Source organism: Bradyrhizobium sp. LTSPM299 (assembly GCF_000938235.1).
Classification (GTDB): domain Bacteria; phylum Pseudomonadota; class Alphaproteobacteria; order Rhizobiales; family Xanthobacteraceae; genus Bradyrhizobium.
Window position 1 is genome coordinate 1 of sequence record NZ_JYMU01000056.1, and the last position, 41,207, is coordinate 41,207.

39 protein-coding genes and 1 tRNA gene are annotated in these 41,207 nt (G+C 57.3%); 23 read left to right on the top strand and 17 right to left on the bottom strand.

The window, feature by feature from the left end; translation table 11 throughout:
* Positions 1-322: 322 nt before the first annotated feature.
* The 4 genes from UP10_RS28355 to UP10_RS28370 form a co-directional block, all read right to left on the bottom strand.
* Entirely contained in the window at positions 323-904 is a 582-nt protein-coding gene (locus tag UP10_RS28355; protein ID WP_044590526.1) for an NUDIX hydrolase, read from the bottom strand.
* A 20-nt stretch (positions 905-924) separates the two neighbouring features.
* Positions 925-1,368, bottom strand: a complete 444-nt coding sequence (locus tag UP10_RS28360) for a GNAT family acetyltransferase (protein WP_044590553.1) — start codon at positions 1,366-1,368, stop codon at positions 925-927.
* A 17-nt stretch (positions 1,369-1,385) separates the two neighbouring features.
* Complete coding sequence (locus UP10_RS28365) at positions 1,386-2,813, bottom strand: FAD-binding oxidoreductase (protein ID WP_044590527.1); 1,428 nt, start codon at positions 2,811-2,813, stop codon at positions 1,386-1,388.
* 67 nt (positions 2,814-2,880) lie between these two features.
* Positions 2,881-3,873, bottom strand: a complete 993-nt coding sequence (locus UP10_RS28370) for an L-threonylcarbamoyladenylate synthase (protein WP_044590528.1) — start codon at positions 3,871-3,873, stop codon at positions 2,881-2,883.
* A gap of 69 nt (positions 3,874-3,942) precedes the next feature.
* Between UP10_RS28370 and UP10_RS28375 the strand changes: the two genes are divergently transcribed.
* A tRNA-Pro gene (locus UP10_RS28375) sits at positions 3,943-4,019 on the top strand.
* A gap of 68 nt (positions 4,020-4,087) precedes the next feature.
* Entirely contained in the window at positions 4,088-4,315 is a 228-nt protein-coding gene (locus UP10_RS28380) for a hypothetical protein (RefSeq protein ID WP_044590529.1), read from the top strand.
* A gap of 9 nt (positions 4,316-4,324) precedes the next feature.
* Here the strand turns inward: UP10_RS28380 and UP10_RS42205 are convergent, their stop codons facing one another.
* Both UP10_RS42205 and UP10_RS28395 read right to left on the bottom strand, forming a co-directional pair.
* The gene (locus UP10_RS42205) at positions 4,325-5,593 is read right to left on the bottom strand and encodes a site-specific integrase (protein WP_050043830.1); all 1,269 of its coding nucleotides are present in this window, start codon (positions 5,591-5,593) and stop codon (positions 4,325-4,327) included.
* A gap of 1,159 nt (positions 5,594-6,752) precedes the next feature.
* Positions 6,753-7,199, bottom strand: a complete 447-nt coding sequence (locus UP10_RS28395) for a hypothetical protein (RefSeq protein ID WP_044590530.1) — start codon at positions 7,197-7,199, stop codon at positions 6,753-6,755.
* Between the two features lie 1,291 nt (positions 7,200-8,490).
* Between UP10_RS28395 and UP10_RS28400 the strand changes: the two genes are divergently transcribed.
* Positions 8,491-10,416: a hypothetical protein gene (locus UP10_RS28400; RefSeq protein ID WP_044590531.1), complete on the top strand. Its 1,926-nt coding sequence runs from the start codon at positions 8,491-8,493 to the stop codon at positions 10,414-10,416.
* 290 nt (positions 10,417-10,706) lie between these two features.
* Here UP10_RS28400 and UP10_RS28405 read toward each other — a convergent pair whose 3' ends face one another.
* On the bottom strand, positions 10,707-12,974 hold the full coding sequence (locus UP10_RS28405) for a T6SS phospholipase effector Tle1-like catalytic domain-containing protein (RefSeq protein ID WP_044590532.1): 2,268 nt from the start codon (positions 12,972-12,974) through the stop codon (positions 10,707-10,709).
* Between the two features lie 497 nt (positions 12,975-13,471).
* On the opposite strand from UP10_RS28405, the gene UP10_RS28410 reads away from it, so the two are divergent.
* The 3 genes from UP10_RS28410 to UP10_RS28420 are packed head-to-tail and all read left to right on the top strand — an operon-like array spanning position 13,472 to position 16,943.
* Positions 13,472-14,818, top strand: coding sequence for a clostripain-related cysteine peptidase (locus UP10_RS28410; protein ID WP_044590533.1), 1,347 nt, complete (start codon positions 13,472-13,474; stop codon positions 14,816-14,818).
* Positions 14,778-15,764 carry a M48 family metalloprotease gene (locus UP10_RS44615; RefSeq protein WP_156180308.1) on the top strand — a complete coding sequence of 329 codons (987 nt, stop codon included), beginning with the start codon at positions 14,778-14,780 and terminating at the stop codon, positions 15,762-15,764. Before UP10_RS28410 ends, UP10_RS44615 begins: the two co-directional genes overlap by 41 nt.
* Before the next feature lie 42 nt (positions 15,765-15,806).
* Positions 15,807-16,943, top strand: coding sequence for a hypothetical protein (locus UP10_RS28420; RefSeq protein ID WP_044590535.1), 1,137 nt, complete (start codon positions 15,807-15,809; stop codon positions 16,941-16,943).
* A 216-nt stretch (positions 16,944-17,159) separates the two neighbouring features.
* On the opposite strand, the gene UP10_RS28425 is transcribed toward UP10_RS28420, so the two are convergent.
* Positions 17,160-17,747, bottom strand: a complete 588-nt coding sequence (locus UP10_RS28425; RefSeq protein ID WP_082077287.1) for a tyrosine-type recombinase/integrase — start codon at positions 17,745-17,747, stop codon at positions 17,160-17,162.
* A 239-nt stretch (positions 17,748-17,986) separates the two neighbouring features.
* Between UP10_RS28425 and UP10_RS43305 the strand changes: the two genes are divergently transcribed.
* Complete coding sequence (locus UP10_RS43305; protein ID WP_082077288.1) at positions 17,987-19,522, top strand: alpha/beta hydrolase; 1,536 nt, start codon at positions 17,987-17,989, stop codon at positions 19,520-19,522.
* Positions 19,523-19,548: 26 nt separating this feature from the next.
* Positions 19,549-21,039 carry a caspase family protein gene (locus UP10_RS43310; protein ID WP_082077289.1) on the top strand — a complete coding sequence of 497 codons (1,491 nt, stop codon included), beginning with the start codon at positions 19,549-19,551 and terminating at the stop codon, positions 21,037-21,039.
* A 189-nt stretch (positions 21,040-21,228) separates the two neighbouring features.
* Here the strand turns inward: UP10_RS43310 and UP10_RS28445 are convergent, their stop codons facing one another.
* Positions 21,229-21,603 carry a hypothetical protein gene (locus UP10_RS28445; RefSeq protein WP_044590539.1) on the bottom strand — a complete coding sequence of 125 codons (375 nt, stop codon included), beginning with the start codon at positions 21,601-21,603 and terminating at the stop codon, positions 21,229-21,231.
* 497 nt (positions 21,604-22,100) lie between these two features.
* On the opposite strand from UP10_RS28445, the gene UP10_RS28455 reads away from it, so the two are divergent.
* From UP10_RS28455 to UP10_RS28490, 10 genes are all read left to right on the top strand, one after another.
* On the top strand, positions 22,101-22,511 hold the full coding sequence (locus UP10_RS28455) for a hypothetical protein (RefSeq protein ID WP_044590541.1): 411 nt from the start codon (positions 22,101-22,103) through the stop codon (positions 22,509-22,511).
* An 8-nt stretch (positions 22,512-22,519) separates the two neighbouring features.
* On the top strand, positions 22,520-22,999 hold the full coding sequence (locus UP10_RS28460; RefSeq protein ID WP_245321909.1) for an ATP-dependent DNA ligase: 480 nt from the start codon (positions 22,520-22,522) through the stop codon (positions 22,997-22,999).
* Entirely contained in the window at positions 22,938-23,156 is a 219-nt protein-coding gene (locus tag UP10_RS45995; RefSeq protein WP_245321911.1) for an ATP dependent DNA ligase, read from the top strand. The genes UP10_RS28460 and UP10_RS45995 overlap by 62 nt, the downstream gene beginning before the upstream one ends.
* A gap of 20 nt (positions 23,157-23,176) precedes the next feature.
* Entirely contained in the window at positions 23,177-23,773 is a 597-nt protein-coding gene (locus UP10_RS28465; protein WP_156180310.1) for a hypothetical protein, read from the top strand.
* A 188-nt stretch (positions 23,774-23,961) separates the two neighbouring features.
* Entirely contained in the window at positions 23,962-24,504 is a 543-nt protein-coding gene (locus UP10_RS44620; RefSeq protein WP_044590543.1) for a hypothetical protein, read from the top strand.
* Between the two features lie 94 nt (positions 24,505-24,598).
* Entirely contained in the window at positions 24,599-24,886 is a 288-nt protein-coding gene (locus UP10_RS46000; protein WP_245321912.1) for a hypothetical protein, read from the top strand.
* A 112-nt stretch (positions 24,887-24,998) separates the two neighbouring features.
* Positions 24,999-25,187 (top strand): hypothetical protein, encoded by a 189-nt coding sequence (locus tag UP10_RS46005; protein ID WP_245321914.1) that lies wholly within the window; start codon positions 24,999-25,001, stop codon positions 25,185-25,187.
* Positions 25,177-26,127, top strand: a complete 951-nt coding sequence (locus tag UP10_RS28480; RefSeq protein WP_044590544.1) for a nucleotidyl transferase AbiEii/AbiGii toxin family protein — start codon at positions 25,177-25,179, stop codon at positions 26,125-26,127. Before UP10_RS46005 ends, UP10_RS28480 begins: the two co-directional genes overlap by 11 nt.
* A gap of 360 nt (positions 26,128-26,487) precedes the next feature.
* Complete coding sequence (locus tag UP10_RS42215) at positions 26,488-29,352, top strand: pentapeptide repeat-containing protein (RefSeq protein WP_050043832.1); 2,865 nt, start codon at positions 26,488-26,490, stop codon at positions 29,350-29,352.
* Positions 29,353-29,365: 13 nt separating this feature from the next.
* Complete coding sequence (locus tag UP10_RS28490; protein ID WP_197086911.1) at positions 29,366-29,620, top strand: hypothetical protein; 255 nt, start codon at positions 29,366-29,368, stop codon at positions 29,618-29,620.
* 19 nt (positions 29,621-29,639) lie between these two features.
* Here UP10_RS28490 and UP10_RS28495 read toward each other — a convergent pair whose 3' ends face one another.
* Positions 29,640-30,437 carry an SOS response-associated peptidase family protein gene (locus tag UP10_RS28495; RefSeq protein ID WP_349643982.1) on the bottom strand — a complete coding sequence of 266 codons (798 nt, stop codon included), beginning with the start codon at positions 30,435-30,437 and terminating at the stop codon, positions 29,640-29,642.
* Positions 30,438-30,447: 10 nt separating this feature from the next.
* On the opposite strand from UP10_RS28495, the gene UP10_RS28500 reads away from it, so the two are divergent.
* From UP10_RS28500 to UP10_RS28515, 4 genes are all read left to right on the top strand, one after another.
* Positions 30,448-30,654, top strand: a complete 207-nt coding sequence (locus UP10_RS28500) for a hypothetical protein (RefSeq protein ID WP_044590546.1) — start codon at positions 30,448-30,450, stop codon at positions 30,652-30,654.
* A gap of 144 nt (positions 30,655-30,798) precedes the next feature.
* The gene (locus UP10_RS28505; protein ID WP_044590547.1) at positions 30,799-31,200 is read left to right on the top strand and encodes a hypothetical protein; all 402 of its coding nucleotides are present in this window, start codon (positions 30,799-30,801) and stop codon (positions 31,198-31,200) included.
* A gap of 135 nt (positions 31,201-31,335) precedes the next feature.
* Positions 31,336-32,508 carry an ImmA/IrrE family metallo-endopeptidase gene (locus UP10_RS28510; RefSeq protein ID WP_044590548.1) on the top strand — a complete coding sequence of 391 codons (1,173 nt, stop codon included), beginning with the start codon at positions 31,336-31,338 and terminating at the stop codon, positions 32,506-32,508.
* A 131-nt stretch (positions 32,509-32,639) separates the two neighbouring features.
* Positions 32,640-32,984, top strand: a complete 345-nt coding sequence (locus UP10_RS28515) for a DUF4411 family protein (protein WP_245321915.1) — start codon at positions 32,640-32,642, stop codon at positions 32,982-32,984.
* Between the two features lie 14 nt (positions 32,985-32,998).
* On the opposite strand, the gene UP10_RS44625 is transcribed toward UP10_RS28515, so the two are convergent.
* The 7 genes from UP10_RS44625 to UP10_RS28545 all read right to left on the bottom strand — a co-directional run bounded on the left by UP10_RS44625 (position 32,999) and on the right by UP10_RS28545 (position 39,346).
* On the bottom strand, positions 32,999-33,349 hold the full coding sequence (locus UP10_RS44625; RefSeq protein ID WP_156180311.1) for an AbiU2 domain-containing protein: 351 nt from the start codon (positions 33,347-33,349) through the stop codon (positions 32,999-33,001).
* 66 nt (positions 33,350-33,415) lie between these two features.
* Positions 33,416-33,610 carry a hypothetical protein gene (locus tag UP10_RS28520; RefSeq protein ID WP_044590549.1) on the bottom strand — a complete coding sequence of 65 codons (195 nt, stop codon included), beginning with the start codon at positions 33,608-33,610 and terminating at the stop codon, positions 33,416-33,418.
* A gap of 559 nt (positions 33,611-34,169) precedes the next feature.
* Positions 34,170-34,355: a hypothetical protein gene (locus UP10_RS43315; RefSeq protein ID WP_082077290.1), complete on the bottom strand. Its 186-nt coding sequence runs from the start codon at positions 34,353-34,355 to the stop codon at positions 34,170-34,172.
* Positions 34,356-35,300: 945 nt separating this feature from the next.
* Positions 35,301-35,966 (bottom strand): SOS response-associated peptidase, encoded by a 666-nt coding sequence (locus UP10_RS28530; RefSeq protein WP_044590551.1) that lies wholly within the window; start codon positions 35,964-35,966, stop codon positions 35,301-35,303.
* Positions 35,959-36,507: a hypothetical protein gene (locus tag UP10_RS28535; RefSeq protein WP_156180312.1), complete on the bottom strand. Its 549-nt coding sequence runs from the start codon at positions 36,505-36,507 to the stop codon at positions 35,959-35,961. The genes UP10_RS28530 and UP10_RS28535 overlap by 8 nt, the downstream gene beginning before the upstream one ends.
* Positions 36,508-37,491: 984 nt before the next feature.
* A complete protein-coding gene (locus UP10_RS28540) occupies positions 37,492-37,911 on the bottom strand; it encodes an Ohr family peroxiredoxin (RefSeq protein WP_044590559.1) in 420 nt (139 codons plus the stop codon).
* 136 nt (positions 37,912-38,047) lie between these two features.
* Entirely contained in the window at positions 38,048-39,346 is a 1,299-nt protein-coding gene (locus UP10_RS28545; protein ID WP_050043811.1) for an epoxide hydrolase family protein, read from the bottom strand.
* A 279-nt stretch (positions 39,347-39,625) separates the two neighbouring features.
* Here UP10_RS28545 and UP10_RS28550 point away from each other — a divergent pair.
* Positions 39,626-41,207: ATP-binding protein (locus UP10_RS28550; protein ID WP_044590053.1), on the top strand; the 1,582-nt coding region annotated here is incomplete at its 3' end.

Consider the following 41,207-nt stretch of genomic DNA (forward strand, 5'->3'; position numbering starts at 1 on the left):
ATGGGAGCCGTCGCCTAACAGATTGGCCGGCCGGCGGGTTCGCCCACCGGCCGACCCGGAAGCTGCAAGAGCAGATGGAGCAATCGGTCGATCAACGATGCGAGACAGTCCGTGGGACCCATTGGCGGTCAACAGGTCGCCGGGTTGTTTGGAGCTCGCGTCGCGCAACCCATCTTGGCCAGCGATCAATGTGCGTCGCATCAACAGGCCGGACATATGGATGCAAGCGTTCCGATCTACTCACAAAGCTCTTGTGCCACGGGGGCCGTCCACATATGGGTCCCGGCCTTCGCCGGGACGACGGTGGAGGTTGGATCAGCCTTCATCGAAACAGATGCAGCGCTGCGTATTGCAGCAGCATGATGGTCTTGGCATCGACGATGCGACCGTCGGCGATCATGGCGAGCGCCTCGTCGATCGCAAGCTCCAGCACCTCGATGTCCTCGCCTTCGTCGGCAAGGCCGCCGCCTTCGCCGATGCGCATCGTGGCGTCGTATTCGGCGACGAAGAAGTGCAGCTTCTCGGTCACCGCACCGGGGGTCATGAAGGCCTCGAACACCTTGCGCACACGGTCGAGCCGGTAACCGATCTCTTCTTCCGCTTCGGCACGAATCCGCTGCTCCGGTGCGGCGTCGTCGAGCATGCCGGCGGCCGCCTCGATCAGCAGATCGTCGTAGCCATTGGCGAAAGCGGGGTAGCGGAACTGCCGCACCAGCACGATGGTGCGGGTCTTCAGATTATAGGGCAGCAGCGCCGCGCCGTTGCCGCGGTCGTAGGTCTCGCGGATCTGCGTCTGCCACTCGCCACTGGCGCGGCGGTAGTCGAAGGTGGTGCTGGTGAGCAAGTAACGCGCCTTGGAGAGAACGCGGACGTCCTTGACGCGGACGCGGTCGGAAATGCTCATGCGCAGACCCTAACTTTCACTCACGGCGTCGGGTCGCGGCCGTCGAGCCACTTGCTGAGCATCACGGAGGTCGATTCTTCGTAGCCGAGCGATTGATAAAAGGCGCTTGCCTTGGCGTTCTCTCGCCGGACCAGCAATTGCAGCTTCGGCACGCCGGCCGCGCGCAGCCAGTCTTCCACCGACGCCATCATGGTGCGGCCAAGGCCCTTGCCCTGATGAGCGGGATCGACCGCGACGTAATAGACCCAGCCGCGATGGCCGTCGTGGCCGACCATCGCAGTTGCCACGATTACGCCAGCGTCGCGGCCGACCAGTAGCGCCGAATTCGGTCCGCGCCGTGCCAGCGCGATGTCGGCGGAGGGATCGTTCCACGGCCGGGTCAGGCCGCAAGCCTGCCAGAGTACGACGACATCGGCGACGTCGCTGTCGGCAATCGGAGCAATGGAGAGGGCGGCAGTCGGCATTGTCGTCGAGGGCGCGTTCACAGCACTTTTCCCGGGTTCATGATCCCCAATGGATCGAGCATCGCCTTGATCGCGCGCATCAGCTCGATCGCGACCTTGTCTTTCACGTCGGGCAACTCGTCGCGCTTGAGCACGCCGATGCCGTGCTCGGCCGAGATCGAGCCGCCCATGCGCAGCACGATCGCGAACACGACGGCATTGACGTCGTGCCAGCGCGCCAGGAAATCCGCGGCATTGCCGCCGATCGGCTGAGAGACATTGTAGTGGATGTTGCCGTCGCCGAGATGACCGAACGGCACCGGCCGCGAGCCCGGGACCAGCTTCACCACGGCGGCATTCGCCTCCTCGATGAAGGCGGGGACGGCGGCCACCGGCACCGAAATGTCGTGCTTGATCGAGCCGCCCTCCGGCTTCTGCGCGGCCGACATCTCGTCGCGCAGCTTCCAGAACGCCTGGCGCTGGCTCAAATTCGCCGCGATCACGGCGTCGTCGACGATGCCGTCCTCCATGCCCTTGGTGAGGATCGCCTCCAGCGTGTCGCGGGCATCCTCGCGCGACGACGACAACTCCATCAGCACATACCAGGGGTACTTGGTCGTCAGGGGATCGCGGATGTCGATGCCGTGGCGAATCGAGAAATCGACCGCGATATCGGCGAGCAGCTCGAAGCTGGTCAGGCTGCCGGCCGCCTCGTTGCGCGAGATTGACAACAGTTTCAGGGCGGCCGTCGGCGATTGCAGGCCGACATAGGCAGTCTCGACCGCGCGCGGCCTCGGAAACAGTTTCAGCGTCGCCGCCGTGATGATGCCGAGCGTGCCCTCGGCGCCGATGAAGAGGTTGCGCAAATCGTAGCCGGTGTTGTCCTTCTTCAGCTTCGACAGCGCGTTCAGCACCCGCCCGTCGGCCAGCACGACCTCGAGCCCGAGCGCCATCTCACGCGCCACGCCATAGGCCAGCGCTGCGGTGCCGCCGGCATTGGTCGAGAGATTGCCGCCGATGGTGCAGCTTCCTTCCGCGCCGAGCGACAGCGGGAACAGCCGGTCGACATCGGCTGCGCGCTGCTGCGCCACTTGCAGCACCACGCCGGCCTCGCAGGTCATGGCGTTGGAATCGGCATCGACGTCGCGGATCTTGTCCATGCGCCGCAGCGAGACGACTACTTCGCCATTATGTGGCGTCTGGCCGCCGACCAGGCCGGTGTTGCCGCCCTGCGGCACCAGCGCGATCCGGTGCTCGGTCGCGAGCTTGCAGATCGCTGACACTTCCGCGGTCGAGCCCGGGCGCAGCACCAATGGCGAGCGGCCGTGAAACAGGTCGCGCTCCTCGGTCACGTAGGGCGCGATGTCGGCGGCATCGGTGACCGCATATTTTTCGCCGACGACGGCGCGGAATTTCTGGATCAATTCGGGCGGAAGCGGCGGCACGGCAGGCTGGACGATATTCATTGTTCTTGGTCTTTCACTCCCGGTCTGGTCTTGATCGTTTCGAAAAACCGGCTCTCACATGTTCGGATCATGCGCGTCCGACTGCTGCGCGGCGCAGCCGGTCATTGATGGCTTCGCCCAGCCCGTCGTCCGGAATGGGCATGACGGCAATGGCATCCGCGTTTTTTGTGTCGAGCGTGCGAAGATAGCCGAACAGATTGGCGGCGGCCTCGGCGAGATCGCCACGCGGGGACAGATTCATGATTGCGGAGGCGCATTCGGCCCTCGCGACCTTGGCCGGCCCGAACGCCAGCAGTGCCTCGCCGACATGGACATCGCCGGCATTGAGCCGGACGGGTGTGCGCGGCGCGTAATGCGACGTGAGCATGCCGGGGGCGAGCGGCTGGCCGCTGTCGCTCTCCGGATCCGCTGCCCAAGATAGCAGTGGGTGGCCAAGCACGCGCTCGATCTCGGCGCGCGGCAGTCCGCCAGGCCGCAGCAGCACCGGATCGGAGAAGCAGCCGACGATGGTGGATTCGACGCCGACATCGACCGCGCCGCCGTCGACGATCAGGTCGATGCGGCCGGCGAGATCGCCGTTGACGTGTTCGGCCGTGGTCGGCGAGACGTGGCCGGAGAGATTGGCCGATGGCGCCACGACGGCGCCGCCGAAAGCCTTGATGATGTCGCGCGCCACCTTGTGGGCGGGAACCCGAATCGCGACGGTATCGAGGCCGGCCGTGGCCAGCTCCGCCACCGGACAGGACAGGGCCTTGGGCAGCACCAGGGTGAGCGGACCGGGCCAGAAGGCCGTCGCGAGCCGCAGGGCCTGGCCGTCGAACAGGGCGATCCGGCGGGCGGCGGCCAGATCGGCGACATGGGCGATCAGCGGATTGAAGGCCGGCCGGCCCTTGGCCTGGTAAAGACGGGCGATTGCGGCGGCATTGCCGGCATCAGCGCCGAGGCCGTAGACCGTCTCAGTCGGGAAGGCCACCAGCCCGCCCTCGGCCAAAACGCCGGCGGCGGTGGCCGTGGCGGCGAGGCCGGCGGGCAAAACGAGCGTTTTCAGGCCTGTTTCCACTGTGACTTAAATCCTCAATTCGGTGCCTTGCGGTCCCCGAAACCCGACGCTATAAGCCGGCCTCTTAGTCGGAGTGTGGCTCAGCCCGGTAGAGCACTGCGTTCGGGACGCAGGGGTCGCAGGTTCGAATCCTGCCACTCCGACCATTCTTTCAAGTACTTATACTTTCGATGATTTTTGTGCGCAACGAAATGCGCAACGATTTGGGGTCTCGATGGCGGTCGATCTCAAAGCGTACGCCAGCGAAATCGAGAATCAAATCAATCAAATCCACGAGGATCTGGCGGCTCTCGAAAATGGCACAATGACGATCGGCGAACGCGAGGGAAATGGTCCTGGGCGTGATGTCACCCCAGAAACGATCGAACACCCCAAAGCGTCGCTTCGGACCTACGACCTTATTTTGGCCGATCTCCGGGCACGAATAGAACGCGGCGATTAGGGGCGCCCTTCAGCGCCTCCCTCGGAACGCTTCGGCCGCCTCTTCTTGGAAATCTGGGTGGTGATGGCCGTAGTTGGCCTCTAGCTGCTCCACCGTCATTCCGAGCCAGCCAGCAGCCTCCCACATATCGACGCCGGCTTGCATCAACCATGTTGCCGCGGTGTGGCGAAGCGAATGCCGGACGACATCTTCGCCGAGCCCCGCGTCCTGCAGAATACCTTCCCAGGCTGATCTGATCTTGCCGGCAAGCGGCTGACCGTCGTTGATGCGGTTGACCACAAACCGGATCTGCTCGCCATTCCCCAGAATGCCAGCCGCTCGCAACTCGGCCGATCGGATTTGGTCGAGTTTGCGCCAACGGACTAGGTGAGGGCGCAGACGGCTGGCGATCTTTGCTGGCGGTCGCCGCTTCTTGGTTGACCGCTCCAGCGCGCCTTTGCCTTGATAGACCATGGCGTCGAGGTTCATCCATGGATGCGTCGTGGTGGCGAGCCATTGCGTGCGCCGAATCGTTTCCTCGCGCCGCGCGCTGTAAACGCCAATCAGACAAAAGCGGGCGGCCGGGTAACGGCGCCGGATGATCCAGCGCTCGCGACGCAACAGGTTGCCATCTTCCTTTCGCTTCCAGGAGCTTCGCTCGTTATCCCACACGAAGCCGATCGCGGCACCGAGCAGGCGCGCGGCTTCGTTGCGCGTCAGCCAGCGGTGGCGGCCTTCCGCCTTGGGAGGTAGGGTAATCTTCGGAACGACGCTCAGCGTGTGCTCCGCATGGTATGCGTTGACGGCAGCACGCAAATCTTCCAGCCGGCGCCTGGCGGTTTGATCGGAAACTTTGCCTTGACGCGGCTTAATCCCGGCCCGTCTGTTGTTTTCATTCGGCGTGCCGGTCGACCAGTCCACGAAGTCGCGGCACAGCTGGGCCTTGAGTTTGCCGACGGTCTTGTCCCCGAAGAAGTGGTTCAGGTCGAGCAGGCGTATCAGCAGCAGATCGTGCTGTGCCCAGGCACGCTCGTCGTTCGTGTCCTTTGGACGCTTGGAAGCCTCGTAAGCTGTGAGAACGTCAGCTATCGCGAGGACGGCAGGGTCGGTTGCGCCGATTGTGGTGGTGTGTCGTCCGCCGATGTAGGTTTCGAGCGCTTTCGCTGCGCCATCAACATCGTCGCGGCCGCAACCTGTGCGGATCTGCAGTCGTTTTCCGCCTGCCCGATCGAGGATGACCCAGCATCTATCGTCTTCCCGGAACCAGAGTCGTGGCGGCTTGGCTTTACGGCCAGGCATGTTGGCTTCACCAATTTGCGGATTGCACGAGGCGTCGTCAAATCTTTACCTGCCACTTTGGCAATTTCAAGAGTCCCAGAGGCGGCCGCCCTACGCAACGATGACAATGTCAATGGACCGTGAGGAAAAAACACGACAGCAGCCTCGAGAAGAGTCATTACTTCGTCCTCGCCCCATTGGGCGGGATCGGGGCGCGCTTTCGCGCGGGCGAGCTTGTCGATCTTGCGCTTCGGCATGTATTGAACGCGTTACTCATGAGTTCGCGCTGCCCTCGGATCGGGCGCTAGGTCCAACGTGTATGCGAAATCCGCTCCTCGAGAAGCCCCACCGCTGCGTGGGTGGGGTAATCGGCGGCTTACGACGGTGAATCGGACAATTTGCTTGGAGCTCGAAGCACAGTGGGCTGACGCCACTGGTGCGGTCGGTTACGACAAAGGATTCGACTCCGGTCGCGCGGACGCCGAGCCGTCGAGGGCGACACGCGCATCGATCTGAACGAAGAAACACCCTCCAGGTATCAGACAGCAGACAGCTAAAGGGCTTACGGAAGAGAAGGCGGCGCATGCTAGCCGCGCTGCGAGGGCTTCGGTCTCTTGCAACGGAATTCGATTCCTGCGGCCTCCCCGATTGGCTTCCGATCGTATTTGACGCGAACCAGTTGCTGGAATCTCTCGCGTTTTCAATGCCGCGATCTGTCCCTGGCCGGCATTGAATATGGTAAGTAAGCAATTGATTATAATTTAGTGGATTGGCCGATCTCTCTACCAACGTGAATGCCAACGTTGTGGTGCATAGTTCGGTCCACAGTTTTTGAAGACCATTATGAGCGCGCGCCCAATTCGAGTTCGGTCCCGCTTCGGCGAGTCGAAGTTTTGTCCCGTACCATGGGTTCGAATCCCACTCTCTCCGCCACCGAAATACCTAAGGCTTTGTTTTTGCGGTTATTTTCGGAGTGGTATGGCACTCTACCCCACATTCAGCCCCACATTTTTCGCCTGCTTGGCCGGGTTGATCACGTCCTCTCCCTCAACAACAACGACACCGTTCAAGGGCGCAATGGCAGAGCGGACGAGTGCACCCGTGACGTAATGGTAGGCTTAGTCGGGAGCTCGTTTCGTGTCCTTGGCAGTACCAGTACGGCATCTTCATAGGAGAGTCGTCACCTGATGACCGACTTGAAGACGTAGTCGGTGACGCGGTGGATGTCGTGGGTCACGGGTGCGACGTGGACGTTGGCTACGAACCCGTTCGGTCCGGCATACCGATCAGCATTAGACGTGAAGTGGTTGACGACCGATCCCTTGAGCCGAGAACAGGGCGGCAATACCAAGATCGCGTGGAAGTGGAGTCCGCCGTTACAATAGCTCGGAGACTTGGCCTTATCACGCTTGGTGACAGGAAGATCGGCAACCCCAATGAGGACAGGAAGCTCGTCGGTCGGTGCCGTCCTTGGTCTCCGATGCACATAGGTCACGAGCGTCGAGTAGATTCTTTGAACCTCGTCCCTCATTCGAGCTAGCACCACATGCCGCGGGCCGACGAGGTGTTGGAAGGTGAGGGTGACCAGATAGGCCGACCAACCATCATCGAGTCGATCGGCGATCAACTGACGTACCCGCTGGCGATTGTCTGATCGGGCCGGTTACTATCCCCGGCCTGCCAAGATCGGTTGATTGGTAGGAGACGGGATGATGATTGAATCTTCCCGTTGGGATTATCGATCAACTCGCCGTTGGGAACTGGTTCGTGTGGACGAGTGTCAGCAATCAATTGATGATCGATAACAGATGACTGGATATTGGTAATAGGAAGCCATATGCCGGGCAGCGCTGCTGGCATCTGTAGAACTCCAGATCGCAGGGATGCTCCAGTGGCCATCCAACAAGATGCAAAGGCCTGCATCTTATTTAGTTATTTTGAGACAACTGAGACCCCCGGGCTCAGTGTAATTTTTCCGCTACTCTGGATAGCTACTCGAACCAACCTCAAAGCTTCACCGAAGCTCCCGCGAAATATGGTGCGCGGTACTCGATATCGACGGTCTTCGATTGTGCGAATGTGCGAATGTGCCGTCGCTCGGGAGTTCGGACGCGCGGGCTCGGGCCGTCGCGGGCTCTCCTTCGAGGGGATCCCTAAATCCGCTACCCGGGCCCTAGCCGGCTGTCGCTATGGCAAAGTGATCCATGCGTCTAACGGCGTCGGAAACGTCGGACCAGAGGAGCCATGGTCGTGGCCGGGGCGGGTAGTGCGGTTCGCCCCCTTACGCCTCTGCTTGTCTACGCAGGGTATCGGCGCGACCGGTCCGACGATCGTGTCACCCTCGACGGTCTAAAGCTTTTCCGTCTCTCGTCGGGCTTAGTTTTGCGACCTTGCCCCGCTTTGGTCGTTCATTCCCAGGAGCGTGCTGGACCGCCTGGTCCGATGCTCCGACCGGTGTCTCAGCCCACCGGGTTTACGCGAGTACTCACTGCAAGGAGGTCACGGTTGATTGTTTGATGCCAAGATGTCGCAGTATTTATGGCTTGTCGATCGAGAAGGACGGCTTGAGCTATGCGACTTAAGCTGAAGCGATGGATGGCTCCATGTGCCGAACACTACGTCCGCTTCGTAGGCGTAGCTTTTGCGTTCGGACTCGCACTCTCGATCACTCGCCGGCTCTCCTTCTACGGGACACCTGCATATCGGTGGCCGCGACGTTGCACGCCCGAACTTGAGGATAACATTGGCTGAAGCTTTACGCGGATTGTTCCAGGTGGCCCCCGCATATCGTGACGGTACCGGCCATATCTGCGATGGCCGGCAAGCCTTGAGCAAAAGTGTGGATTGTGGAGAATACACGTGTTACGCTAGTCTAGAATTGACTGTCGTTGCGCTGGCGCAGGAACGAAGGTGCTTCCATGCTGGACGAAACCTATCTCGACAGTGCTTTCGAAAGGTCACGTACCATCGAGGTCGGTAAGGAAATCCCGCCCGAGGAGCCGGATGATCAACGCCGTATCAATGGGAAGGAATTGTCGAGGTGGCTTTTCGCGCGATCAAAGCCAGCGGCGGACGGCTCGCTGGTTCCGATCCAGGTCTGGCTCGTCGGTTTCGACATTGTCGGCGACTTCTTTTTCCCGGCGCCGAAGGAGGGAGGCACGATCGAGCTTTCGTTCGAAAAATGTCGCTTCCGGGGCGGACTCGCGCTTTGGGGAGTCAAAGGAGTGCCTTCGTTCAGCATCTCCGAGAGCGTGATCCAGGATGACATCACGGTCGCCGGCGCCGGGATCGTGGGCGAGCTGCAGATCATGAATGTCAGCATGCGATCCGCGGATATCCGCCTGAACGGCGCATCCTTGTTTGCGAGCGGGCTGGTTTGCGCCGGTGGCGTCAAACTGACGGCCTGTGAAATCGGGAAATGCGAGCTGCTTGGCCTTGACGCGCCAAGGCTAGAGGTTCGCGGTGGAAAGTTTGGTCGGCTGAGCGTGAGCGTCACCCGGCTGGGCGCGGCGGAGCTCGAGTCCTTCAGCTGCGAATCCTTCCGAATCACGAGGAGAGGTGAAAGCGAAAGCACGGCCTCGAAGGGCTTTCCCGTTGTAATCAATGATTGTGAGATCGGTGATGAATTTGTCATCGCCGGGCTGAAGGGCGTTGGCATCAAGATAAGAGAGACCAACATCCATGGGTTCGCACATATCTTTTCATGCGAGCTGGCTTACCTAAACCTTGCGTATTGCAAGGTTGAACGTGACCTGAGGTTCTACGACCTTGCCTGCGTAGGTAACATCCATCTGTTACGGACCAGCGCCGCCGTCTTTGACTGGAGCAACTCTCCGGCGAAAGACGAATCTCCGAAGGCGGCGGCGCGCGCTGACCGTTTCATCGCCTATCGGTGCCAGTTCGGCGAAATCAGTTGGCGGGACCTCTTGCTTGAAAGGGACGCTGATTTTACGAATTGCGTTGTCAGCCTTGACGTGGACGTGGACAGGCTGTGTTGCCCCATCCTCCGGTTCAACAATGCGACGATCGATCGCGATGTCACGTTCTCCGGCGGTTTAATGGACGGCATTTTTTTCGAGGGTTCGCGCGCCCGGTCGCTATCGTTCGATCTAAAGGATCTGGAGGCGCCTGTTGCGCGCATGGAGTTGAACCTTGCTGGGAGCAGCATCAAAAGCCTTGCTTTCGGTTCCGAGCCTTTCGCCGAAACGCCAGTCGCCATTCTGCCCCCGATCCTCAACCTCATCGGCTGCACTTACGAGTCGCTGCCGCGGTTTCCGGCGCCACAGGCGGCCGAAGAACGCCTTGCATTCCTGAAGCGGTTTGCGGCCGGCGGCACAAATCCGTCACGCGTCGAGCCGCAGCCGTATTTCCAGTTGGCAAGACAGTTGCGGTCGGCCGGCTATCTTAGTGAAGCCAACCAGATTCAGTATGACGAGCGCGAGGCGGCGAGGATGGAATTCTGGCGGCGCGGACACTGGCGGCAGTACGCCGGGCTGACGCTGCTGTGCGGATTTATCGGCTACGGGATCGGCACGCGCTATTTCCGTGTGCTGTGGGTGGTTCTCCTGCTGACAATCGTCGGGACGCTGGTCCTCGCGCCCGTGCCTGTCACGGGAAACCCGCTCGAGGCGTGGCTTTGGCGCGCGGGCGCAAGCTTCCAGGAGGTCCTGCCTGTCGCCAAGCTGAGCCCGCACTATGCAGCGTTCTTCGAAGAGAAGCCGACCGACTCCCTCAACTTCCTCCAGAATGCTTACTTCGCCTTCCATCGGTTCATGGGATGGCTGCTTGCGAGCTTTGTCGTAGCCGGGCTTGCCGGACTGACCCAGCGACCCTCAAGCTCCTAATGACCTCGAGTATCACCCGTCTACCTGTCGATCTGCTCGGTTGAAGACGGGCTGAACACAAAAAGCGTCAAGGCGAGTAGCTGATATGACAAAGCCCTGGGTCCATGGCGGCCTTCGAACAGCAGTAGCCATGCCCAGTGGGATCGCGCACTTTGAGTAACTCGATGGCTCTCCAAATAGGGGACCCAAAATCGGCTACCCGGGCTGGCTGGCCCCCCCGATATGCCTACGCGAGGTTTGGCATGGCACCGATCGAACAGCCATGCCGACAATAGCGCCCTAAGCTCGCGTTACAGCAACTTTACTGTCACCTTGGCCCTGCCCTTGTGATCGCCGTAGAACCAATCGTAGACCCAAGGGAGTCCGATGACGGCTTGATTGACGTAAAGGAATATCTCGCCGCTACGCTCGGCCGTGAAGCGGGCCTTGTAGCCTTGGGGACTGGTGTTCGATATCGGCTTAGGGTCGAGGAAATATTCGTCGACACCAGTCGCTCCGACGCGAGCGATGAGCCGGTACCACGGCCGGAAAAGGATGCGCCGTAAGAAGATCGTCGCGTAACTATTCAGTTCTTTGAGGCCTTGCATCGTCGATGTCCGGTAACCGCCTGGTGTGACAGGTCGCCCGTCGTCCTCCCAGGGCTCCGTCATCGTGATCGAGATCTCGTATGAGAACCCCGGGCGCACCGCGAGCCCGGTCGGAGCGCATATCAGACTCGTATCGAAGTCGATGGCGTTCTGCGGTATGCCCTTGTCGGCGGCGACAAGCTGGTTGGCTGGGGTTCCTTTGCAGAATGCGCCCGTCGAGTCCGCGACATTGAACAGGAAATGACTGAGCACCGTTGCGCCGAACCAGACCATGGCGGCAGCGAGAAAAAATGGGACGACGTATCGTCTCCCGGTGTTCAGGACCCATTGATAGAGCCAGCTGGTGCGGAAACAGTAGATCGCATTTTGGACGATGCCGGAAAGCGGCGCCGGATTCGCGCGGTCACGCCAGATGATCCGCATCCTGTCGCTGATCGTTCCGCTTAGCGAGCCGCCGATTCCCATCAAGATAGCCACAGCAATGATCCCGCCAGCGAACCATTCCGGGTTGCCCGCGTACCAGTCTGTCCACCAGTGGAGGGAAGTCGGAAGAAACGACTCAATGAGGCGAACGGACTCTGAAACCATCCTGAAATAGGAATCGAACTCGTGCTCCTTGTTCTGACCGTGGAACAGCCAGAAAGCCGCGAGGTGGAGTGAGGCCGCGAGCGTCGCAAAATAAGCGATCCGTCTTAGCCATACATAGTTCCACAACTTCTCTTGTGCCGCGTATCGTACCGGCGCGCGAACCGGCGTTTCGAACGTACCGGCGCTCAGCGGGGCGACCTGACCCGTCCGGGAGACCACGACATAGCTAGGGGGAAGTCCGATTGGAGCGTAGGAATTGCAACCGCTGTCGATGCGCTCGAACACGCTCTCGTGGATCTTTGGCATCGGGACGCTGACCCCGACGTAGGGGTCGTTGCAAAGCTCGGCCACCTTGCGCGGACCGTATCGATAATATGCACCCAGTCCCGAACGCGAGTCATAGAGGCGGCCGTCTTTGTCCTCGGACGACTTGATAGATTTGAGTGCGTCCGGGTCCGCGTCGGGTGCATTCTTGAACACAAGGCCGCGTTTGACCGACTCATCAACGAGCCAGGCTAGCGGAACGAATGCGACCGCATCGTCGGGATAACCTCCGCCGACGTTTGCATGCATCCCGACGAACCACACCTGGACCAAGCGCTCGCCGTCGATCGTCACGGGAACCGTCGGGGCGGGCTGTCCCTCCGTCTGTTCAGTCCAGAGGACTGGATGAAAAGTCGTTCTCTCGTCATCGAGGGCCAGCGCGTGACGCGCACACTTGATCCGGGGATTGAGAACCCGATTGGGCAGCTCCAGAGGCCAAACCCAGTTACTGATACCCCGTGTCATTTCGTCGATCGGCAAACCGTAAGCCGCGACCGTGTCCCACAGACCGACAAACTCGATCGAGAGTGGCGTGGCGCAACGAATTTCCGAGTACGGCTTATTGCCTCTAAAACGATCCCAGACCGGTACAAGGATGTAATCGCGTATGGCCCGAAATATGACCTCGATCCGCCACACGGAGTGGTAGCCGGCCGCGCGATACGCACGATAAGCCTTTACGGCACCATCATGCAGCTCGGATTCTGTATCCGCGATGATGAGCCCCTGCTCTAGGATGAGCGCAGCCAGTACGCGGGCCGTAAATGCGCCACGACTGAAGCCGAACAAGTAGATCTTCGAGCCGTTTACGTGGTCGTAGTTTCGACAAATAAATTTGTAGGCATCAAGGATATTGCGCTTAAGACCGTAGCCAAAAGCGCCGCCGAGAATGGCGAGAGGCACAAATGATGAGGTGCCGACGCCGTCGTCATACTTTGCGGCTTGGGCATTGCCCTGGAGATCGAGGGCCTGAAAGATCCGCCATACGTTTGTTCGCCAAACGCTGGAGGCCGCGTTCCCAGTACCGTCCGAGAGGATAATGACCTTAGGACTGGCCACTACATGAGCCTTTCCAAAAATGATGCGATGAAATGGCCGGCAGCTTAACAGGCTCAAAAACTAGAGCAACCAGAGATAGCGTCGCATTCCTGACACCTGAACTGCACAACACCCAGGGAAGCAGCCATCTCGCGACGAGCAGCGAGTGTTTATCATTCTTGAGCTGCCTGGCTCTGACATCTACCTGTGGCGAGGGGTTGCCTCAGCGGTCTGGATTTCCAGCCTATTAGTGGACGAGGAGCGGCGACTCAGGCTAGCCGAAGATGGAAACGAGAGAAGACATCGGCGAACCGGCCTCCCGGCCTGATGGTTCGTTGATAGGGGCAGACCGGAATAGACAAACGTACAACAGCGAACGGCCGTATTGTCGGTTAGCGCAACTTTTCGTAGCAAAACGTCACGATTCAGATTTACAACCAGAGGGAACTAGTAGAAGAATACTCGCCCATAAAGAATAAAGCAATTTAGCTTGGTGCTGGCGCGATGGGGTTTGGGCAATGAAGTTCCAAATAGCAAAGTTGCTAGTTTCGATTGCGATTATGTGTCTGGCAACCAACTCTGTTCTCGCGGACACCGCAGAGTGGACGTTGATGGTGTTCATGAACGGCAAGAATAGCTTGGAGGCAGATGCGCTTGCCAACTTCCGAGAAATTGCGGCAATCGGCAGCACATCGAAAGTGAATGTTGTTGTCGAGATGGGGCGACCGTCCGCTCACGTCACGCATGAAGCCGAAGGTTGGTCGGGCGTTCTTCGGTTCAATGTGAAGAAGGGTCAGGCCCCGGTTCCCGCGTCCGCAGTCTTGGATCTTCGAAGGAATCCTGCACTTTCTGACATGGGATCACCCGCCGCATTGGACGATTTTATCAACTGGTCATTAGAGAAGTATCCAGCAAAAAAATACATGCTGGTGATTTGGAATCACGGCCAGGGTTGGCGGTTTCAGATGGCTGACGACGAATCCATACGTGATGCGTCGACCCGCATCCCGCCTACCGACCGCACGATGTTCACGCGTCTTTCCCAAGCTGCAGAGCACACGCCGCAGGTAGGAGGTTATCGAGCGGTATCCTTCGACGATGACACCAAACACTTCTTGTACAATAGCGATGTGCAGAAAAGCATCGCAAATGCTTCTTCTCGACTAAAGCGCAAGCTCGATATCGTGGGGTTCGACGCATGCCTGATGTCGATGTTGGAGACCGGCTACGGATTCCGAACATCCGCCGCGTTAATGGTATCGAGCGAGGAGTTGGAGCCGGGACCAGGTTGGGATTACACCGCCATAATGGGCCCTCTCGTGCGGACCCCGACTATGACGCCACTCGATTTGTCTAGTGCAGTGGTGGCGGCCTACAAGAACCGCTACGGAGATCACCATATGACGACACTTTCAGTCGTCGATCTTTCAAAAATCGAAGCAACGGCTGACGCTGTTTCGTCCTTCGCGGATGCGCTGTTAAATTCGATCGACTCCGAGCGGGCAAAAGTAGAGCAAGCCAGATCAAAGTTGACAACTTATGGAGCGGGCGACGGCCTTTATACTTCGATTGATTTGCCCTCCTTTCTAGAGCTCTACATCGCCGAGACGACAGAGTCTGCTAGTCGGACCCGTGCGCAAGCGGCGCTCGATCTTGCAAGGCAGACCGTTGTCATAAACTATGCTTCGGCAACGAGCGTGCGTGCGACAGGGTCGAAAGGCATTGCCATATATTTCCCCGCCAGCAAATCGGACTTTGATGCGGATCCCTACAAGCAAGGTTATGTGAAGACAAACAGCGATCACCCCGTGGATTTCGTTTCACATGAGCGGTGGTCCGATTTCCTCCAAATTTACCTTCGGTGACTTCGCATTGTCTTGTCACCCAGAATCACGCTGTAAGGCTCGATCTATTTCAGGGCATCTGACGTCCGCTGCGTTGTTAATAATTATTGCTTGTTTGATTTCTTCGGTTACGGAGGCAAATGAGCCACCTGCGATTGAAGTAAGCGGCACCATAGACAAACTTGCAGATGCCATACTCCCTCTATGGACGAGCAGGGATCCTCCGGTCATCCTCTATCACCTAAAGGTCGACTCAGGCGATCTAGTGGTCACAATCGAAAGTTACAATTCTCTCTTTGCGAAACGATCGCTGTACAAAGAAAACTGTGTAGCTTCCGGATGGGAAAAATTGATCGATTGTGACTTGCATATGATCGATAACCTCATCGACCGCTTCGCTTTGATCGGTAGGTCAACCAACGACAGGAGTCAGACCGCGCGGCGCGTTGAGTATCGTCGGACGTTGCTGATGTGGGTCCTGGGACACGAATTGGGGCACGTGGTTTTGAAGCACGGGCTCAGTGATTATGATGAGATAAAGGGGATGCACGTCTTCGATGCGGCGGGGCAAGCGAAAGAGCTCGAAGCTGATTCTTATTCCATCAAGGTTGTTGGCAACATAGATACAGCGTTACCGTCGGCGTATTCGACGATCTTGGACATAACCAATGCGTTAGTTCGAAAGGCCGTGTGCCCCAAGACCTTCCCCAAGCTGTGCAGCGCTATGCCGATCGGTGTTGGCTTGATCTTCGACTATACACCAGGTGCTCAGTCGATTCGAGTCGCGATGACCGGATCCCATCCGGACTACGTCGCGCGGTTTCTACGCATTTTATATGAATCGGCACGCGCAACGTCTCAGGAATCCTCGCTTGGGATCGTGTCACGCCAAGCGATCGAATTGCTTGAGGTTGAAGATAGCGCTGGCAGATGGATCAGCCTAAACGAGGCCCTCGCACCAAAGTGAGGAATCTCATCGCCCATATTTGTTTGTTTGGAGGGGTAGAAAATGTGTTTCTTCAAAAATGGCTTACTTTTAGTGCCGACAGTGGTGTTGTCCGCCTGTGGCGCGACGCTTCCTCAGATGATTTCTGACAAAGTATTACCCCTTGACACCCTTGTTACCTCGATCGGCTGCGAGTTCAGGAATGCTGTTTGGTATGAGATTGACGTAAAGGGGTACTCATGGCTTTCCGATTGGCAAGGCCAATACACGGTAACATTAAAAGGGAACGAGACTGGCGGCCTTAAGGCGACCAGTACCATTCCGGCAACCCTCGCTAAAGGATCATCGGTTGCGGTTGGGGTCGGGGGCGGCGCAACAACAACTGCAAACCGTACGGCTGTTATGAAATTCAATTTGGATTTTGCGGACGTAAAAGGCCCCTGCCAGCCTGAGCAACTCAACGAAATTCACCCGTTTCTCCAAGGGAAGATCGGTTTTGGGGAATGGTTAAACCGAGCGATCGAAGGCGCCTTGGCGGACGACTACATCAGGAGCAATCCCGAGAAGTATGTTGCGAGCATTGGCCACACATTCGAATTTAGCCTGGATCTGAATGCCAACGCGTCCCCAGCTTTCACCATTGTCCCGTCACCTGCAACTTTGGTGACGCCGACCGGAACGGTTGATCGGCTAGACGACAATATTGTTGATGTTTCACTTGCAAAGCCCGCGACCAAGGACACGAGCAAGACAGTACTGAAACCTGAGAAGGTCGCAGAAAAGAAACAAAAACTGGCGGAATTGAATGCCGCAGAAAAGACGGCTGCGACCGATGACCGACTTCTGAAGACAGACCCTGATTTGGTGAAGGCTCAGAGCTTGCAGACCCGCATTGAGGCGCTCACCGCCCCTGGGTCTCGTTCGGACGAGACTTCGAGAGCTCAGATCGAAGCGGAACGAAACGAAAATCGTGTCGCATTGCAGAGGCTCGTGACCGTCAAGGAGGAACTGCGGAACGCGCAAGCGAGCCGAGGGGACAGCGCGATTGCAATCAGGCAAATAGAGTCGGATCCGGCGAACTATCGCGTTGTTCGGTCGAAAAGTGCTACGCCGCCATCGGAGAACTTGAACATCCAGAACACACAATTGCAGCTTACGCTTGAGCGGTTGATCAATAATACGAGGATAACAGGCTTCTGAGGTAGCGCTTTCCGACTTCCGAGCGCGTAGGGTTGGAAGCCTTCCAACTCGCTCCATGAATGGCCCAGAATTCCGGAGCCGTCCCATGTCGGCTTTCGTTGCGGTTGGCAGCATCAAGCCACCGGCACCAAACGAGTGGTGTATGCCCAGTCGAATCGCGCGCTGAGTAACTCGATGGCTCTCCTTTGAGGGGACCCCTAAATCGGCTACCCGGGGCTACCACATCAGTTGAACGACCCTTCGTTGAGCGTCCACGTCCTGCTCAATGTACCGCTGGGTAGTTCGCAGGTTGGTATGACCGGCCAGCACCTGTACGTCCCTGAGCGAGCCGCCGACAGTCGATATCTTCTGTGCTGCTCTCGTGATGAAGGTCCTGCGGCCGCTATGGCTTGAGCACCCGACGAACCCGAGGTGCCGGTACCACCTCTGGAACATGTTCACCACGGCTTGGGGTGAAGTGGATAGCCCGCGCTCCGTGCTTATGACGTACGGTCCAGCGAAGTGCATGACACCGTTTCTGTACTCAATGAGCGCGGCTCGAACGTCACCGTTTAGCGGAATCATCCTGCCTGAGTTGCCCTTGCTCGCGACGTCCTGAAGGCAGATCCGGTGCCCGATCTCCCCACTGGAGTCGTTGGTCATCCACCAGGTGAGGCGAGCTATCTCTTTCGCCCGTAAGCCGGCTTTCACCGACAAAAGGAAAATGAGCCGGTTGCGCTCTGGATGCCTGGTGCTTGAAAGGTAGGAGAGCATAGCCTCGACTTGGCCCTTGCTCAGCGTTTTGGCTTGCTTCCCGAGTCCCAATTTGCCCTCCTGACTGGTTACTTATGGTCAGCAGGACGCTGGATTGTAACGGGTCAGGCGGGAACGTACATGCTTGGTCGAAAATAATGCGCGGCAGCTCAGGGCCTTGGTGTGACTGATGATAGAATTGTCCTTCTATAATCAGTCAATGCGGAACTCTCCCCCCCCCTTATTTCCGCTTGCGTCTCCCACGACTGACAACTTAGAGTTCAGGTTTAAATCTTACCCATGGATTTAGCGTGTTCATTACGGCGGCGATCCTGCGCTCCATCGCGGAAAATGTGCCAGGCGATCGCCGGATCGAACAAGCGCGCATCATCAATAGCATCAGCCTCAATATTAATGAGCAATTGCTAAATGTCAGAATCACTGGTCCCGATCAATTAGCTCTCTTTTTTGCATTGTTAGTTTTGGACTCCTCTTATCTAAGTCTGACAGATGAATCGCCGCAATCTGATACGAACGGCAATTTGTTTGGTGCAAGAGGCCTTTTAAAGATAAGGGGTCGAGAGAATTATCGTAAATTCGGAAGGCTTCTTGCAATCGATTTGGAAAATAGCCCCCACGTTGTGGCTGAACCGACAATCGCCATTCACCTAGCGAAAGAAATTTGGAATGCGCATTACGGTGGGCGGGTGGCTATCGACGATATCCGGGGGATTAGTCAGGAATTTGCGTCTCGGGGGCGCGTGTTCCCTGCCCAGGATTATCATCTCTGCCTTATGCGGACAGTTGCTGTTCTCGAAGGGTCCGAGAGAGCCGCCCTTGCAACAGATCTAGCGCGCCTTAGCGGTCGATCAGCCGGCGCAACCTATACGGTTTGGTATGGTACAAACAGGCGTCCAACTGTCGACGGATTAAACTATTCATCCGACCGCGATGAAGAAGTTCATTACGGTAAGTGCGACGTATTCGTTCCCAAATCCCACAAAATTGGCTCCATCGGATCTTCGCTGATCAAGAGGGCTTTATCAGGAAACGACGATCGGATCCGGCTCATTGCAGTCAAACCCCTAAGCGTCGAGACTTACTGGAAGTGTCTACAAGAGACTTTCGATACCGCTGAAGAACCAAAAACAGCGATCGTACTGGTGCACGGCTACAATGTTTCATTCGAAAGTGCCGCCATTCGCGCTGCCCAGATTGGCTACGATCTGTGTGCTCAGAGAGCTATGGCGTTTTTTAGTTGGCCCTCCCAGGGGAAATTGAGCGGCTATCTAGCTGATGCCGCCACTATCGAAGTGAGCGAGGCGGCGATCGCTAGTTTCCTAATCGATTTTGCCGAACGTAGCGGCGCGGAGAAAGTTCATGTGATAGCCCACAGCATGGGGAACCGTGGAGTACTGCGAGCAATCAATCGAATTGCTGCACGGGCGACGGCGCAGAGCGGCAAGATCTTCGGGCAGATTATTCTAGCTGCTGCGGATGTTGATGCCGATCTATTCAAGCAGTACGCGGCTCCATACGTCGAGTTATCACAGCGAACTTCTATCTATATCTCCTCTCGCGACAAAGCGGTTGAGGCGTCTCACTGGCTGCACGAGTTTCCTAGAGTTGGCTTAACGCCACCAACACTAGTTATAGATGGTATCGATACAATAAGCGTTTCGAATGTCGATATGAGTATTCTCGGGCATGGGTATTTTGCGGAGGCACGTAACGTCTTAGCCGACCTTTATGAACTCATTGCACATGGAGCGCCACCGGCGATGCGATTTGGGCTCAGAAAAGCGAAGGCCGAAGATGGCCGGAGTTACTGGCTGGTTAAGCCCTAGAAAACGTATGCGATCGCGAGGCGACGATGTCAGACGGAAAACGGGTAGCTCTAGTAATTGGTAACTCTGCATACTCAAGCGCATCACTCCTGAAGAATCCAGCCAACGATGCTCGCGACATAGCCAACGCGCTCGCACGTATTGGATACTCAGGAGTTACCTTAGATGCGTCGACGGAATCGATTAGCGAGGTTGAGCCTCTCATCCCGCTATTTGACCTAAACTACGACCGCCTTCGGAGAGCTATAGCTGCTTTTGCGCGGGTCGCTGAAGAAGCGGAACAGGCTGTATTTTATTACGCTGGTCACGGAATCGAGGTTGGAGGTCGGAATTATCTCATCCCGGTTGACGCGAGGCTTCAACATGCCAGAGATGTCGAGTTTGAGGCAGCGTCTCTCGATCAGGTGATGGGGGCGGTTGAAGATGGAAGTGGTCTGCGACTTATCATTCTCGACGCCTGCCGAGACAATCCCTTCCGTAGCCGGATGATCTCCACAAGGACGCTGTCGCGAGGCCTCGGCATGGTCGAGCCGCCCAGCAACCATATGATTGTCGCATACTCCTCGAAGCACGGAACGGTCGCTTTAGATGGAAATGCAGGCAATAGCCCATACGCGATCGCGCTACTGAATTATTTGGAACAACCGGGATTAGAGATCGGCGAGTTCTTTCGAGAAGTGCAGGACTTTGTGCTTGAGGCGACGGGACGCCGTCAGGAGCCGCGCACCTATGGCTCGCTCGGGCGTCGAAAATACTATTTCGTTCTTCCAATTGCTCGACCCGTCAATATTCCTCCAAGCGAGATTGAGGCACTTCTAAGCGAAGATCCACAAGACCAGCATCTTGAGCCGGTTGGCGAAAGTGGCTCGTCGAAGAATATAGCTCCTGTGGTAACTACGCCAAAAGCGGCGGAGGATGCCACCGGGGAGCGGCTCGCGACGAATGGACTGGGAGAGGGAAGTGCGGCTCGTGAGCCAGGCGACTCGGCTTCGAAACAAGCCCCGAACGAAGGGTCCGAGGGATTGAACGACGAAGTCGACATTCGACCTGAGGAAAGATTACCAAGCCTCCGCCGCAATAGGCGAATGGTTGCATCAGCGGCATTAATAGGGACACTGATCATCGCCTCTAGTATTATACTGAAAATGCCGCCCTCGCCAAACCCTCAACAGGGGACCACTACGACTGAAACGGTTAATGTCGTACCCGCTCCGCCCGATACGTCTGGCAAAACGTTACTTGGTGATTGGTGCGAAGTGAGTCTCTCCAACAACAAAACTCTCTCTCGAGCCTCTATTCAGCGGGATTCGGACGGAACAATTATCGCCGCGGGGTTTTTCCCGTTTACGCAGCGCATGCGGGTAGAGCAGCGAGGCGATACCGTGTACATGGAAGGAGGCGGTCAGAGGACGGAATACAATCTCATAGGCGAAGTACTGAATACAAATTTGAAATTTCGCGCGGCGGGGGGCAGCATGGTCGCGAAATACTATCAGAAGTCGACGCCGTGCCCGTGAAACGCGATGCAACGCATTGAACTACGCGTTGACCATGCAAATATTGCGGCACGACACGATCGAATCCGTCGTGGCCGAACGGACTGATTATTGAAGAGTAGTTCTATCATCAGCGTAGAACGCGGGAACGCTGGCAATCTTGTAGGAGCAAAAGGGGCGTGCACTTAATGAAGTGCACGCCCCCTTTTACTAAGCCTTACGTTCAAGCCCCATGATCTTCCAACCAAGCGCGTCAATTGCGTTCAGGTAGTAGTCGAGGGTTTTCTTTTCCTCTGGGGCAGGCGTCCCTGCACCATTCTGAAGTGGGGGGTTAATGAGTCCCAGCTTCTTAGCGTGCTTGGCTTCGCCATCCTCAACGGCACGGACAATTCGCGGAATATGCTTGCTGTCCACGCGGGCAGGGTTCTTCTCGTTAAGGATTTGGCTAACGAATGGGCCACTAAATCCCACCGCTTTGCCAATGTCCGCGAGCGTCGAAAAGCTGCGGAAAGCACTCAGCCTTGCTCTCAGAGGCTTTGAGAGCGGGCCATTCTTCCCATCCTGATATTTTTCGTCGTAGTCCATTTAAGTATCCTTTCGTGTTGAAAACCGCTGCGGTCGCCCGAGCATTCCCAACATATACACCGATCTTGCTTACATATCAACAACAATCCTTACGATTTATGCGTCGAGGAGCCACATCTTTCTCCGTTCCTGACGGCGCTCCATGACGTGAGACGGAAGGCGACGCTGGAAGGATGGTGTCGCCCGCATGTTTCACAGGATGTGAACGGGCACTGTGAATATCGATTTCGGGTAATCCCTCCGGGCTAAGATGGTCACCTGATCCCGAATCAAAGGTGACCACATGCGCTTCTTAAAGAGATGGTGGGAAGGGGAGCGCGTCCTCTCACAAAATGACCCTAACTCCGCCGTCGTGTTTATGAGCCTAGGGAGCTACAGGCGCCATTGGAGCTCGCGCGCCGCGCATTGGGCGATAGAATTCTACATGCGAGAATGGAAGTGGACTCTGGGTGCAGTCGCGGCAGTGATCGGAGCCCTCGTCCTGAAAAGGTAGCGCCATGTTTGATGAGATTCGATATCGCTGGACGCTCAGGAAACACCTGAAAGCGCAGCACGCGCTATACCGGGCTTATGACGAAACGCCCGTGGACGATGAGGACGCCGATGTGAGCCCAAGGCGTGGGATGAAAAACGATCTTATCTATCAAACCCAGGCAACCGACTACTTCCGCTCAAAGCATCTGGTCGAAAAAGCGTACCGCTATCACATGCCCATTCCTCATGATGATGAAAGCTGGATACAACCGAGCGGTGCGCCTGAGCGTTTCCTTACGACAGCGGCAGCCCAAAAGCTACGAGCTGATATTCGGGCTGAACAAAAGGCCGAGTGGGATTACTGGGCGAATAGGGTTACGCTGGCGCTCGCGTTGTTCGGCAGCATGCTGGGCGTCTTCAACTTATTTAAGTAGTAGCCTCCGTGTTGTCGTGCTGCTCACCCCCGCTGGCCGGTTGGGCTAATCTCACAATCAACACACTGATCTATTACGCCTTCGACATTCTCTGGCGGGACGGTGATCTGCGAAAGCTGCCCCAGATTGAGCGTAAGCAGATCCTCTCCGACCTCTTGGGCGAAAACGACATTGGCCTGCCGGTCATCTATTCCGAACATCTGAGCGGTAACGGCCAGGAGATGTTTGAACATGCCGCGAAGCTGAACTTCGAGGGCATCGTTTCCAAGCGAGCTGATGTGCCCTACCGATCCGAGCGCAGCGAAGCCTGGCTGAAAATCAAAACCGTCCAGAAGGGCAAATTCCCGGTCATCGGGTTCGTGAAAGACGCCGACCGGCGTTGCCGCGCTGTATCTCGGCAAGCGCGAGGGCAAAGACCTGGTTTACATGGGCAAGGTCGGCACTGGCTGGTCGCGAACGGTCTCAAGCCAGATTCGAAAACAGCTTGATAGCGTGGTAAGCCCGAAATCGAAGCTTACCAAGCCGGTCAAGAAACCGAAGGCGACCTGGGTCGAACCGCTGTTCACGGCGGACGTGGAATTCAAAGACATCACTTCCGAAGGTCTGCTGCAGCAAAGCCCGTTCAAAGGCTTGACGAGGAGCTAGCTGAGCCGGCGAGTACAGTATTGGCGGGTTTGGGCGTGAGGGTTCTTCCAAGCGAGGTCGCAGCAGCGATTGATGGATTGTTCGGCCCCCGGACTGGCGATATCGACGACCAGAGAGTCGGACCTCAGTTTCAGGCCGATGTCAGTACCATCATCTCGCTGCTGGACCAGGTGCCCACCGAACTTATTGATTTTGGCATCGTCCATTATACCGAGCTGATGAAATGCAGAGCGGTCCTCGTTGCTGCCATGGGATATTGGGAACGTGGCGCGCAGTTATCCGCCGCCGCCGTCAATGGCAAAGACCCGGTCGAACGTATCAAGAGGCTCATGCAGCTCTGCCACGACGAACTGCCGCCACCCGAACCTGAATTACCGTTTATCGACGATGAGGCGCGGCGCGTAGGGATCGAAAACCAAATTGCCGCCGCCTGGGCGAGCTTTGGTTCGCGGACCTGGCTGGGAGCCACGACGTTTGCCGGTGCGGCCATGGAAGCTGTCCTGTTATGGGCGCTGCAACGATCGGCGCCGGAAAAGATTTTGCGAAAGCGCGGCTCGTCGATCTCATCAACGCGGCCTCAAATGCTCAACATATCGCGCCAGAAACCACAACAATAGCTCATGCGGCACGGGACGCGCGAAACCTTGTCCATCCTGGCAAGGTCGCAGAGACCGGCGTGTCCTGCAGCAAAGCGTCTTCGCTGACGGCGCTGGCTGGCTTGTATCGGGTAATTGCGGATTTGGCGGCGGCACAGACAATCGCAAAATCGTAAATGCAATAATCTAGGTTCTAGTTTCGGGTAGACGTGAACGCGCTCGGCGCCTACGTCGGTCGCTTATCGTGGCTTTATCTACGGCTGGGGCTTTGGAAAGACTGGCCTGCTGTGCTGGATAGACTTCGCAGCAATATCCAGCATCCGTCCTGGTACAAGAAGATCGCATATCACCGGGCGTTTTATCATCTCAGCCCCGGCGGCGATCGCGAGAAAGCCCGACAGGAATTGGCAAAGGCGGGGCCAATTACCAAGAAGGAAGATGACCTTGAGTTGTTGCAGCTGTATGTCGATCTCGAGTTTGACGATTTGCCCTTTGCGGCTCGCATCGAGATCCTCGACCGTATTCTTGAGCTAGATGACGACCGAGAGAACTTGCTGCAATATCGGGGCGCGAAGCCTTGTCGCGCAAGCCGGGACATGTGGGCGCCGTGGCCTTCAGCCGGACCGGAGATCCCGACACTGGGGTCTTTGGCGATGCCGAGGTCATCAGGAAGTTCGGCGAGGTGCCGGACGATCTCAGTACGTTGTAGAGACCGTGGCGGCAGGTCGAAGGACGGCAGGCCACAGCAATAAAACATGTTACATATCAGATAGATGGCATACATTTTGCATGATTTTTCAATGAGAAAACTTGCAAAATGATCCAATTTGGACTATATTGGCGAGCATGACGAAGCTCGAACAACTCAAAAGGCATCTAAAGCCGGGGAATGTCTACCGGCGTGCCGATCTGGCGCGCTGGTCGACGTCTGTTGATCGGCATCTCAAGCAGTTGGTTGAGCAGGGCACGCTCAAGAAGCTTTCGGGCGGACTCTACGCCTATCCGAAGGAAACCGCTTTCGGTCCAGCTCCCGCCTCGGACAAGGAGGTCGTTGGCGCCTTTCTCAAGGACGATCAGTTTCTTCTATCATCGCCAAACGCCTACAACAGCCGTCGGTACGACGCAGCTCTATGACAAGACCGTCGTCTACAATCACAAGCGCCACGGAGAGTTTCAACTCGGCAATCGCAAGTTTGCATTCCGCGCGAAGCCACGCTTTCCCAGGTCACTGACGAAGGAATTCCTGTTGGTCGATCTCGTCAATAACGTTGATCAGCTTGCCGAAGCGAAAGACGAGGTCCTGAAGCGCGTGATGCAGCGCGCGGCATCGTCCGACCGGCGCCGATTGGACCGGGCGGTTCGCGCGTACGGAAACGAACGAACGAAGAAATTCTTCGAACGCGCGCTAAGAGCGGGCGAGCTTCATGCCGTGTGATTTCCTCCACAACCATCCGCAATTTGCGGATCTGATCCGGATTGTGGCGGAAGAAAAGGGCATCGATCCAGCTCTTGTCGAAAAAGACTACTGGATCATGCACTGCCTCTACGGGCTTCAGCAGCTCGGTTTGACTTTCCAGCTCAAGGGCGGCACGTCCCTTTCGAAGGGACACAAGATCATCAGCCGGTTTTCGGAGGATATCGACATTCTGATCGAACCTCCGAAGGACCGGGACGTGAAGACCGGCAAGCATCAGAACAGCGCCGCGCAAATCAAGACACGCACGGATTTCTACGAATGGTTGGCGCAAACGATCAAGATCGACGGCGTTGCGAAAGTCGAACGAGACACGGGGTTCGATGATGTGCCGAACTATCGCAGCGCGGGCATCAAGCTGAAATACACAACGGTCGTCGAAGCTTTGGAAGGTCTCCGCGAAGGCGTACTGCTGGAGGTTGGTTTCGACACCGTGGCTCCAAATGCGCCAAAAGATATCAGTTCCTGGGTCTACGACCGCGCTGTTGCGAGCGGCGTGGAGGTTATCGACAACCGTGCCAAAGCGGTTCCGTGCTATGACCCCGGCTACACCCTCGTGGAAAAGCTGCAAACGGTCTCGACGAAATTCCGTAAACAGCAGGCTGAAGGCAGTGATCCGGTCGGCTTCATGCGGCACTACTATGACATTTTCGAATTGCTGAAACGGCCCGACGTCCAGAAATTCATCGGCACTCCTGTCTACAAGGCTCACAAGCAGGCGCGCTTCCGAAAGGATGATAATCAGAACATTGCCGAGAACGAGGCTTTCATCTTGGGTAACGCGAAAACGCGAATACTCTATGCCGATGCCTACGACCGCAGTAGCGGACTCTACTACGCAGGCACGCCTACCTTCGAGCAGATACAGGCCGAAATCAGCAAGTGGGCTGAGAAGCTTTAGCAGTACAACTTCGGCTGTGTAGGTTGAAAATGCGAGAATGCTAGACTCCACCACCAGAGCGGAAAGCACCGACAGCGCGGGGCCGAGGGCCAACTCAAGGATTTGGACAAGTATTGCATCGAGTGAGAGCGGAGGGAGCGAGGACTACGTGCCCTCCGTCGACCCGAGCAGCCTCATTGTGATCCCGCAACGCAGCCGTGTGAACGCAATGACCGACCCTTCCCGGGCTCAACGTTCGTCCATAAGTTGTGGAAATCGTTTCTTGTCACAAGCACGGGCAAGCAATTCGGTTAACTTCAGACAGCGCCCGGCGAACGACTTTCACTTGTTCGGGACCAAATTTATAGCGGATGACGAGCGATGCCATCCAAACAAAGCGATATCGATGACCTGCAAAAATCACTCAGCGACAACGCAGGCAAGACATCAATAATCTGGACTACTCTTGTCACGTTTGAGCTCTACCTGGCGATTTCTTTTGGATCCGTCACGCACAGAAAGCTCTTTCTTGAATCCCCACTACAACTACCACTCCTTAACAACGTTGAACTCCCGCTGACGGGCTTTTTCGTCGTCGCACCCGCGCTCCTACTTGTCTTCTGGATCTATGTGATTCTGCATTTTCTCATCCTCGGAGAAAAGCTTGCAGCTTTCAGGAGAGTGTCGGGCCGCTCGGAGACCCAAAGACAGCGACTAGACTCGTTCTTTTTCATTCAACTAATCAACGGCCCCAGAGCGCAACAACGTGGTTTTGTGCGCCTTGCGTTGTTCATGGTTTCTGGACTGACGCTCGTTGCCGTGCCGATACTCATTCTGGTTCAGGCGGAGGTCATCTTCCTGCCGTATCAGAGTGACGCCGTGACTTGGTGGCACCGCAGTTGCATCTTGATTGGCCTCGCAATCGCGCTTTTCTTTTGCAGCAAGACCATTGCGAGCAAAGCCCCGGAGACACTTTTCGAAAGGCTTCGGCGCGTAGGTCTCTTCGCACTTCTGCTGTCGGGCACAGCAGGGGTGCTGTTCTTCTCATACAGCGTGGTGACCTTTCCCGGCGAAACTTGGCGGCTAGCGGGCACAACTTATCGCCCGACCGATTGGCCCGCGGACCACCTCATACTCTCTGATCAGAAGTTTGAAGAAACGGATGGCGCCCATCCTGGGTATAGCGGCCTTGTCTTTCGCGGGCGCCGACTGCAAGAGATCGAGCTCAGCCGAGCCAAACTGAATAAGGCGGACTTTACGCGGGCTGACCTGTCCAACGCTGTTCTCGAAGGCGCCGACCTGCAGAACTCAAACTTCTTTGCGAGCGGGCTGGCCGGAGCCAAGCTTAGCATGGCCAACCTAAAGGACGCGTTCTTCTATCAAGCTGATCTTAGACGAACGGTTCTCATGAACGCGTGGGCTGAGAACGCCAGCTTCACTTTTGCCGACCTTTCCCGTTCCGAGATGACGCACTTCGTTGCGCCCGGCGCCCGATTTACCGGCGCGTTTCTCCAGAGGGCTCTCCTTTACGACGCGGTTCTTTATGGCGCGCAATTCGACAATGCTCATATGGAATTTGCGGAGCTGCGCAATGCGGAACTACAAGGAGCAAACTTTGACGACGCTGACCTCGTCGGGACGAATTTCAACTACTCAAATTTGGATGGTGCCAATCTGCGTAGCGCGAAGCTTCAAGGCGCCGGGCTCGACCACGCATCACTAAAGGCAGCAAATATGACTGGCGCGGCAACCTGGAGATTCCGCGGCAGTCCATTTCTCGAGTTTACCAAGCTCACCGCACTCAACCCAAGCAATCCACCATGGGATTTTGCATATTCGTGCACAAGAACATACGTCGGACCATTTTCTACCATGAATTCGACTCCCGATTGCACGACGTTCGAAAAGTGGAAAACCTTTATGCTCGAGAGCTTCGGCCCGAATGATCTTTGGGATCGTCCAGACCATGTAGACTTCGATCTTCTCGATCCGTCGAACAAGCCTAAAGAGGACGCTGGCGATCCGATGCTCTTTCTCTGGAAGCGTCGCGCGACTTTGAAAGCGGAACAAAGCGACGAATATCGTGAGTTTGTGCTGAATCTCGCATGCGGAATTGGATTTGCCCCCTTTGGACTCAATGGAAGAGTACGTAACCCCAGTTCGACTCCCGCGCTTGCACGAGCTTTCCTCTATTCGGACACTCTCGATTCCGGCGTGAGACGGGCAGTCGCCGAGTCGATTATCCAAGGGCACCACGGATCAACCGAATGCGATCTTCGTTCACTCTTCAAGGAAGACGAACTTAGATTTGCAAAGCAGACGGTAGAAGGGGGCGAGCTTTTTCCTCGTGATCGAGATGCGCTGGTCCGCAACCAGGCTCTCGAATATGCGGTTTCTGTCAAGAAAGACAGCACGGCATTCCTCAATCGGGCTAAAGAGCTTCTAGCCAGGGGCCAATATGATCAAGCGATCTCCAATGTGACGACAGCGATCGGAAAATCCCCCAGTTCCGAAGCTTACGAAATGCGAGCTCGCGCCAAGAGCGCCAAAGGTGACATTGATGGCGCTATCGCAGATTTTAGCTTGTCAATAAATGACACCTCGCCGCTGGTGTTCCAAGTCGAGCGCGGAGAGGAATATCTACGCAAGCCCGAGCTTGAAGCAGCACGCAGGGACTTCCAAGCCGTCGTCAAACTACAACCACAGACGTTCCTGGGCTTCTATTTGGCAGGGTTAGTGGAATTCCTCTCTACCGATCCCGGCTCAGCGACAGCGATGTTTGACAAAGCGATTGCGAATAAGCCGGATTTTGTCGAAGCGAAACTTTACCGTGGAATTTCTCGTCTACTGAAAGGTGATACTTCTGGCGCTGTGAGCGACTTGTCCGATGCATACACGCTCGACCGTGGAGCGTACGCAGCGATATGGCGCTACTTCGCGCAACAGCGAGCAGGCTCAGATGGAAGTCTGGGTCTTAGGGAAGCAGCGCTTCGGATGAACGGAGACGAAGAACTCTACCCGGCGATGGATTTCTTACTAGGGCTAGCAACAGATGAGGAATTCGCCGCAACGGGATTAGGGAAACCTCTGCAATGTGAGTTCGAACTGCATATCGCCGAGGCGCACATCATAAAGAATGATCGAGCTACCGCCGCCGAGCTGCTAAAAAAGCTAATCAGCCATTGCGCACCTACCAATTCCGCGATCGCCAAGATGGAATTGCAAGCAATTTCCTCAGGACACTGAACTAGAGGTGGGTTTGTCGCAATCTTCGGGCGGCGTGGTGAAATACTGGTGGGTGAACCACAAACAGACGATGCGTCAGGAAATTGGCGGCGGATATTTGTGGTCGCCGAAGGAAGAGGCAAACGGGTCTCGCAGCCAGTTCTACGACAACATGCGCATAGCCGCGCCTGGTGATCCCGTGCTCTCGTATGCTGGGGGCTCCTTGCGCACCACCTTCTTTGATGCAGCGAAGCGCCACGACATAAGCCGGCGAGCTGTTTCGGCATGATCCTGAGCAGGGGGCCGCATCATGGCAATGCCGCTTCGCCAGAAGTAGTGATGCGATCTTCCTTATCCGCGCCACGCGCGACGATCCGCAGCGCATCATCCGGCAACGGCCGCTGCAACGCCTTCGCCTCGTCCCAGGGCGCGCGCATCCACAGGTCGCGTTCTTCGTCGGTCGTCAGGATGACCGGCATAGCCTTGGGATGAATGGGTTCGACGACCGCGTTCGGCGTGGTGGTCAGAAAGCCGTAGACAAGATGAGGTCCGGGAATCGGTTTTGACTTGGTGCCTCGATCGCCTTTGAACTCGATCCAGAGTCCGCCGAACGCGAACAGGGGCCGGTCATCGTTCAAGGCGAACCACACGACATCCTTTTTCTTGGTTTCAGGATTTGGCTCCGGCGCGTATTCGGCGAAGCTGTTGGCCGGGACCAGACAGCGGTTCTCCGGCTTCAGCCAGCCGCGCCAGTGTGGTGACGCTGTGTTGCGGATGTTTGTAACCGGCGGCCCGCCTGTGCGTGGTGGCGGCGGCATGCCCCATCGCATCATGATCATTTCGCGCTCGGCGCCGGCATTGCGCACGACCGGCGCGGGATCGTCGCGAACGAGTATCTGGAATCTGAGGTGAGCGAACTGATGAAGGCCGTCTCTCACGCCTATGTGCGCGGGAGATTTCAGACCTATTCCGGCTAGGAGCGAACCATGACGGAAGTGACCTACTTCGTGGCGCTGCCATTCGTCGCCGCCGACGATGGCATTGCGGCTGGTGAGCCAACCGAATGCTTCAATCCAGTCGCGGTCGTCATGCGCGCGGAAGGCCATTCAATACTTCATGATTGGCGATGATCAGACCGCCGAGCAACAGCTGAACGACGTTATTGGCACGGTGCAGCAGACCATCGGCGATGAGCCGCTTGAGGGTTATGAAAAGCATATTTATTGCAGACTGTTTCAGCTGCTTGGAAGTATGCGGCATGACAAGCAGATGTTGAAGACCTCCGCACTAGAGTTTCAGGCCTTGCTGCTTGAAGATTATTGAACTCAACAAGGTAAGGCCGCCATCCATCGGGAAATCGGCGATAGCTACCGATATGCCGGAGAATGGGACCAGGCCGAGTCCGCCTCTCGCGAAGCGATTGCCCTCGGCGGGTCCGATCTCGACAAGGTTCACCTAGCGGAATGCTTGCTATATCAGAAGCGGATCGATGCGGCCGCAACCGAGATCGACAACGTCAACCGAGAGACATTGCCTCGACACGAGTTTGAAGATTTCGTGTTTACCTATGCCGCCATCGCGATTTGGTCGGGCAAGTCGGAGCGCCTGACCGAGGCGAAAATGCTTCTGCAAGGCTTGGGTGCTGCCGAACCAATCTTCAATGACCGCCGGCTAAATTTGCTCCTTCGCGTGACGGAAACCTTGGCCAGCGGCAGTGCGTCCATAGAAGCGAAAACCGACAGCACTCCTGCGGGCGGCCTGGCGACAGCCTCAAGCTTTTTCCTGCTCCAGCCGACCCTTGCCGGCCTCGGGATCGATTTCAACGAAATGATAGAGCACCTAGCGCGGAAGAACCCAGAAGGTAACTAGCAAAACCCAGTTTAGGCCCACCACTGCCGGGCCAGTGCTGAACGCCCACGGTCTGAACGGTTCTTTTAGGCAACCCGGCCATATTTGATGCCTATCTATTGACGAACGGGGTACAATCCCGTTGGAACTGCAGAAATGGCAAAAAGCGTCAAAGCCCTCATCAACCCGGCCATGCTGACATGGGCACGGGAGCAAGCCGGGTACAGCCTGGCCGATGCCGCGCGCAAACTCGGCGTTGATGAAGCACGCCTGCAGGGGCTTGAAAGCGGCGAGGAAACACCGACTTTCGCCAAGCTCCTGGATATGGCCGACCACTATAAGCGCCCAGTCAGCCTGTTCTATCTCAAGCAGCCGCCCAAAGGCTGGCAGCCGATCCAGGATTTCCGCCGCCTGCCCGGCGCCGAGGGCGGGTTCTCCCCGCAACTGACCTATGCGATCCGTCAGGCGCGCGAACGGCGCGAAGTCGCCCTGGCGGTAAGGAACGAGCTGAATGAGCCCGTGCGCGAATTTGCACTGCGCGCCACTCTTGCCAGCAACGTCGAAACACTGAGTGCCCGTTTCCGTGAGTTTCTTGAGGTCGATGACACCAAACAGCAGTGCTTTGCCAAAAAGGCATTTGAGGGCTGGCGTAACGCGATCGAAGCCAAGGATATTCTGGTCTTCGTCGTGCCACGCCTCAAAATTAAAGAGATGCGCGGGACAGCGCTCGCGGAGACCACGCTGCCGGTTATCCTGGTGAACGGTAAGGATCGCGGCAACGGCCGTGTGTTCACGCTACTACACGAGTTCTGCCACTTAGCGCTGAGACAAAGCGGCGTCAGCAACGTCGGTGGCGACCGCAACGACGCGCCGAGCCCCACGGTTGAGAAATTCTGCAACGCCGTCGCTGCCGCGACCCTAATGCCGCGCGACTGGCTCCTGAGCGAGAGGCTGGTTACTCAGAAGAACGGCCAAAAGAGTTGGCGCGATGACGAACTCGAAGCGCTGGCATTGCGGTTCGGTGTTAGCCAGGAGGCCGTACTGCGCCGCCTCCTGACGCTCGGTCTAACAACCCAAGCCTTTTACGACGGCAAACGCGCAGACTTTCAGAAAATCTACGCCCAGCTCGATGAAAAGAAAGAAGCCTCCGAGGGCGGCCCCAAATATCATTACGTTGTGCTGAGCCAACTCGGCCGCACATTCACTCAGCTCGTCTTTCAGGGTTATCACGATCGTTATTTCACGTTGCGCGATGTCGCAGGTCTCTTGAACATGAAGGTCACGACTGTTCCAGTCATGGAAAAAGCGGCCTTTGGCCTGGCGGGGTAATCCTGCGTGGCAAAGACAATCTACTGCATCGATACAAGCGCGCTCATCTCCGCCTGGTACGAGCGATATAAGCCTAATCGTTTTCCAAACTGTGGGAGCAACTTGACCAGTTGATCCAGGAGGGACGCCTCGTGTCGTCCACGCTGGTCCTGCGGGAGTGCAGCAAGAAGCGATCGGAAGAACTGCACGACTGGTTGCAACCGCGGTCAGCGATGTTTCATACGCCTGATGAAACCGTGCAGGGCCAAGTCGACCATATCGTGAATACCTACACAGCGCTGGTGTCGGCCGGAAAAGAAAAATTCCAGGCCGACCCGTTCGTGATCGCTCAGGCCAAGGTGAGCGGTTACGCGGTTATCACCGAAGAGACCGGGGTGGGTAGCCTCGGTAAAATACCCGGCGTCTGCAACGCTATGAAGGTTGAATGCATCAACCTAATGCAGCTGATCGACGCGGAAGATTGGGTGCTGGGCTAACGGCCGGCTCGCCGCTACCGCCCACCGGCTTCGAACGTGCAAGCTCCCCATAGCGCTTGGGCATTCTTTCGATCTGACGCCTGCGAACTTGTAAGGGAAAAGCTGGTGCCATTTACCCAACAATATAACGCCTCGATGATCGGAAGCGACTTTTCCAGCACCGTGGTTTCGTTGCCGTATTGCAGCGGGAGCACCGGCCCAAGTTTTTCACGGCGGGTCGAGCGCAAGGAATGAGCAAGGTATTTGTCGCGGTGATTTTTTATTGAAGCCATGAGTTCACTGCTTTCAAATTCGCGGGTATGGCCACAGGCTGCCGTTGCGATCATTGCGGCAGTGAAGGGTGTGGGCACGAAGCTGTCGAGCATGTTTGGCACTATCAGCAGGTCACTCACATAATGGGTTAAATCGTGTAACACTGCGCCACCACGTTTTCATTCGGGAGATTGCAGACCGGGTGAGTTGGCCCGTTTTCTCATCTCGAGCACGGCCTCAGCCTGTTTCGCTTGGCGAAGCAATCTCTCGCGCGCAATCCCCGGGTGAGTGCCGCGAGCCTCTTTCCGCAGGCGCTTAATCTCTTCCACAAGATCATCGAGCTCGACGCCAGGATTAACGTCTATGCCTTTCATCGCTTTGCTCCTTCGTCAGAGCCCTCCCACAATAACGTCCAAATCCACCAAAACGCCTCGGGTTCCAATTGGCCATATTGACGTTTCGTTGCTGGAAAGGCCGCGCTGGGATCACCAGAAGCGAAGCTAGATTTCGGGCAACCGCACCGGCGATCAAAACACGACGATGACTAGACCGCCGCCGATTAGAAGGTGAGGCAGCACGTGCAATCGTTAGAAAGACACGATCTCCATCACCGGCGGCAACTAAACGGCCAACCGATGACGTTCCTAGCGGGGCGCGTAGTCCATTTGGGTGGTTGTGTCGGCCTGATCGGCCTTTTGGAGAAGCGCCACGCGTTCAGCTCCCTCTGGGAGGGTCGCCGCCTTGTCGCGCTGCTGTCGAGCGAAGGCTGCCAATCGCTCTTGGAGAGTGGCTGTCTGCTTTAATCGGTTGCGGGTACCCATAGTGACCTCAGTTCTCTAAAGCGGGCGCAACGAACATCAGGCCTAAAAGTTCCTTTGCAGGTAGCCGGGCCGCCCCGTTTCACGACTATGTCCGCGTTTGGTTCGCCCAAGGTCATTCGCTTGATGACGCCGGAGGACTGGGCGGTGGAAGGCCATATCGCTCACAGCGCTCTGCCGCCAGCCTGCGGTAGTCTTTGGCCAGTCTAGCGTATTCGGCCTTGGTTTCGGGATCAGGCTCTTCGGCGGCCAAGCGCTCAAATTGCAGCGCGTGCTCGATGTACTCCAGCAATAGCTTCATGTGCTCCGGGTCCCGGCTAGCGTGGCGCCTTGCGCCGCCAGAAACGGCGACGCTTTGTCGATCTCCGGCTGCTAGCCGTCGTCAATGGTCACTGAGCTTGTGAACAACAGGGTGCCCGTCGCACCGACCGCAGTCCCCGCTTAGCTTATGGGATTGCCACTGCGCTTGCCAAAAATGGCCCCAGCGCGAGGGGTGAGGCCGGAAGCGTGCGCCGTTCGGCACTCGCCTGTGGGCTACCGCCGTCTCCCAAGTAAGACCCCGACTAGAAAGGCCGCCGCTAACATTTCTAATGGGGCCTCCCGCGTGGCTGCGTTGAGACGATCGATCCATGTGGGTCGCGCTGCATCGCCAGAGAGGTCTTTCGAAAATTCGCGTAGCGTGGACTTTACGCCGGCTTCCGTATCGTCAATGGACATTTAGGGCTCCCATAGAAATGGAACGCTGGCTCGCCGCCCGGGAGCGGCGCAACGTACCTTGATTGCCGGCCCGGGGGCCGATCAAAGAGTGCTCCGAAGACTGCTCTTGAAACTCGCCCTATTTTACGTCGCCCGTCGTCGGCGTTGTTTCTGGCGTCTGCACCGTGCCGGGGTTTGGGGATCACGGTGTCCTTCAAGTTCGTCTGCGGCATGTTCTGCATAACCTCGACCCGATTTTCTGGTTTGAGGGCGGCGCAGTTCATTCCGTAGATCAGCTCGCCTTTGGCTGATTGGCCGATCGGGGGACAGTCCTTTAGAGCGGAAGGGTCGACGGCTTTCTCTTCGGCCAAGGCTGGCGACGCCAGCAGCGCTAGCGCGGCGGCAATTCTCAACATGATTTCCTCCGGAAGCTTTGATTGTTCCAAAGCAACCGAGGTCGGGAAGACAAGTTCCGTCCATACCGTCGGATAAAGTATCCTACAGCGCTTAAGTCCCGCTCAGCCGGTCGGCCGCGTGCGTTGCAACCGCATTAGGCGGCAGCTGCCTTATCCTCTTTGTCGGCGCCGCGCAAAACGATCCTCAAAGCGTCATCAGGCAAAGGCCGCTGCAGCGCCTTAGCTTCGTCCCACGGCGCGCGCATCCAGACGTCGTGTTCTTCGTCGGTCGTCAGATAAACCGGCATCGCCTTGGGATGGATCGGCGCGACGACGGCGTTCGGCGCCGTCGTCAGGAAGCCGTACACGTGATGCGGCCCGGGGATCGGCTTGGATTTAGTCCCGCGGTCGCCCTTGAAAATGGTCCAGATGCCGGCGAAGGCCGTTAGTGGCCGGTCGTCGTTCAACGCGAACCACACGACGTCCTTTTTCTTCGTTTCGGGGCTCGGCTCCGGGGCGTACTCAGCGAAGCTATTGAACGGAACAAGGCATCGGCTTTCTGGCTTCAGCCAGCCCCGCCAGTGCGGCGACGACGTATTGCGGATGTTCGTCACCGGCGGACCGCCGGTCCGCGGCGGCGGGGGCATTCCCCACCGCATCATTAGCATTTCACGGCCGTCGGCGCCGTTGCGCACGACGGGCGCGGGATAGTCGGGAAACACGCCAGGCATTGCCGGCAGGTTGCCAACGTAACGGTTGACGACGCGGAAGAGGGCGGCGATCGCGGCTTGGTTTGTGGTGATCGAATAGAGGTTACACATTGGACGCTGCGGCTTCGACAAGTTGACGTAATGTATGTGATCCGGGGCGAAGCTGTTCTAAGAAGACTATTTCTCCTCCTTCGGCGGCGGCGTCCTTGAATGCTCCGGATTTATCGCAAGTGATGACAACGCAGTCGAACGAGCGTGCTGCCAATGCAATGTCTGCTTCTTGCGCGTACAGCTTGGTTGGACGCTTCCTAAGCGTGCGACGATATTGCTGACCGTCTAGGAAGTTCCGCTCCTTATTTCCAATCCAACGACCAACGCCAAAGCCGTCAACACGTTGCTCATCAGCTGGCAAACTTGCATCGTCGAACCCGAAGTAAACGTCTGTAGCAATTTCACAACGCGCGACTGCTTCATCGACAAAGTTCTTAAGTGCGGGCCGTCGGGCTTCTAGGGCGTCAATTTCAAACTCGGGTTCGCGCGTAATACTGATGCGAAATCGTTCACGAGGTAATTCGACTGCTAGGTCGATCTTGTGGTCGAACAGGAAGTCCCAAACGTTGTTGTCTAGGAATACGCCAATCGTGTCACTCATCTGAGGTCTCATCGCTCCCCCGGCCACGACGTGGACCGTGGATCATTAGCTGAAATCTTAGCCGGCCGCAGCGCGATCAGATGACTGCGCTTGAACGGATACTCGATTGAGGCGCACTTACGAGAGGCAATCGCGCGGGTCTGGTGCCAAGGCATTGAAAGACCTGTTCGGCGAGAAGGTCGCCGGTGTAGGCGTAAGTGTATGTACAGAAGATAGCAATCAGAATAAGCGATTGTGATCAATTGGTTGCGCGTTATTTCGGCGGACACTCTCTCCGCCATTTGCACGATTTTGCGCGCCAACCTACGATTTTGGGCTACCTCGTACGCGATAGTGCGCTGTTGGGCCTCGGCGCTTGCGCGGGCGCAATAATGCAGGATTTGATGCCCACACAGTTGTGGCTCAGACTCAGAATGCAATCGTGCGATCAGTACGGTCGGACACTCTTGGTTTCAGCCGTTATCTCGAAAAGTCGCCGCAGCGCTCAACGTCGTTTCTAGTGCGGTGCCGCCTCGGAGTTGCGAGGGGCCGCTTCTGGCGCGAAGCGGCCGTTCACGGGTATGTCCGCTTCCGAGCGTAGAACGGACTTGCTATTCAAGTACGGCCACTTCCGGTTTTGACCCTGGCTGTGTAAAAACTCAAAAAATCGACACGCGACGAGAATGATATTTTTCAGTTCGACTTCTAAGTTCGCTTGCAAGTTGGGCGACTGAGGCGGTCTTGGACGAATAACTTCTTCTATCGCGACCGAGCGTCTTCGCGTTTTTACACAGCCAAGACCCGAAGCGGAAGTTGATCGTCGCCCGTTCTTATGCATGAGGCAGCATCCGATGATAACCCGGAAGAAAGATGCTCAGATCGAGTTTTTTCGAGTTTGAGCGGACATCTAACAGTAAGGACCAAAGCTCGCTTAGTCTTTTGAGACAGTGCCAGTTCAGTGCGTAGTAGTAGCGTCCCGGTTGCAACTTCGCGGAATTATCTTGCTCAGACTAGCTTGATTGTTGGCTCAATGTTACCGCGCGTTGCTCTTGAGAACGGACAGATATTTTCTGCTTCATCGACCAGTCCTTTTGCCACGCTGCGCTCCAAACCCAGGATCGTCACGTTGAGCCGAGCGCTGAGTGAGTAGCCGCCATCACCGAGGTTCAGGTCTACCTCTGCATCGATGCTAACTTTGGCTGGCAGCGTGATTTTCCATTTGCGGGCCGCAAGCGCGATCGCATTCGCGAAAGAAGCTGACCAGCCAGCTGCCAGCAGCTGCTCCGGGTTGGTACCGATCCGCGCCGAGCCGGGCATCGAAAGCCTGATGTCGAGCAGGCCGTCGGAGCTGCGCGAAGCGCCCTGTTCGCGGTCTCCCGTGGTTCTGGTCTTGGCGGTGTGGAGCACCTTTACGATTTGGTCCATGTTACATTCTTTTTTGATAGTGGCCTGTAGAACGGTCTTGAGGCTCGCGGGCACGGTGCGCGCGAGCCTTCGGTCGTTGCTGGTCTGGCGCGGCTGATAGATCTGGTCGGCGCGCACAATGCGCTCGCCGTAGTCTTCAAGCCGATTTGCGGAGGGATCTGAAGCCTGCACGAAGCTCTTCGGTAAAAAGCCTTGGCTGCTCCCAGGCAGCAAAATGACCGCCCTTTTCCACCTTGTTGTAATGGATGAGATTGGGATAGGCCCGCTCTGCCCACGTCCGGGGCGTCTGGTACAGTTCGTCCGGGAAGACGCTCACGGCAGTTGGGACTTTGACGCCCTTCGGACTGAAGAAGGGCAGCTTGTTCTCCCAGTAGAGCCGAGCTGACGAAACACCTGTGTTGGTGAGCCAGAACAGCGTGACATTGTCGAGGACATCGTCCGGTGTCAGACCCTCGGTTTGTCCGTCAAACGAACGCGCGATGAGTTCCAGACTGCGCGCGTCGTGGTCGATCAGGAAGGTCGCGAGGCCGATCGGCGAGTCCGCAAACCCCGCCAGTGTTTGCGGGCGCGACGCCATCCAGAAGGCGTAATAGACATGCTTGTAGACGAAAACGAGCTGGTCGTAGGAGCTTGTCTCTTCGGCAGAGAGACCAGACGGCACCGGCGCACCAGAAAACGATGCCTGGTCGATCTCCGCAGGAATCGCGCCGGGCATGTTGGTGTGGATGCCGACCAATTCCGGCGGCGCCTGCACGCCCAGCATATCGGTAACTATCGCACCCCAATCGCCGCCCTGTGCGGCAAAGTGCTTGTAGCCGAGACGCCTCATCAGAGTGGTCCAAGCCTGCGCGATCCGTTCGGGCCCCCAGCCGGTCGAAGTCGGCTTGCCGGAAAACCCGTAGCCGGGCATCGACGGAATCACCAGGTGGAAGGCGTCCGAAGCGCTGCCACCATGAGCGGTAGGGTCGGTGAGCGGCCCGATGATCTTCAGTTGCTCCACCACCGAACCGGGCCAGCCATGCGTCACGATCAGCGGCAGTGCATTTTCATGCTTGGAGCGGACATGGATGAAGTGGATGTCCAGACCGTCGATTTCGGTGATGAAGTTCGGCACGGCGTTGAGCCGCGCCTCGACCTTGCGCCAGTCGTAGTCGACTTGCCAGTAGCGCAGAAGTTGGCGGATGGTCTTGAGCGGTACGCCCTGGGAGAAGTCGGTAACCGTCTCGTTCTCTGGCAGGCGTGTTTCCGCCAGGCGCCGGCGCAGATCGACGAGGGCTGCCTCTGGAAAGTGGATGTGGAAAGGACGGATGGCATTTTTGTCGAAGGCCCCGACGGTGTCGATGGCCCGCGAACTGGCTGTGTCGGCCATCGCGGCGGCTCTGAACGGAAGGCCGAGATCACCGGCGACGGGGCTATTTGTTTCTGTCGTCAACATGTGGATTCTCCTCGATTTGCTAATGGGTTGGAAGGGCCGCAGTTCGCTTGAACGCCTGCGAAGAGCCGGTCATCCGTCATCCTCGCTGCCAGGAAAGATTGCGCCAAAGTCCGCGCATTAGCCCGCTATGGGTTGTTAGGGGTTGTTAGTGCTCGCGACCGGGCTGCGCCCCTGGTCTCTGGCCGCCTACCGGACCTTGGCGCTATGCCTGGGGCGGGCTCTTCGCCTAGAATGCCGGTGGAGCTGGGACCGGACCGGATGGCTTCGAGAGGCGACGCCATGATCGCAGCGGCCGCGCGGACCAAGGAAGTCATATCCTTTGGTCCTTTCAGTCTCATCGTCAGCGAGAGGCTTCTGACCAACGACGGTACACCGATCGAGTTGAGTGCGCGGGCACTCGATATCCTCGTCGTTTTGCTGTCCCATCCCAACGAAATTGTCGGCAAGAAGGAATTGTTGGCACAGGTTTGGCCCGACGTCATCGTCGAGGAAGGAAGCCTGCGGTTTCATATGACTTACCTCCGTAAGGCGCTAGGTGACGGAAAGGCTGGCGCCCGATACATCGCAACTCTCCCCGGCAGGGGTTATTGCTTCGTCGCGCCAGTCTCGCGGTCGGCCGGTCAGCGCGGTGACACGCCCATCGTCGCAAGCATTTTTCCGCACGCCAATCTTCCCAGCCGCCAAAGCCGGGTGGTTGGCCGGGACGACGATATTCTGAAGCTGTCGGCTCAGCTGAACGCCTCGCGCTTTGTCACCATCGTCGGCGCCGGCGGCGTCGGCAAAACCACCGTTGCGATAGCGGTCGGTCATCACCTGGTCGATGCTTTCTCGGGTGCTTTGCTGTTCGTCGACCTCGGAACGCTCAGCGATCCCACCCTGGTCACGACAGGCATGGCCTCCATGCTTGGGCTATCGGTTCAATCCAACGATGCGACGCCCAGTCTGATCGCTTACCTGCGCAACAAGCGAATTCTGTTGATCCTCGATACGTGTGAGCATCTCGTCGAAGCGGTGGCGCCGCTGGCGGCACGCATCATCGATGCAGCGCCGCAGGTCCACATTCTCGCGACGAGTCGCGAAGCGCTTCGGGTAGATGGCGAGCATATCTACCGATTGGATGCGCTGGCCTGTCCGCCGGACGATCCGGGGCTTACGGCGGCGGCGGTCCGGGCGTTCCCGGCCACACAGCTGTTCATGGAGCGCGCAGCGGCCAGTGGCGCGCGTTTGGACGTCAGCGATGCGGAAGTCCTGATCGTTGCAAGCATCTGTCGAAAGCTTGACGGTGTGGCGCTCGCGATCGAACTGGCGGCCAGACGCGTCGAATCCCATGGACTGCAACAAACCGCGACCCTTCTCGATCAACGCCTGACTCTGCTTTGGGTGGGGTCGCGAACCGCTCCACCGCGGCAAAAGACACTGCAGGCCACGCTGGATTGGAGCTTCGGGCTCCTGACCGAACTGGAGCGTATAGTGCTCCGCAGGCTCGCCGTATTCGTTGGCCATTTCACCCTGGATGCGGCGCTGGAGGTCGTTACCGGCGCTACTCTCGACAGGTCGACCGTCCTTGGCGCCGTAGATAGCCTGGTCGCCAAATCGATCGTGGCAACGAACCCCCTGGGGGCGATGATGCGCTACCGGCTTCTCGACACAACGCGCGATTACGCCCGTGAGATCGGCATTGACGCCGCCGATGCTACCGACCTGTCGATACGGCATGCGACCTACTTTCGCCGCTGGTTGGAGCAGAGCGGAAAGGAATGGTCGACCTCATCAAGTGGAATCGAACGCGCTTCACATTTCGCGGCCATCAACAATGTTCGGGCCGCACTCGAATGGTGCTTTTCTCCGGAAGGTAACGCCG

Bases quoted from the DNA above. Each gene is read 5' to 3' on its own strand.
- UP10_RS28495 (WP_349643982.1), bottom strand. From the start codon at position 30,437: ATGGCCTTCCGCGCGCATGACGACCGCGACTGGATTGAAGCATTCGGT.
- UP10_RS28545 (WP_050043811.1), bottom strand. From the start codon at position 39,346: ATGTTGACGACAGAAACAAATAGCCCCGTCGCCGGTGATCTCGGCCTT.
- UP10_RS28455 (WP_044590541.1), top strand. From the start codon at position 22,101: ATGTTTGATGAGATTCGATATCGCTGGACGCTCAGGAAACACCTGAAA.
- UP10_RS28365 (WP_044590527.1), bottom strand. From the start codon at position 2,813: ATGAATATCGTCCAGCCTGCCGTGCCGCCGCTTCCGCCCGAATTGATC.
- UP10_RS28445 (WP_044590539.1), bottom strand. From the start codon at position 21,603: ATGGACTACGACGAAAAATATCAGGATGGGAAGAATGGCCCGCTCTCA.
- UP10_RS28530 (WP_044590551.1), bottom strand. From the start codon at position 35,966: ATGTGTAACCTCTATTCGATCACCACAAACCAAGCCGCGATCGCCGCC.
- UP10_RS28400 (WP_044590531.1), top strand. From the start codon at position 8,491: ATGCTGGACGAAACCTATCTCGACAGTGCTTTCGAAAGGTCACGTACC.
- UP10_RS28380 (WP_044590529.1), top strand. From the start codon at position 4,088: ATGGCGGTCGATCTCAAAGCGTACGCCAGCGAAATCGAGAATCAAATC.
- UP10_RS28535 (WP_156180312.1), bottom strand. From the start codon at position 36,507: ATGAGTGACACGATTGGCGTATTCCTAGACAACAACGTTTGGGACTTC.
- UP10_RS28510 (WP_044590548.1), top strand. From the start codon at position 31,336: ATGGCAAAAAGCGTCAAAGCCCTCATCAACCCGGCCATGCTGACATGG.
- UP10_RS28480 (WP_044590544.1), top strand. From the start codon at position 25,177: ATGCCGTGTGATTTCCTCCACAACCATCCGCAATTTGCGGATCTGATC.
- UP10_RS28355 (WP_044590526.1), bottom strand. From the start codon at position 904: ATGAGCATTTCCGACCGCGTCCGCGTCAAGGACGTCCGCGTTCTCTCC.
- UP10_RS28410 (WP_044590533.1), top strand. From the start codon at position 13,472: ATGAAGTTCCAAATAGCAAAGTTGCTAGTTTCGATTGCGATTATGTGT.
- UP10_RS42205 (WP_050043830.1), bottom strand. From the start codon at position 5,593: ATGCCTGGCCGTAAAGCCAAGCCGCCACGACTCTGGTTCCGGGAAGAC.
- UP10_RS44625 (WP_156180311.1), bottom strand. From the start codon at position 33,349: ATGCTCGACAGCTTCGTGCCCACACCCTTCACTGCCGCAATGATCGCA.
- UP10_RS28500 (WP_044590546.1), top strand. From the start codon at position 30,448: ATGATTGGCGATGATCAGACCGCCGAGCAACAGCTGAACGACGTTATT.
- UP10_RS43310 (WP_082077289.1), top strand. From the start codon at position 19,549: ATGTCAGACGGAAAACGGGTAGCTCTAGTAATTGGTAACTCTGCATAC.
- UP10_RS45995 (WP_245321911.1), top strand. From the start codon at position 22,938: ATGGGCAAGGTCGGCACTGGCTGGTCGCGAACGGTCTCAAGCCAGATT.
- UP10_RS46000 (WP_245321912.1), top strand. From the start codon at position 24,599: ATGACGAAGCTCGAACAACTCAAAAGGCATCTAAAGCCGGGGAATGTC.
- UP10_RS28420 (WP_044590535.1), top strand. From the start codon at position 15,807: ATGTGTTTCTTCAAAAATGGCTTACTTTTAGTGCCGACAGTGGTGTTG.
- UP10_RS43315 (WP_082077290.1), bottom strand. From the start codon at position 34,355: ATGAAGCTATTGCTGGAGTACATCGAGCACGCGCTGCAATTTGAGCGC.
- UP10_RS28520 (WP_044590549.1), bottom strand. From the start codon at position 33,610: ATGAAAGGCATAGACGTTAATCCTGGCGTCGAGCTCGATGATCTTGTG.
- UP10_RS42215 (WP_050043832.1), top strand. From the start codon at position 26,488: ATGCCATCCAAACAAAGCGATATCGATGACCTGCAAAAATCACTCAGC.
- UP10_RS28540 (WP_044590559.1), bottom strand. From the start codon at position 37,911: ATGGACCAAATCGTAAAGGTGCTCCACACCGCCAAGACCAGAACCACG.
- UP10_RS44615 (WP_156180308.1), top strand. From the start codon at position 14,778: ATGAGCGGTGGTCCGATTTCCTCCAAATTTACCTTCGGTGACTTCGCA.
- UP10_RS28360 (WP_044590553.1), bottom strand. From the start codon at position 1,368: ATGCCGACTGCCGCCCTCTCCATTGCTCCGATTGCCGACAGCGACGTC.